This is a genomic window from Maritimibacter harenae, assembly GCF_009882975.1.
Taxonomy (GTDB): domain Bacteria; phylum Pseudomonadota; class Alphaproteobacteria; order Rhodobacterales; family Rhodobacteraceae; genus Maritimibacter; species Maritimibacter harenae.
Genome location: NZ_WTUX01000019.1, coordinates 421,522 through 475,889, shown reverse-complemented (window position 1 = coordinate 475,889; position 54,368 = coordinate 421,522). Strand labels below are relative to the sequence as shown.

At 67.2% G+C, this 54,368-nt stretch carries 57 protein-coding genes (2 of these 57 only partly in view); 32 read left to right on the top strand and 25 right to left on the bottom strand.

The features are described 5' to 3' along the window. The 3 genes in view from GQE99_RS17010 to GQE99_RS17000 are tightly spaced (each overlapping or abutting the next) and all read right to left on the bottom strand, a layout consistent with a single transcriptional unit that may run on beyond the window. A protein-coding gene (locus GQE99_RS17010; RefSeq protein WP_161352827.1) for a sugar ABC transporter ATP-binding protein crosses the window boundary here: on the bottom strand, positions 1-1,339 show its 5' portion. Its footprint begins 170 nt before the window's first position; only the first 1,339 of its 1,509 coding nucleotides appear in the window; the start codon lies at positions 1,337-1,339; its stop codon lies off the left edge, out of view. After that, complete coding sequence (locus GQE99_RS17005) at positions 1,339-2,316, bottom strand: ABC transporter permease (RefSeq protein WP_161352826.1); 978 nt, start codon at positions 2,314-2,316, stop codon at positions 1,339-1,341. Before GQE99_RS17005 ends, GQE99_RS17010 begins: the two co-directional genes overlap by 1 nt. Next, entirely contained in the window at positions 2,313-3,266 is a 954-nt protein-coding gene (locus tag GQE99_RS17000; protein WP_161352825.1) for an ABC transporter permease, read from the bottom strand. Before GQE99_RS17000 ends, GQE99_RS17005 begins: the two co-directional genes overlap by 4 nt. 265 nt (positions 3,267-3,531) lie before the next feature. Here GQE99_RS17000 and GQE99_RS16995 point away from each other — a divergent pair, with 265 nt between their 5' ends. Both GQE99_RS16995 and GQE99_RS16990 read left to right on the top strand, forming a co-directional pair. Then, positions 3,532-4,521, top strand: a complete 990-nt coding sequence (locus GQE99_RS16995; RefSeq protein ID WP_161352824.1) for a sugar ABC transporter substrate-binding protein — start codon at positions 3,532-3,534, stop codon at positions 4,519-4,521. A gap of 134 nt (positions 4,522-4,655) precedes the next feature. Further along, positions 4,656-5,120, top strand: coding sequence for a nuclear transport factor 2 family protein (locus tag GQE99_RS16990; protein ID WP_161352823.1), 465 nt, complete (start codon positions 4,656-4,658; stop codon positions 5,118-5,120). Between the two features lie 89 nt (positions 5,121-5,209). On the opposite strand, the gene GQE99_RS16985 is transcribed toward GQE99_RS16990, so the two are convergent. After that, complete coding sequence (locus tag GQE99_RS16985; protein WP_161352822.1) at positions 5,210-7,249, bottom strand: ATP-dependent helicase; 2,040 nt, start codon at positions 7,247-7,249, stop codon at positions 5,210-5,212. A gap of 245 nt (positions 7,250-7,494) precedes the next feature. On the opposite strand from GQE99_RS16985, the gene GQE99_RS16980 reads away from it, so the two are divergent. The 5 genes from GQE99_RS16980 (at position 7,495) to GQE99_RS16960 (ending at position 12,453) form a co-directional block, all read left to right on the top strand. Next, on the top strand, positions 7,495-8,907 hold the full coding sequence (locus tag GQE99_RS16980; RefSeq protein ID WP_161352821.1) for an amidase: 1,413 nt from the start codon (positions 7,495-7,497) through the stop codon (positions 8,905-8,907). Between the two features lie 634 nt (positions 8,908-9,541). Next, positions 9,542-10,582, top strand: coding sequence for an endonuclease/exonuclease/phosphatase family protein (locus GQE99_RS16975; RefSeq protein WP_161352820.1), 1,041 nt, complete (start codon positions 9,542-9,544; stop codon positions 10,580-10,582). A gap of 215 nt (positions 10,583-10,797) precedes the next feature. Then, positions 10,798-11,040 carry an acyl carrier protein gene (gene acpP, locus GQE99_RS16970; protein ID WP_161352819.1) on the top strand — a complete coding sequence of 81 codons (243 nt, stop codon included), beginning with the start codon at positions 10,798-10,800 and terminating at the stop codon, positions 11,038-11,040. Between the two features lie 349 nt (positions 11,041-11,389). Continuing rightward, positions 11,390-11,740 carry a CidA/LrgA family protein gene (locus GQE99_RS16965; protein WP_161352818.1) on the top strand — a complete coding sequence of 117 codons (351 nt, stop codon included), beginning with the start codon at positions 11,390-11,392 and terminating at the stop codon, positions 11,738-11,740. After that, positions 11,737-12,453 carry an LrgB family protein gene (locus GQE99_RS16960; RefSeq protein ID WP_161352817.1) on the top strand — a complete coding sequence of 239 codons (717 nt, stop codon included), beginning with the start codon at positions 11,737-11,739 and terminating at the stop codon, positions 12,451-12,453. The genes GQE99_RS16965 and GQE99_RS16960 overlap by 4 nt, the downstream gene beginning before the upstream one ends. A 103-nt stretch (positions 12,454-12,556) precedes the next feature. On the opposite strand, the gene GQE99_RS16955 is transcribed toward GQE99_RS16960, so the two are convergent. Together GQE99_RS16955 and GQE99_RS16950 are read right to left on the bottom strand one after the other, a co-directional pair. Beyond that, on the bottom strand, positions 12,557-13,162 hold the full coding sequence (locus GQE99_RS16955; RefSeq protein WP_161352816.1) for a BLUF domain-containing protein: 606 nt from the start codon (positions 13,160-13,162) through the stop codon (positions 12,557-12,559). A 146-nt stretch (positions 13,163-13,308) separates the two neighbouring features. Beyond that, on the bottom strand, positions 13,309-14,373 hold the full coding sequence (locus GQE99_RS16950) for a YeeE/YedE family protein (protein WP_161352815.1): 1,065 nt from the start codon (positions 14,371-14,373) through the stop codon (positions 13,309-13,311). Between the two features lie 131 nt (positions 14,374-14,504). On the opposite strand from GQE99_RS16950, the gene GQE99_RS16945 reads away from it, so the two are divergent. Continuing rightward, positions 14,505-15,740: an MFS transporter gene (locus GQE99_RS16945; protein ID WP_161352814.1), complete on the top strand. Its 1,236-nt coding sequence runs from the start codon at positions 14,505-14,507 to the stop codon at positions 15,738-15,740. A 34-nt stretch (positions 15,741-15,774) separates the two neighbouring features. Further along, a complete protein-coding gene (gene msrA / locus GQE99_RS16940) occupies positions 15,775-16,422 on the top strand; it encodes a peptide-methionine (S)-S-oxide reductase MsrA (RefSeq protein WP_161352813.1) in 648 nt (215 codons plus the stop codon). 50 nt (positions 16,423-16,472) lie between these two features. Here the strand turns inward: msrA and trpA are convergent, their stop codons facing one another. From trpA to GQE99_RS16925, 3 genes are all read right to left on the bottom strand, one after another. After that, on the bottom strand, positions 16,473-17,264 hold the full coding sequence (gene trpA, locus GQE99_RS16935) for a tryptophan synthase subunit alpha (RefSeq protein ID WP_161352812.1): 792 nt from the start codon (positions 17,262-17,264) through the stop codon (positions 16,473-16,475). Positions 17,265-17,337: 73 nt separating this feature from the next. After that, complete coding sequence (locus GQE99_RS16930) at positions 17,338-18,066, bottom strand: SDR family oxidoreductase (RefSeq protein ID WP_161352811.1); 729 nt, start codon at positions 18,064-18,066, stop codon at positions 17,338-17,340. Next, a complete protein-coding gene (locus GQE99_RS16925) occupies positions 18,059-19,591 on the bottom strand; it encodes an ATP-dependent DNA helicase (RefSeq protein ID WP_161352810.1) in 1,533 nt (510 codons plus the stop codon). Before GQE99_RS16925 ends, GQE99_RS16930 begins: the two co-directional genes overlap by 8 nt. Positions 19,592-19,702: 111 nt before the next feature. On the opposite strand from GQE99_RS16925, the gene GQE99_RS16920 reads away from it, so the two are divergent. Further along, positions 19,703-20,149, top strand: coding sequence for a GlcG/HbpS family heme-binding protein (locus tag GQE99_RS16920; RefSeq protein WP_161352809.1), 447 nt, complete (start codon positions 19,703-19,705; stop codon positions 20,147-20,149). 169 nt (positions 20,150-20,318) lie between these two features. On the opposite strand, the gene ccrA is transcribed toward GQE99_RS16920, so the two are convergent. Both ccrA and GQE99_RS16910 read right to left on the bottom strand, forming a co-directional pair. Then, on the bottom strand, positions 20,319-21,602 hold the full coding sequence (gene ccrA, locus GQE99_RS16915; protein ID WP_161352808.1) for a crotonyl-CoA carboxylase/reductase: 1,284 nt from the start codon (positions 21,600-21,602) through the stop codon (positions 20,319-20,321). A 113-nt stretch (positions 21,603-21,715) separates the two neighbouring features. Next, a complete protein-coding gene (locus tag GQE99_RS16910; RefSeq protein WP_161352807.1) occupies positions 21,716-23,122 on the bottom strand; it encodes a 1-acyl-sn-glycerol-3-phosphate acyltransferase in 1,407 nt (468 codons plus the stop codon). 182 nt (positions 23,123-23,304) lie between these two features. Between GQE99_RS16910 and GQE99_RS16905 the strand changes: the two genes are divergently transcribed. From GQE99_RS16905 to GQE99_RS16890, 4 genes are all read left to right on the top strand, one after another. Continuing rightward, positions 23,305-23,649, top strand: coding sequence for a hypothetical protein (locus GQE99_RS16905; RefSeq protein WP_161352806.1), 345 nt, complete (start codon positions 23,305-23,307; stop codon positions 23,647-23,649). A gap of 100 nt (positions 23,650-23,749) precedes the next feature. Further along, positions 23,750-25,747 carry a protein meaA gene (locus tag GQE99_RS16900; RefSeq protein ID WP_161352805.1) on the top strand — a complete coding sequence of 666 codons (1,998 nt, stop codon included), beginning with the start codon at positions 23,750-23,752 and terminating at the stop codon, positions 25,745-25,747. A gap of 117 nt (positions 25,748-25,864) precedes the next feature. Then, positions 25,865-26,212, top strand: a complete 348-nt coding sequence (locus GQE99_RS16895) for an H-NS histone family protein (protein ID WP_161352804.1) — start codon at positions 25,865-25,867, stop codon at positions 26,210-26,212. Positions 26,213-26,368: 156 nt separating this feature from the next. Then, complete coding sequence (locus tag GQE99_RS16890) at positions 26,369-27,355, top strand: aldo/keto reductase (RefSeq protein ID WP_161352803.1); 987 nt, start codon at positions 26,369-26,371, stop codon at positions 27,353-27,355. A gap of 93 nt (positions 27,356-27,448) precedes the next feature. Here GQE99_RS16890 and GQE99_RS16885 read toward each other — a convergent pair whose 3' ends face one another. From GQE99_RS16885 to GQE99_RS16875, 3 genes are all read right to left on the bottom strand, one after another. After that, complete coding sequence (locus GQE99_RS16885) at positions 27,449-28,348, bottom strand: DMT family transporter (RefSeq protein WP_161352802.1); 900 nt, start codon at positions 28,346-28,348, stop codon at positions 27,449-27,451. Further along, positions 28,345-29,211 carry a LysR family transcriptional regulator gene (locus tag GQE99_RS16880; protein ID WP_161352801.1) on the bottom strand — a complete coding sequence of 289 codons (867 nt, stop codon included), beginning with the start codon at positions 29,209-29,211 and terminating at the stop codon, positions 28,345-28,347. The genes GQE99_RS16885 and GQE99_RS16880 overlap by 4 nt, the downstream gene beginning before the upstream one ends. 76 nt (positions 29,212-29,287) lie before the next feature. Beyond that, positions 29,288-30,238: a LysR substrate-binding domain-containing protein gene (locus GQE99_RS16875; RefSeq protein ID WP_161352800.1), complete on the bottom strand. Its 951-nt coding sequence runs from the start codon at positions 30,236-30,238 to the stop codon at positions 29,288-29,290. A gap of 102 nt (positions 30,239-30,340) precedes the next feature. On the opposite strand from GQE99_RS16875, the gene GQE99_RS16870 reads away from it, so the two are divergent. The 3 genes from GQE99_RS16870 (at position 30,341) to GQE99_RS16860 (ending at position 32,049) form a co-directional block, all read left to right on the top strand. Continuing rightward, positions 30,341-30,976 carry a glutathione S-transferase family protein gene (locus tag GQE99_RS16870; protein ID WP_161352799.1) on the top strand — a complete coding sequence of 212 codons (636 nt, stop codon included), beginning with the start codon at positions 30,341-30,343 and terminating at the stop codon, positions 30,974-30,976. Between the two features lie 61 nt (positions 30,977-31,037). After that, complete coding sequence (locus tag GQE99_RS16865; RefSeq protein WP_161352798.1) at positions 31,038-31,520, top strand: hypothetical protein; 483 nt, start codon at positions 31,038-31,040, stop codon at positions 31,518-31,520. Positions 31,521-31,581: 61 nt separating this feature from the next. Then, positions 31,582-32,049, top strand: coding sequence for a hypothetical protein (locus GQE99_RS16860; protein ID WP_161352797.1), 468 nt, complete (start codon positions 31,582-31,584; stop codon positions 32,047-32,049). Here the strand turns inward: GQE99_RS16860 and GQE99_RS16855 are convergent. Further along, positions 32,018-32,791, bottom strand: a complete 774-nt coding sequence (locus tag GQE99_RS16855) for a glycosyltransferase family protein (protein WP_161352796.1) — start codon at positions 32,789-32,791, stop codon at positions 32,018-32,020. The genes GQE99_RS16860 and GQE99_RS16855 overlap by 32 nt on opposite strands. Before the next feature lie 297 nt (positions 32,792-33,088). Here GQE99_RS16855 and ffh point away from each other — a divergent pair, with 297 nt between their 5' ends. From ffh to GQE99_RS16785, 14 genes are all read left to right on the top strand, one after another. Further along, on the top strand, positions 33,089-34,594 hold the full coding sequence (ffh, locus tag GQE99_RS16850; RefSeq protein WP_161352795.1) for a signal recognition particle protein: 1,506 nt from the start codon (positions 33,089-33,091) through the stop codon (positions 34,592-34,594). After that, positions 34,595-35,203 (top strand): GNAT family N-acetyltransferase, encoded by a 609-nt coding sequence (locus GQE99_RS16845; protein WP_161352794.1) that lies wholly within the window; start codon positions 34,595-34,597, stop codon positions 35,201-35,203. Positions 35,204-35,246: 43 nt separating this feature from the next. Continuing rightward, positions 35,247-35,555, top strand: a complete 309-nt coding sequence (locus GQE99_RS16840) for a chorismate mutase (protein WP_161352793.1) — start codon at positions 35,247-35,249, stop codon at positions 35,553-35,555. A gap of 34 nt (positions 35,556-35,589) precedes the next feature. Then, positions 35,590-35,976, top strand: coding sequence for a 30S ribosomal protein S16 (rpsP, locus tag GQE99_RS16835; protein ID WP_161352792.1), 387 nt, complete (start codon positions 35,590-35,592; stop codon positions 35,974-35,976). 81 nt (positions 35,977-36,057) lie between these two features. Continuing rightward, a complete protein-coding gene (rimM, locus tag GQE99_RS16830; protein ID WP_161352791.1) occupies positions 36,058-36,570 on the top strand; it encodes a ribosome maturation factor RimM in 513 nt (170 codons plus the stop codon). Further along, entirely contained in the window at positions 36,567-37,367 is an 801-nt protein-coding gene (locus tag GQE99_RS16825) for a hypothetical protein (RefSeq protein ID WP_161352790.1), read from the top strand. Before rimM ends, GQE99_RS16825 begins: the two co-directional genes overlap by 4 nt. Next, a complete protein-coding gene (locus GQE99_RS16820; RefSeq protein ID WP_161352789.1) occupies positions 37,364-38,254 on the top strand; it encodes a hypothetical protein in 891 nt (296 codons plus the stop codon). Before GQE99_RS16825 ends, GQE99_RS16820 begins: the two co-directional genes overlap by 4 nt. Positions 38,255-38,299: 45 nt before the next feature. Beyond that, positions 38,300-39,097, top strand: a complete 798-nt coding sequence (trmD, locus tag GQE99_RS16815; protein ID WP_161352788.1) for a tRNA (guanosine(37)-N1)-methyltransferase TrmD — start codon at positions 38,300-38,302, stop codon at positions 39,095-39,097. Between the two features lie 58 nt (positions 39,098-39,155). Then, positions 39,156-39,782 (top strand): CDGSH iron-sulfur domain-containing protein, encoded by a 627-nt coding sequence (locus tag GQE99_RS16810; protein ID WP_161352787.1) that lies wholly within the window; start codon positions 39,156-39,158, stop codon positions 39,780-39,782. Continuing rightward, positions 39,779-40,063, top strand: a complete 285-nt coding sequence (locus GQE99_RS16805; RefSeq protein WP_161352786.1) for a GNAT family N-acetyltransferase — start codon at positions 39,779-39,781, stop codon at positions 40,061-40,063. Before GQE99_RS16810 ends, GQE99_RS16805 begins: the two co-directional genes overlap by 4 nt. A 276-nt stretch (positions 40,064-40,339) precedes the next feature. After that, positions 40,340-40,717: a 50S ribosomal protein L19 gene (rplS, locus tag GQE99_RS16800; protein ID WP_161352785.1), complete on the top strand. Its 378-nt coding sequence runs from the start codon at positions 40,340-40,342 to the stop codon at positions 40,715-40,717. Positions 40,718-40,728: 11 nt separating this feature from the next. After that, complete coding sequence (gene rpmE / locus GQE99_RS16795; protein WP_161352784.1) at positions 40,729-40,950, top strand: 50S ribosomal protein L31; 222 nt, start codon at positions 40,729-40,731, stop codon at positions 40,948-40,950. Positions 40,951-41,126: 176 nt separating this feature from the next. Further along, positions 41,127-42,302 carry a hypothetical protein gene (locus tag GQE99_RS16790; protein ID WP_161352783.1) on the top strand — a complete coding sequence of 392 codons (1,176 nt, stop codon included), beginning with the start codon at positions 41,127-41,129 and terminating at the stop codon, positions 42,300-42,302. An 85-nt stretch (positions 42,303-42,387) separates the two neighbouring features. Then, a complete protein-coding gene (locus GQE99_RS16785; RefSeq protein WP_161352782.1) occupies positions 42,388-43,200 on the top strand; it encodes a division plane positioning ATPase MipZ in 813 nt (270 codons plus the stop codon). Here GQE99_RS16785 and GQE99_RS16780 read toward each other — a convergent pair. Genes GQE99_RS16780 through putA form a run of 3 tightly spaced genes read right to left on the bottom strand, consistent with a single transcriptional unit; the run spans position 43,168 to position 48,407 of the window. Then, positions 43,168-44,004: a metallophosphoesterase family protein gene (locus GQE99_RS16780; RefSeq protein WP_161352781.1), complete on the bottom strand. Its 837-nt coding sequence runs from the start codon at positions 44,002-44,004 to the stop codon at positions 43,168-43,170. The two genes, GQE99_RS16785 and GQE99_RS16780, sit on opposite strands and share 33 nt — an antisense overlap. After that, on the bottom strand, positions 44,001-44,933 hold the full coding sequence (locus tag GQE99_RS16775; protein WP_161352780.1) for a diacylglycerol/lipid kinase family protein: 933 nt from the start codon (positions 44,931-44,933) through the stop codon (positions 44,001-44,003). Before GQE99_RS16775 ends, GQE99_RS16780 begins: the two co-directional genes overlap by 4 nt. Positions 44,934-44,993: 60 nt before the next feature. After that, a complete protein-coding gene (gene putA / locus GQE99_RS16770; RefSeq protein WP_161352779.1) occupies positions 44,994-48,407 on the bottom strand; it encodes a bifunctional proline dehydrogenase/L-glutamate gamma-semialdehyde dehydrogenase PutA in 3,414 nt (1,137 codons plus the stop codon). 105 nt (positions 48,408-48,512) lie between these two features. Here putA and GQE99_RS16765 point away from each other — a divergent pair, with 105 nt between their 5' ends. Next, the gene (locus GQE99_RS16765) at positions 48,513-48,974 is read left to right on the top strand and encodes an Lrp/AsnC family transcriptional regulator (protein WP_407943801.1); all 462 of its coding nucleotides are present in this window, start codon (positions 48,513-48,515) and stop codon (positions 48,972-48,974) included. Here GQE99_RS16765 and GQE99_RS16760 read toward each other — a convergent pair. From GQE99_RS16760 to GQE99_RS16730, 7 genes are all read right to left on the bottom strand, one after another. Next, positions 48,964-49,581: a nucleoside/nucleotide kinase family protein gene (locus tag GQE99_RS16760; protein ID WP_161352777.1), complete on the bottom strand. Its 618-nt coding sequence runs from the start codon at positions 49,579-49,581 to the stop codon at positions 48,964-48,966. The two genes, GQE99_RS16765 and GQE99_RS16760, sit on opposite strands and share 11 nt — an antisense overlap. 112 nt (positions 49,582-49,693) lie before the next feature. After that, positions 49,694-50,557, bottom strand: a complete 864-nt coding sequence (locus GQE99_RS16755) for an alpha/beta fold hydrolase (protein WP_161352776.1) — start codon at positions 50,555-50,557, stop codon at positions 49,694-49,696. After that, complete coding sequence (locus GQE99_RS16750; RefSeq protein ID WP_161352775.1) at positions 50,554-51,612, bottom strand: branched-chain amino acid ABC transporter permease; 1,059 nt, start codon at positions 51,610-51,612, stop codon at positions 50,554-50,556. The genes GQE99_RS16755 and GQE99_RS16750 overlap by 4 nt, the downstream gene beginning before the upstream one ends. A gap of 10 nt (positions 51,613-51,622) precedes the next feature. After that, a complete protein-coding gene (locus tag GQE99_RS16745) occupies positions 51,623-52,615 on the bottom strand; it encodes a branched-chain amino acid ABC transporter permease (protein WP_235917265.1) in 993 nt (330 codons plus the stop codon). Then, the gene (locus GQE99_RS16740; protein WP_161352774.1) at positions 52,612-53,325 is read right to left on the bottom strand and encodes an ABC transporter ATP-binding protein; all 714 of its coding nucleotides are present in this window, start codon (positions 53,323-53,325) and stop codon (positions 52,612-52,614) included. The genes GQE99_RS16745 and GQE99_RS16740 overlap by 4 nt, the downstream gene beginning before the upstream one ends. Further along, complete coding sequence (locus GQE99_RS16735) at positions 53,322-54,086, bottom strand: ABC transporter ATP-binding protein (RefSeq protein ID WP_161352773.1); 765 nt, start codon at positions 54,084-54,086, stop codon at positions 53,322-53,324. Before GQE99_RS16735 ends, GQE99_RS16740 begins: the two co-directional genes overlap by 4 nt. Positions 54,087-54,144: 58 nt before the next feature. Then, a protein-coding gene (locus GQE99_RS16730) for a substrate-binding domain-containing protein (RefSeq protein WP_161353285.1) crosses the window boundary here: on the bottom strand, positions 54,145-54,368 show its end. 970 nt of this gene lie beyond the right edge of the window; only the last 224 of its 1,194 coding nucleotides appear in the window; the start codon falls outside the window, past its right edge; its stop codon occupies positions 54,145-54,147.

Here is a 54,368-nt window from a genome sequence, read left to right as displayed (position 1 = left end):
GCCCTTGTTCGGCGAGCTCCGCGATCAGTTCGTGGATTGCGGATTTCGAACCCACGTCGATGCCCCGCGTCGGCTCGTCGAGGATGATCAGCTTGGGATCGGCGCAGAGCCACTTGGCCAGCACGAACTTCTGCTGGTTGCCCCCCGACAGCTGGGAAACGGCCTGGTCGGGGCCGGTCGTCTTGATCGAAAGCGCAGAGCGGTATTTCTCGAACACCGCCATTTCCTTGGCCCGGTTCATCACCGAAACCTCGGAGAACAGTCGCAGGTGCGGGAGCGACGTGTTTTCGCGCCCGCCCATCATGAGGACGAGTCCCTGTTCCTTGCGGCTTTCGGGGACCAGCGCCATGCCCATGTCGATCGACTGGCGCGGTGTGGGCAGTTCGATCTCGCCTTCCTTCCAGAACAGCTTGCCGGCATCCGCCCTGCGCACGCCGAAGATCGTCTCGACGAGTTCGGAACGCCCGGCGCCGACAAGGCCGTAAAGTCCCAACACCTCGCCTTCACGCACGGAAAAGGACACGTCCTCGAAGAGGGGCCGGTTGCTCAGCCCCTCGACCCGAAGCACCTCGGCCCCGAATTCGGCCTTGGCCTTCACGAAATAGGTGTCCAGCGTGCGGCCGATCATCATACGTGTGATCTGGTTGAGGTCGGTGTCACGCGTGTCCACCGTGCCCTGCACCTGGCCATCGCGCAGCACCGTGATCCGGTCGGTGATGTCGAAGATCTCGTCCATCTTGTGCGAGATGTAGACGATGCCGACGCCGCGTGCCTTCAGGCCGCGGATCGTATGGAACAGCTGGTCCTTCTCGCTGTCGGTGAGCGACGCGGTGGGTTCATCGAAGATGACCACGTTGGCGCGAAAGGCTTCCGCGCGGGCGATCTCGACCATCTGCTGTTTGGCGACCGACAGGGAGCCCACGCGCACATCCGGGCCGAAACCACAGCCCAGCGCCTCGAGCGCGGCGGTCGCGTCCCGGCGCAGTTCGCGTTTCTTGAGCACCCCGAAGCGGTTGGTCGGCCAGGCGCCGAGATAGATGTTTTCGGCCACCGACAGTTCCGGCGACAGCGAAAGCTCCTGGTGGATCAGCAGGATACCCTTGCGGCGCGCGTCGAGAGGGCCCGCGACCTCGATCGCCTCGCCCTGGTAGAAGATCTGGCCCTCGTCCGGGCGATGAAGCCCTGCCAGCGCCTTCATCAGAGTGGACTTGCCTGCCCCGTTTTCGCCCACGAGCGCGTGGACCTCTCCGGGGCGTATGTCGAAGCTCACCCGGTCCAGGGCCTTCACCCCCGGAAACGTCTTGGTGATGTCCTTCACTTTGAGAACGACGTCGCTCATCACGTGGCCTCCCGGCGGTTGAGTATCTTGTCGAGCACCAGCGCAAGGATCAGCACGGACCCCATCACCATCAGTTCGACGTAGTTGGGCGTGTTCAGAAGCCGCAGTCCGTTGCGCAGAACGGCCAGCGTCAGAACGCCCCCGATTGTCATCCAGAGGCTCCCGAACCCGCCCTGGAGCCGCGTGCCGCCCAGAACGACCGCGATGATCGTCCAGAGTTCCCAGATCCGGCCCGCGTTTGGTTCAGCCGTGCCCAGGCGCATCGAAAGCAGGATGCCGCAGACCGCGGCGAGCGTGCCGCACAGGGTGAAATTGATGATCTTGTGGCGCTTCACGTTGATGCCAGCGTCATGCGCGGCCTCGATATTGTCGCCCACCGCGTAGGTTTCGCGTCCGTGCCGGGTGCTCGACAGCACCCATTGGAACAGGAGCGCCAGCCCGAAGAAGATGATCGCGGTGAGAGAGACGGGGCCCAGGTAGATCTCGGGGATCTCGGTATAGCTGAAGTCGGGCACCATGAGGGCATTCTCGCCGGTGTAGACGAAGACGAGCCCGCGGATGCCGATCAGTCCGCCCAGCGTGACGATGAAGGAGTGCATTCCCGACAGCGCCACGAGCGATCCGTTGAGGAAACCAAGCGCCGCGCCGGACATCAGACCAAGGAAGACGGCGGGCCAGACGCCCATGTGATCCTGCAAACCGATGGCGAGCGCCGAGGCGAGTGCGAGCACGGCGCCGACGGACAGGTCGATCTCGCCGTCGATCATCACCATCGTCATGCCGATGGCGAGGATGCCGATGAACGCCCCCTGGGTCAGGATGTTGCCCAGGTTGTTCAGGGTCAGGAAATAGGGGCTCGCCAGCGAGAAGACGATGATCGTCAGGGCCAGGAACACCCAGATGTGGTTGCGCAGCAGCCAGGACAGCGCGGCCAGCGCGGGCGATCTGTCGGTCGTGACCGTGGATGTGTGGCTCATGCGAAGATCCTCCCGCGCTTGGCGCCCAGATCGATCCAGACGGCGACGATGATGACGGCCCAGGTGACGAGCCATTGGACGTAGTAGGGAAAGCCCAGAAGAAGCAGTCCGTTCTGGATGAAACCCAGCATCGAGATGCCGATGACCGTGCGCCAGATGCTGCCGGACCCGCCCAGGAGCGACGTGCCGCCAAGGATGACGCCCGCCAGCACCGTAAGCTCGTAGCCCTGGCCGATGGTGTTCTGCGCCCCCATCACGCGGCTGCCCATGATGATCGCGGCCACGCCGGTCGTGAAGCCCGAGATCACGTAGGTCCAGAAGACCGTCCAGCGCGCGTCGATGCCCGAGAAGATGCTGGCGGTCTCGTTGCCACCCACGCCGTAGACCCGGCGCCCGAAGGTGGTGAACTGAAGCACAAGGCCCGCGATCACGGCGCCCACGAGGAACAGGATGACCGGCAGCGGCAGGCCCAGGAACTCGCCCCGTCCGAAGACCGCGAACCAGGTGTCCTGCGCGTTCTCGACGTTGACGTTCGAACCACCGGAGTAGAACAGGACGAGCCCCTGCAGGAACGAAAGCATGGCAAGGGTCACGATCAGCGCGTTGAGGCCGACGAAACCCACGAGCAGCCCGTTGAAGGCGCCGATGCAGAGCCCGGCGATCAGCGTCATCACGATCGCTGGGAATGGCCCGGCCACGTTGTGCTGATCGACGACGATCACCGTGAGCAGGGTCAGGAGCGACCCCACGGACAGGTCGAGCCGTCCGGTCAGGACCACGAAGGTGACGCCGACGGCCATCATGCCGGTGATCGAGACCTGCCGCAGCACGTCCAGGATGTTGCCCGGCGTCAGGAAGGCATCCGCGTTGAACGCGACGCCTGCCAGAAACACCAGGAACGCAACCACCAATCCGTGCCTGCGCAACAGGCGCTTGAACCTCTGTTCCATGTGTGAACCTCCTCCTTGTCCCGACGTTAGCCAGACCGCGGCGTCCGAAGAACGACCGAAAAATCCAAAATGACTCTTTTGCGAGCCGTCGGGATGACGAAGGCATGCGGACCGGCTCCGCGGCCTGCAATTCGCGTAAAGTCAGATTTGGACATCTGAGGAATTGTTTGGATGTGCGGTCTGCGGATCATGGAGAGGCAAGCGCCCCGACCCGCTGCCGACGGGGTGCATTCAGGAGGAGGGGCAGCGTTTGGAGGATAAACACATGACCCAATTGAAGAAGGCATTGGCGATTGCCGTCTCCGTCGCCGTTTCCGCGGGGATCGCCGGGGCGCAGGACGCGCCTGAATGGCTGGGCGGCGAGCTCAAGAAACCGCTCTCGGAAACGCGCATCGGCATCACCGTGCTGTATCCCGGTTCGAACGCCTACCAGGCCAAATATGCCGAGACCGCCGAGGCCTATAGCCAGGAGCTTGGCATCCAGGCCACCGTGATGGACCCGCAGGGCGATCCGGCCGTGCAGTTCGACCAGATCCAGGACATGGCCTCGCAGAACCCCGACGCGCTGGTCGTGTGGCCCACGTCGCAGAACGCGCTGATCCCCGCGATCCGCAATGCCTCGCGCTCGGGCATCCCGGTGATCACCTCCAACTCGCCCATCGGCGAGGCGGGGCGGCGCTACATCGTCGGCCATACCGGACCGGACGACTGCGCCCAGGCCGAACAGGCCGCCGAGATGCTCGGCGACGCACTGGGGGGCGAAGGCAATATCGTCGTGGTCGAGGGCACGCCGGGCTACTCGGTGTCGATCCTGCGCAAGAACTGCTTCCTCGACCGGCTGGCCGACGGCTACCCGGACGTGAATATCCTGGCCAGCCAGACCGCCGAATGGAACCGGGAGAAGGCCCAGACCGTGATGGAGACCTACCTCACGCAGTTCGGTGACGAGATCGACGGCGTCTATGCCTTCGACGACGGCATGGGACTTGGCGTGATCAGCGCACTTCAGGGCGCGGGCAAGGAGCCCGGCGAAGTCAAGGTCGTGACCTGCAACCAGTTCGGCGAAGGCTGGGATGCGATGAAGGCCGGCTGGCACTCGGGTTCGAACAAGCAATCGCCGGTCGACGACGCGATCCTCGCGATCCAGACCGCGGTCAAGGTGGCCAACGGCATCGAAGTGCCCGAGCTTCAGGGCATCGAAACGCCCAAGGTCCTGCCGGAGAACGTGGACGAGTTCGAGCGCCCCACCTGGTAAGCCGGACTTCGACAATCGTAAGCCGGACTTCGACAATCGAAAGGGCCGCGTGAAAACACGCGGCCCTTTTTCGTGTTCGCGGGGTACTGCCAGAAGAACGGTTCGCGCCTGTCCTTGCCGGTCAACGGCCGGTGATGTCTGGTCGCTACTCGCTTGATGTCTTCACCGAGGACGCCGAGGTCGTGTCGCAGGACGGCATGATGAAGGGCATTGGCCGCGACGGCGTTATGGAGATGTATCGCGGACGCTTCGAGGTCCTCGACATCTCGGTCCACTGGACCCACGACAACATCATCACCTTCGACGACTCCGACCGGAACCGCGCCACCGGCGAATGTTTCTGCCACGCGGAATCACACCGGAACGGTCAGACGCTCGTGGGCAGCGTGCGCTACGACGACGAATACCGGCGCGAGAATGGCGTCTGGCAATTCTCAAAGCGCACGCTGAAGTTCCTGTATTACGTCCCGGTCGAGGAATACGGCGAGGCGCTCGGCTCGAAAAAGCGGAAGCGCGCGTACGGCGACCAGCGCGTTTCGGATTATCCCAAGACGTTCGAGTGCTACAACAACTGGGCACGCCACTACGAAAGCGCCTGAGGCGCAGGGCCGCGCCTCCGCTGGAGTGGTGGCAAAGTGTTTCGGCTGCAGGCGCCTGAATCAGTAACGCCGACTGCACCCCCGGGACCCTACTCCCAAAGCGCCTGCAGGCCGCGTGCCACGTCGATCCGCCCCGGGGCCGGGGGCGGGACGGCGTTCTCGCGAGATGGTGACCAGGTGCAGCAGTCGAAGTGCTCCAACATGGACTTCGGGATGAACCGGGTTCGCATGGCATAGACGTGGCGGTCCCCGTTGCGCTTCTGCTGCGTGACGTAGAACCGCAGCGGCACGCCGAGCGTCAGCCGATCCTTCGCGCGCGTCATCGCGACGTAGAGCAGGCGGCGCTCTTCCTCGATTTCCTCGGTGGTGCCGGTGCCGAGATCGGAGGGGATGCAGCCGTCGACGGCGTTCAGCAGGTAGACGGATTTCCACTCCTGGCCCTTGGCGGAATGGATGGTCGAAAGGATCAGGTAGTCCTCGTCTTGGTGCGGAATACCGGCCTGGTCGCTCGTGGCGCTGGGCGGATCGAGCGTCAATTCCGTGAGAAAGGCCTCGCGCGTCGGATATCCGGCGGCGATCTGCTCCAGTTGCAGCAGGTCCGCGCGTCTCGCCTCCGCGTCCTCGTGGATCCGGTCGAGATGCGGGTCGTACCAGGCACGGGCCAGACCCAGCGACGCGGGCCATTCGGTGCGGGTCGTCAGGGCCTTGACCAATGCCGGCCAGTCCGAAGCCGCGCGGGACGGCGGTTCCATCGTCTCCAGCGCGAACGTGGCGTCGGGTGAAAGCGCCAGCGCATCGAGCACCCGGCCCGCGGCCTTCGGACCCACTCCCGGCAGGAGCTGAAGCACCCGGAACCCGGCGACCCGGTCGCGCGGGTTCTGGATGAACCGCATCATGGCAAGCAGGTCCTTCACATGGGCGCTGTCGAGGAACTTGAGCCCGCCGAACTTCACGAAGGGCACGTTGCGCCGGGTCAGCTCGACTTCGAGCTGACCCGAGTGGCTCGCCGTTCGGAAGAGCACCGCCTGATCCATCAGCCGCGTACCTGCCTCGCGGTCCTCCAGCACCCGGTCGACGATGAACCGGGCCTGGTCCATCTCGGTGGCGAGGGTGACGAGGCGCGGCTTCTCCGCGGACTCGCGCTCGGTCCAGAGGTTCTTGGCAAAGCGTTCGGACGCCGCGCCGATCACGGCATTGGCGGCGGCGAGGATCGGCTTGGTGGACCGGTAGTTGCGGTCGAGCGTCACCACCCTCGCCTGCGGCGAGAAGGCGGACGGGAAGTCGAGGATGTTGCGCACGGTGGCAGCGCGGAAGGCGTAGATCGACTGGGCATCGTCCCCGACCACCGTCAGCCCGCGGCCCTCGGGTTTCAGCGTCAAGAGGATGCGCGCCTGAAGGCGGTTCGTGTCCTGGTATTCGTCGATCAGGACATGGTCCCACATCCCGCCGAGCCAGGCCGCGAAGTCCGCATCCGTCATCACCTGTGCCCAGGCGAGAAGGAGGTCGTCGTAATCCAGGACGTTCTGCTCGCGCTTGGCGCTGGTGTAAGCGCCGAACAGCCGTTTCAGCTCGGCCTCCCACCGCGCGCACCACGGGAAATGCCGCGCGAGCGTTTCGGCGAGCGGTTCTTCGGCATTCACGACGCGGGAATAGATGGCGAGACAGGTGCCCTTGGTCGGAAACCGCTGATCCGTCTCCGTAAGACCGAGTCCATGCCGACAGAGGTTCATCAGGTCGGCGCTGTCTTCGCGGTCATGGATGGAGAAATCCGGATCGAGCCCGATCGCCGGCGCGTTTTCGCGCAGGAGCCGCGCCCCGATGGCATGGAAGGTCCCCGCCCAGGTCAGCGCCTCGGCGGCGTAACCCGTGCCCATCGCCTCCTTCGTGATCCGTTCCACCCGGCGGGTCAGTTCGGCCGCGGCCCGGCGCGAGAAGGTCATGAGTAGAATTCGCCGCGGGTCCGCGCCGTTCACCAGCAGGTGCGCCACGCGATGCGCGAGCGTACTGGTCTTGCCCGACCCGGCCCCGGCGATCACCAGGAGGGGCGGCGCCATGGTCTCGCCCGTCCCGCCGTGTTCGACAGCCTGCCGCTGCCGGTCGTTGAGCTTTTCGAGATAGCCCGCCTGCATCCTGCCCGCCTCGTTGTCGTGCTTCGGCCGTCAGTCTACCCCGAAAGGAACATTTAAGGAACATGCGTTGTGCAGGCGGGTCCATCGACTTGCCCCGGAGGGGCGACGCCATACGCACCCGGTCAACGCGAAACAGTGATCCAACGCGAAACGATGCCGTGCTTTCCGGGCGCATCGGGCGGGTCGGTCGGACCTTGAGCGCTCCCTCGTGCGTTGCTCCGATAAAGGCAACCAAGAGGACCGCAATGCAAGACGACATCGGACGCCTAAACGGAGTGCAGCTCGTGCAGGCATTTCGGGACCGCCGCACCTCTCCGGTCGAGGCCGCGCGGGCCGCACTGGACCGGATCGACCGCTTCAACCCGGCGGTGAACGCCTATGTCCACGTCGATCATACCGGTGCCGAGGCGGCCGCCCATGCCTCGGCGAAACGCTGGGCGGACGGCGACCCCCTGAGCGCGGTGGACGGGCTGCCGGTTTCGATGAAGGACCTGACGGAGGTCGCCGGCATGCCCGCGCGCGACGGCTCGCTCCTGACCGATGACCAACCTTGCGAAAACGACGCACCACCGGCGCGCCTGCTGCGCGAGGCGGGGGCGGTGATCCTCGGCAAGACCAACACGCCGGAGTTCGGGTGGAAGGGCGTGACCGACAACCGTGTTTTCGGCGCAACCCGCAATCCGTGGGACACCAGCCTGACGCCGGGCGGGTCGTCCGGCGGCGCCGCCGCGGCGGCCGCGCTCAACATGGGCGTCCTGCACCAGGGCGGGGACAGCGGCGGATCGATCCGCATTCCGGCGTCCTTCACCGGGACCTTCGGATTCAAGCCGACCTTCGGCTGGACGCCACAATGGCCACCCTCCCGGGCACCGACGCTGTCCCATATCGGACCCATCACGAGGACCGTCGAGGACGCCGTGCTGATGCTGAACGTGATCGGCCGCTACGACCAGGTCGACCCCTACGCCCAGCGCGGCCAGCCGGCGGACTGGGGCGAGGATCTGGGCCGCGGGCTCGACGGGCTGCGGATCGCCTGGTCGCAGGATCTGGGCTACGCGAAGGTCGACCGGGAGGTGGCAGCGCGTGTCAGCGAAGCCGCGGAGCGGATGGCCGCGCTCGGGGCGGAGGTCGTCGAGATCCATCCCGGTTTCGAGAGTCCGATCGACATCTTCCAGACGATCTGGTTCACCGCTTCTCTCGATCTCTATCGCCGATGCAGCGCGGAGCAGCGCGACAAGCTCGACCCGGGCCTCGTGGGCAATGCCCTGCGGGCCGAAGGCTGGGACGCGGTCGACTTCTTCCGCGCCCAGACCCGCGGAGCAGAGTTCACGCGGCATCTCGAGCGGTTCAACCAGGACTACCACCTGCTGATGACGCCGACCGTCGCGATCCCGCCCTTCGAGGCGGACCAGAACGTCCCGACCGGCAGCGGCATGTCCGACTGGACCGAGTGGTCGCCCTTCACCTACCCGTTCAATCTCAGCCAGCAGCCGGCGGCCTCGGTGCCCTGCGGCTTCACCGACGCCGGCCTTCCGGTGGGCTTCCAGCTGGCCGGCGGCAAACACGACGACATCCGCGTCCTGCGCGCCGCCCACGCCTACATGAATGCCCACCCGCCGGTGTTTCCGGATATGGATGGCGAGCTCGAACGTATGTGAGGCAACAATTGTTGCCGACGGGGCGGTCCGGGATGTGCAGGTTGGCACCGGATTTTTCGCTCATATTGGAGACCCGGAATCAGTGAGGCTTTCACCAACGATCCGCGCAGACCGCACCACGCCGAGCCTCAGAGGTTCGCCATGGGCCGTGTGACGGCTGGATGCCCCGCGCCGCCTCGCGGAAAACCAAATCGTCCGTCAATGACCACGCAATTCAACCAGAGGCTGCCTATGGGGGAACTGAACGCGCAGCACGCGAAAGTGCTTAAGAATTTGATACCGCGGCTCGAGCGCAGGATGGAGGCGGCTCTCGCAGACTCTAGGCGCTCCGAAGCGGAAGAACTCCGCCGCGAGGTCCTGCGTCAGCGCGCAGTCCTGGCCGGACTTGAGGCAAGCCGGACGGGCCAGGACGTCGATCAGGAACTCTGAATCCGAACGCATCACATTCCAACGGCTGACACCGTCTTCGTGGGAACCGGGCACGACGGGGCCGCGTTTGTGGTGTCAGGAACGCGGCTTCAATCTGCGGGCCTTCCGGTCGGGGATGACAGGTTGATGGCGGGCCACTTTGTCGCAAACCCATTTCTGAAACCAGCACCGGGTCGTTCGAAAATCCATGCGCCTACTTCTGACGATGACGCTGACGCTCGTGGCCGCAGGACTTGCCGTGGTGTCATTCCTTGCGTTGGCGGAAACCAATGTCTGGTGGGTCCGCATGACCGATTTTCCCCGGCTGCAATACGTGATTGCATCGGCCGTCCTGCTGGTCGCACTCGTGATCGCCAAACCTGTCGCCACCCGGGTCCGCGTCGCCTTGGCCGCGATCGCCCTGGCAGCGCTGTCGTTCAATGCGGTGAAGCTGGCGCCTTATCTTGCCCCGACTGAAGGAACGGCCGCGGCGTGTCCGGTCGAGCAGGCATTTTCCATCGTGCTCGCAAACGTGCAAATGGAGAACCGCAATACCGACGAGTTGCTCGAAATCGTTAGGCAGCAGGAACCCGATCTGTTCCTGGCCCTGGAAACCAACGAATTCTGGGACCGAAACCTCTCACCCCTGTCGGACACGATGCCCGAGACTGCCTCGCACATTGACGAGGATTACTATGGCATGCACGTCTTCTCGCGGCTGCCACTGAGAGCCACGCAAATCCTTTTCCCCGCGGAAGGGAATACGCCCTCGATCCGGACCACGATTGAGCTGCCCTCCGGCGACGATGTCGCATTCGTCGGATTGCACCCCCGGCCGCCGCATCCGCGCCAGTCGTCCGCCGGCCGCGATGCGGAACTGATGTGGACCGCCCTGCGGGCCCGGGACGCGGGCGCGCCCGTTGTCCTGGCGGGGGACCTGAATGCAGTCCCCTGGGAACGCAGCGTCGCGCGGACGCAGAGGATTGCGCAGTTGGTCGACCCTCGTCGCGATACGGGCCTGCTGCCGACCTACAATGCCAAGTCCTGGTGGATGGCGTGGCCGCTCGACCAGGTGCTCTACCAGCCCGGATTGGACCTCGTGTCGATGGAGGTGTTGCGCGGTTTCGGATCGGATCACTATCCGGTCGAGGTCACTTTGTGCCACCGGTCCTCCGAGCGTTCGCCCCCAACCTTGCGGCCCGGCGACATCGAAGAGGCCGAGACGTCGATGGAGACGGCCCGGCGCGAAAATACCGGGGAGGATTGAAGGAAAGCCCGGCCCCGTTCGGCGGATCGCGCGACCCGCCAGTTCGCTCGTCCCGGCCCGGAGGTTTCCGCAGGTTGATCGCGGCACCGACCGCGAGAGGCACCGATTCTTTTCGCGGACGCAGCAAGCCTTTGCCACCGTGAAGAAACTTTGGCTTCGGAAATCGGGCCTGTTGCCTTACCTTACGTAAGCCTGCCATCGCCCGGAGTTCTGTCATGCCCGACACGGAAACCCGCGTTATCGAGATCGTGGCCCAGACCCTCTCGAAAGCCAACGCCAAGCTCAGCGCCACCACCCATTTCGTGAACGACCTCGGGGTCGACAGCCTCGATGCGATCGAAGTGTGGATGGCCATTGAAGACGCTTTCTTCGTGGAATTGCCGGACGAAGTCATCGAGCGGCTCTCGACCCTCGGAGACGTGGTGGCCTTTCTTCAGAGGAAACCTGCGGCCGCCTGAAGTCCGCCACATCCGAAAGGTCAGCCCCGGCCCCCGATGCAGACGGTCACTTGCGTTCTCCGCGCCGGATGAGGTCGTCCGCCGCCGGCCCCCTGCGGGGTTCCACGCCTGTTGCCGTGCAACCCCGCCTTCGCGGGCGGGCTGTTCTTCGAGGTCCTGCAGCGCGACCCCGCCTACACCGATTTCGGCGCCACCCTTCCACGTCGCCGCCCAGGAACACGCCAAGGGCCGACTGGCAAACTGGTTGCCATGTTCGGCAGGATCAGGACGATAGGTGAACACGGGCCGTCGCCACGCACCTGCGGCGACGGCCCGCGAACCGAAACAGCCCCGGGGCCATCGACCTGCCATGCTGATAACAATCGCGATCCTCTTCGCCTGCCAACTGGCGGGTGAAACGATCAGCCAAGCTCTTGGCCTGCCCGTGCCGGGCCCCGTGCTGGGACTGCTTCTTCTATTCGCCGCGCTCGTCCTTCGTCCGAGAACCGTCGACGTCGTGGCACCCGTTTCGAGGCGTTTGCTGGCGCACCTGTCGCTCCTGTTCGTTCCCGCCGGCGTCGGCGTGATGGCGCAGCTCGATGTGCTCGCGCGCGACTGGTTCGCGCTCGGCCTCACGCTGGTGGCGAGCACGGTCATCGCGCTTCTGGTCGGCGTGGGCACGTTCCTTGCGGTGCAACGGCTGGCCGGGGAACGCGAATGACGGACGTGGCCGAAATCTGGAGCTACCTTTCCGCCCGCCCGCTGCTCTGGCTGACCTGCACGGTTGTGGCCTACGTTCTGGCGGACGGTATCTCGGCGCGGCTGAACCGCCACCCGCTCGCCAACCCCGTGCTGATCTCGGTGCTCCTGATCGCGCCGCTCCTGTCGATCTCGCAGACGCCCTACGCGACCTATTTCGACGGCGCACAGTTCATTCACTTCCTTCTGGGTCCGGCGACCGTCGCCCTCGCCGTACCCTTGCACGCGAACCTCGCCACGATCCGCAGAAGCGCCCTGCCGCTGCTGGCCGCGCTATTCGCAGGCTCGCTTGCCGCAGCCGGGTCCGCGATCCTGATCGCGATGGCGTTCGGTTTGCCGGAACAGGTGATCGTCTCCGTCAGTCCCAAGTCCACCACCGCGCCGGTCGCGCTCGGCATCTCCGAGGCGCTCGGTGGCAGCCCGACGCTGACGGCGGTCCTCGTGATCCTGACCGGCATCGTCGGGGCGGTCGTGGTGACCCCGCTGATGAACCTGCTGCGCATCAACGATTGGCGCGCACGCGGCTTCGCCGTCGGCGTCGCGGCGCATGGCATCGGAACCGCACGCGCTTTCCAGGTGAATGAGACCGCCGGCGCATTCGCCGGCATCGGCCTGGCCCTGAACGCCGTGCTGACGAGTATCCTGGCGCCAATTCTCGTCGCCCTGCTTTTGTAAAGCATGTGGACGGTGCCAACAGGGCGTCTGCGCTGTTGGCGTCAATCAGCGAACCGAAACTCAGGCTGATTGGTCCGTACCGTGCCGGGCACGAAGGGTTCGACTACGTGATCTTTCCGAGATGCCGCTCGAGCCGCGTCAGCGGATCACCACCAGCCCTCCGTGGCGATACACTTTCCGGCATTGCCTCGGATTTCGGCGCGGGCCGAGACGTCAGGTAATCGCTGAGCGCATCCATGAAAGCCGCGACATCCGGTTCGGACCAGTCGAACGGATTGAATTGCGCAAGCGAAATATGCGGCACCAGTTTCAGCCCGCGAAGGTCCTGATCGTTGGTCACCGCGGCAGTCATGCTCCAATCGGGAAACAGGCGATCACTCAGTTTCCTGACAGCGATGAGCTTGATATCCGTGTGACGCGGATCATCCGAGAGCCGCTCGAACACCTCCCGGATCGCGATCGGATCACCCTCCAGCCATTGCAGGAAAGTGAAGTTGTCATAGACAAGCGCCCCGGTGATCGCCGCCTGGGCGTTCTTCTCCTGAGAAACTCTCAGGATGTTCTCGACCTCCTCGAACGAGAACTCAACCGGACGAGAGCAATAGGCAATTCCCACAAGATTTGTCACAGGTCGGTCTTTCCGTTTCCCAGTCAAGAACCGTCGCACGATCGCGCGCCGACCTTGGTACGGCTGGCAATCGATGAGCATTGTTCGGCCCGAGCGGCAGAGTGCTCTATGGATCATTCAATGACAACCACCGCAATGCAGCGGTCGCCGCTTCTTGCGCACATGACGTGTTGATCCATGTAGGCAGGATCGGGTCGGCTCCGCGCGCACGCGCAAGCTAAAGCGCGTCACGCCGGCTGCGCTACCGCCCCCCGCTGGTCGACGAGCAGGTCCGTGGCCATCGCCCCGATCCACATGGAAAACAGCGCCAGCCACGCGGTGCCCACGAAGATCGACCCGCCGGACACCCCGGCGCCGATCGCACAGCCGCCGGCCAGCATGCCGCCGAACCCCATCAGGGCCGCCCCCACGAAGGCGCGGCGCATGTTGCGCTCGTTGTCGAAGCCCTGGAACCGGAACTCGCGCGCAAGCCAGCTCGCCGCGAAGGCGCCGATCACCACGCCGGGCACCAGCCCGATGTCGAAGTCCAGCACCGGGTTCGGCGCGAGGAAGAACATCAGCGTGTTGGCCGAGGGGCCGGTGAACGTGGCCGAGGTCACCGTGACCGGATCGAAGGCGGACTGGGCAAGCGTGAAGGTGAGCACCCAGCCCAGCGCCACCGCGAAGCCCACGCCGGAGGCGAAGACCAGCCGCCCGGCCCCGATCCGGTTGCGCCGCGCCACCGCGAGCGCCAGCACGGCGAGCGCGAGCCCCAGGGCGAGACCCGTCCAGTCCGGCACCCGGGCCGCGTGCAGCAGGTTCAGGTTCGTCCCCCCCTCGGTCACCCACAGGCGGGCAAGCCGGTCGCGCAGCGGGGCGAGCCAGCCGTGAAGCGACATCTGCGCCACCACGGCGAAGATCAGCCCGGAGACGACCGAGCGCAGGTTGCCGGTGGCCGCCAGCACCAAAAGCCGCCCCGAGCACCCACGCGCCAGCACCATGCCCACGCCGAACAGGAGCCCGCCGATCACGGCGCCGGACCAGGAGCCCGTGACCGCCATCATCCGCGCGTCATCGGGGCGCATCAGCCCGGTGAGCGACGCCGCCTGCACCCAGGCCAGCGCGGTCGAGAAGGTCAGGAGCCAGACCGCCACCGATGGCCCCATCCGCCGCCGGGCGAATTCCACAGTCGCGGCACGCAGGCAGAAGCGCGAGCGCTGTGCGGCGACGCCGAAGACGATGCCGGTGACGAGCCCGAAAAGCGCGCCCACCCGGGCCTCGCCGATCCAGTCCAGAAGCGGGACGATATCCATGACGCATGATCCTTTCGTGCGCCGGTCTGGCCCAGCCCGCGGCCCGCGTCCTTGATTTGGATCAGGTCACATGTGAATCCTTGCATATGTTTTCCGCTCGCCTCACCGCGCGGCCGGGCGTATGGAAGGCCATGAAGTTTCACAAGGTCAGTCTCGCGGATGCCCGGGCCCTGCCCCGCTGGCGTCAGCCGATCGCGCTCCTGGTGGTCACCGCCGCCGCGATGCCGATCGCTTTCGCGACGTGGAACGCGCTTCTCAACAACTTCGTCATCGAGGTGGCGGGCTTCACCGGGGTCGAGATCGGCTGGCTCCACTCCGTGCGGGAGATTCCCGGCTTTCTCGCCATCGGGGTCATCGCCCTGATCATGTTCATCCGCGAACAGGTGCTGGGGCTCGTGGCGCTCCTGATGCTCGGCATGGCGACGGCCGTGACGGCCTGGTTCCCCTCGTTGGGCGGCATCCTCACGATCACCATGCTGTCCTCGATCGGCTTTCACTACTACGAGACGGTGAACCAGTCGCTCCAGCTCCAATGGATCCCGCGCGATCGCGCGCCGCAGGTCCTGGGCTGGCTCGTGGCCATCGCCTCGGCCGCGTCCCTGGCCTCCTACGGGCTGCTGGTCGTGACCTGGAAAACCTTCGACCTGAGCTACAATTTCGTCTACCTGACGGCGGGCGGGATCGCGACCGCGCTGGCGCTCGGCGCGCTGATCGTCTTTCCGCAATTCGAAAGCCCCGAGCCCCAGCTCAAGACCTTCGTCCTGCGCCGGCGGTACTGGCTCTACTATGCGCTGCAGGCCATGTCGGGCGCGCGGCGCCAGATCTTCGTCGTCTTCGCGGCCTTCATGATGGTCGAGCGCTTCGGCTTCGAGGTGCACGAGGTCACGGCGCTCTTCATCATCAACTTCGTCGCCAACATGCTGTTCGCGCCTCTTATGGGCAGGGCGGTGGCACGCTGGGGCGAACGCCGGGCGCTGATCTTCGAATACGGCGGGCTGATCGTCGTGTTCCTGGCCTATGGCGGGATCTACTACTTCGGTTGGGGCGTGGTGCTGGCCGGCGCGCTCTACGTCATCGACCACCTGTTCTTCTCGCTGGCCTTCGCGATGAAGACCTACTTCCAGAAGATCGCCGACGTGCCGGACATCGCGCCGACCGCCGCCGTGGCCTTCACCATCAACCACATCGCGGCGGTGTTCCTGCCCGCGCTTCTGGGCTACATCTGGGTGCAATCGCCCGGCGGCGTCTTCGCGCTCGCGGCGGGGATGGCGGCGGCCTCGCTCATGCTGGCGTTCCTGATCCCGCGGCACCCGGACAAGGGTCACGAGACCGTGTTGTCCCGGCCCCTCGCCTCGCCCGCCGAATGATCCGCGCCTATATTGGCCCCAAAGGAGGACGCGCATGTTTGGATTTCTGAAAGAGCCCGAAATGGTCACCGCCGAAGTGGCGCTGCCGGGACGGGACCGGCCGATCCCGACGGCCAGCCATCACGCGGTGTTCGACCGCCCGCTGACCACCGAGGTGCCCGAGGGCATGGAGGTCGCGATCTTCGCGATGGGCTGCTACTGGGGCGTGGAACGCCAGTTCTGGCAGGTGCCCGGCGTCTGGATGACGATGGTGGGCAATGCCGGCGGCTTCACCCCGAACCCGACCTACGAAGAGGTCTGCACCGGGCGCACCGGTCATGCCGAGGCGGTCCGCGTGACCTATGACCCCGAGGTTGTGAGCTACGACGAGCTTCTGCGGGTGTTCTGGGAAGGCCATGACCCGACGCAGGGCATGCGCCAGGGCAACGACCGGGGCACGCAGTACCGCTCGGCGATCTACGCCACGACCGACGAACAGCTCGCCGCCGCCCGCGCCTCGCGCGAGGCATTCCAGCCGCGCCTCTCCAAGGCAGGCTACGGCCAGATCACGACCGAGATCGAGCCGGCGGGGCCGTTCTACTGGGCCGAGGATTACCACCAGCAATACCTGCACAAGAACCCGAACGGGTACTGCGGGCTCGGTGGCACCGGCGTCAGCTGCCCGATCGGCACGGGCGCCTGACCGTAGTGAGATGAAGATGGCCGGCGCGGCACGCGCGCCGGTCTCTTGCGTCAGGCGCGATGCGCGCCGTCCGCCAGGCCCCGCACGAAGTCGAGCACGGCCTGCGGGTCCTCGCCCTTCCCGATCCTGTCCACGATGGCCGAACCGACCACGGCGCCGTCCGCGACCTTCGCGATGGCCTCGGAGCTGTCCGGCGTCTTGATGCCGAAGCCGACGATGACCGGCAGGTCCGTCTTCGCCTTGATCCGCTCAACCTCGGGGGCGACGTCGCCCGCCTGCGCCTCGGCCGAGCCGGTGATCCCGGTGATCGACACGTAGTAGACGAAGCCCGACGTGTTGGTGAGCACCTTGGGCAACCGCTTGTCGTCCGTCGTGGGCGTGGCGAGCCGGATGAAGTTCAGCCCCGCCTTCTGCGCCGGGATGCAGAGTTCGTCATCCTCCTCCGGCGGCAGGTCCACCACGATCAGACCGTCGATCCCGGCCGCCTTGGCGTCCTCGAGGAACTTGTCCACGCCGCGCGAATAGATCGGGTTGTAGTAGCCCATCAGCACGATCGGCGTCGTGTCGTCGCCCTTGCGGAACTCGGCCGCCATGTCGAGCGTCTTCTGAAGCGTCATGCCGCCCTCGAGCGCGCGCTGGCCGGCCAGCTGGATCGTCGGGCCGTCGGCCATCGGGTCGGTGAAGGGCACGCCCAGCTCGATGATGTCCACGCCCGCCTCCGGCAGTCCCTTCATCACCTCGAGCGACGTCGCCGCATCCGGGTCCCCGGCCATGATGTAGGCGACGAAGGCTTTCTTTCCCTCGGAGCGGAGAGCGGCGAACTTGGCGTCGATGCGAGTCATGCGGGTGTCCCTTGTTCCGTCACGCCGTCATTGCGGCAAGCGTGCGGGAAAATCAACCGGGATCGCCCCGTGCCTAGCCGCGCCCGATGAAGGGCATCTTGGTCGCCATGATCGTCATGAACTGGACGTTGGCCTCCGGCGGCAGGGTCGCCATGTTCATCACCGCGTCCGCCACGAGCCCCACGTCCATCGAGGGCGGCGGCGCCTCTCCGGCGGCGCGGGCCTTCTCGATTATTCCGTCGAGAAGCTCGGTGCGCGCGTTGCCGATGTCGATCTGTCCGCAGGCGATGTCGAAGGGCCGGCCGTCCAGGCTCAAAGTCCGTGTCAGCCCGGTGACCGCGTGCTTGGTGGTGGTGTAGGTTGCCGACCCCTCTCGCGGCACATGGGCCGAGATCGAGCCGTTGTTGATGATCCGCCCGCCCTGCGGATCCTGGCGCCGCATCTGCCCGAAGGCCGCGCGCGCGGCATAGAACATGCCGTCGAGGTTCACGGCCCGCGCCCGGTGCCAGTCCTCCAGCGAAATCTCGTCGATCGGGGCGGCGGGCGTGAAGATCCCCGCGTTGTTGAAGAGCACGTCGAGCCGCCCGGCCGCCTCGGCGACCTGCGCGACGGCCCCCTCGACCGCCCCCGGGTCGGTCACGTCGCCCGGCAGGACCAGCGCGTTCTCCCGCCCCGCCGCGACCTCTTCAAGCGCGCCCGCGCGCCGCGCGAAGAGCCCCACGGTCCAACCCGCGTCCAGGAACGCTTGGGCACAGGCGCGCCCGATGCCGCCCGAGGCGCCGGTGATCAGGATGCTACTCATCGGCCTTCTCCGCCTCCAGTTTCAGCTTCGCAACCGGCTCCGGCAGGTCGGAGATGCCCAGCCGCGTCTTGGGCCGCGCCAGCGCGTAGCGCGTGCACCAGAAAAGCCGCTCCTCGGCCCGCGTGATCGCGACATAGGCCAGCCGCTTCCACAGCGGCACCCCCGCCTCGCTCCGGCCCATGTAGGCCGCCGCCGACAGGTCCGGGGCGAAGACCTGCACATCGCGCCATTGCGAGCCCTGCGCCTTGTGGATCGTGACCGCCGCCCCGTGCAGGAACGCGGCCCCCATCGTGGCGGCGAAGGGGATGAACGGCTCTTCCTCGTCCGGCATCTCGATCTTCACGATCGAAGCGACCGAGATGTTCGGATCCTCCGCCCCCACGACGTGGACGCGGGAAAAGCCGGGCTTCTTGCCCTCGGCCCGGAAGACCACCTGCGCCCCCTTGATGAGGCCCCGTGCTTCCAGGTCGATGCGCTTCTTGCGGTGCTTGAGCGGAAGCTCGATCCCGTCGCAGATGAGCGGCTCGCCCGACATCAGCCGGTCCCCCGGTGCACCGTGTGCGGCCCGGAAGGCGTGGATCAGCCGGATCCGCGTCTTGTTGCGCCAGACCAGCACCGGCGAGCGCGCCATCATGTCGGAATTGACCTGCGGCGCGATCACCACCCGGTCGTCCTTGCGCGCGGCCTCTTCGACCAGTCGCTCGAATGTCGGAAAATCAACATTTTCATCGCCCAAAGCATGGGCGAGATCGAGGATGAGGTTGTCATCGTCCTGTCTGTGCACCCGGCTCAAGGACATCACGGCAGGTTTCGGCAGACGGTCGAACACCATCTCGCCCGACTGCCCCACAGGGGCGAGCTGCGCGGGGTCGCCGAACAGGACCAGCGTCGGGAAGATCTCCTTCAGATCCTCGAACTGCTTCTCGTCGAGCATCGAGCTTTCGTCGATGAACCCGATGTCCAGCGGATCCTCGCGCCGTTTCCAGCCTGTGATGAAATCCGAGCCCCGCAGACCGGCCGCCGCCAGCGCGCCGGGGATGGATTTCTGCGCCTGGTAGAAGGCATAGGCGCGGTCCAGCGCCGCATCGCTCAGCGCTTCGATCTCGGGCCGATCGGCCTGGCCTGCGAGCCACTCCGCGATCTGCTCGTATTCCGGGTCGTAGACCGGGGTATAGAGAATGCGGTGGATCGTGGTCGCCGGCACGCCCCGGCGGCGCAGAACGCTCGCCGCCTTGTTGGTGGGGGCAAGGATCGCCAGCGTACGCTTGTCCTTGCGCCGCCTACCCTCCCAGTCGCCCGACACGATCTCGACCCCGGCCTCTTCCAACGCCTCGTAGAGCTGGGCCAGGAGCAGCGTCTTGCCGGAGCCCGCCTTGCCGATCACCGCCATGACCTTGGACTTCCCCTCGGCGAGCGGGGTCAGGTGCCCCTCGTCGATATCCACCCCGGCCGCACGCAGCAGCTCGGCCACGCGGTCATGGGCCTCGGCCTGGTCGTCGGACAGTTGAAGTGCGGGAAGAGCCATGCGGCGACCCTATCCCGCGCCGGGCCGACACGCCAGCAGGTTCGGCCCGCGGGCCTTCCCCCGGTCGCGACAATCTGCGACGCTCGGGACGACCCAACGACAGGAGCCGACATGCCCTATTCCGTCCCCTCTTCGCTCACCCTCTCGCAGGCCCAGGCGATCGCCGCGGGCGTCTTCGCCTTCGGCTCCGACAACGGGCTCGCCCCGCTGGCGGCCGTGATCTACGACGCCGGCGGCAACGTCGTGATGGCCTGCCGCCAGGACGGCGCGGGCCCCGCCCGGCTCGCGGTGGCAGGCGCCAAGGGCGCGGGCGCGGCGGGCATGGGCGTGCCCTCGGCCCAGCTCTTCACCATGTTCAAGGACAACCCCGGTTTCTCCGCCGCGATCTCGACCGCCACCTCCGGTGCCTTCGCGGCCCAGCCGGGCGGCGCGCTGATCCTGGGGGATGACGACCAGGTGATGGGCGCGGTCGGCGTCTCGGGTGACACGGGCGACCAGGATGACCGCGCCGCCGTCGCGGGGATCGAGGCAGCGGGCCTCAAGCCCGCGCAAACCTGATCTTCTTCGTTTCATAAATACCTCGGGGGAGCGCGAGGGGGCAGAGCCCCCTCGTCCCCGCGCTGTCCGGCCGCAGGCAGGACGGCGCAAGTCCTGCGCGCGGGCCCTGCCCGCGCACGAAAAAGGCCCCGCCGAACCGGCGGGGCCTCTCCACGTCACGTAAATCCCGTCAGCGCGCCTCGAGCACATCCTCGAGCGTGCGCAGACCGGTGCGCGGCGATTGCACCAGCACCGCCATGTTGCCCGGCTTGTGTTCGTTGCGCAGCATCTTCATGTGCGCCGCGGGGATTTCCTCCCAGGGGAAGACCTCGGACATGCAGGGGTCGATCCGGCGCTCGACCATCAGCTTGTTGGCCGCGGCCGCCTGCTTGAGATGGGCGAAGTGCGAGCCCTGGATGCGCTTCTGGTGCATCCAGACGTAACGCGCGTCCATCGTCAGGTTGTAACCGGTGGTGCCGGCGCAGATCACGACCATGCCGCCCTTCTTCACGACGAAGGTCGAGACCGGGAAGGTCGCCTCGCCGGGGTGTTCGAACACCATGTCGACGTTGTTGCCCTTGCCGGTGATGTCCCAGATCGCCTTGCCGAACTTGCGGACCTCGCCGAACCACTCCTTGTATTCCGGCGTGTTCACCGTGGGCAGCTGCCCCCAGCAATTGAAATCCTTGCGGTTGATGACGCCTTTCGCGCCCAGGCTCATCACGAACTCGCGCTTGTCCTCTTCCGAGATCACGCCGATCGCGTTGGCCCCCGCGGTGTTGATGAGCTGGATCGCGAAGGACCCCAGCCCGCCCGAGGCGCCCCAGACCAGCACGTTCTGGCCGGGCTTAAGCTCATGCGGGTGGTGCCCGAAGAGCATCCGGTAGGCGGTGGCGAGCGTCAGCGTGTAGCACGCGCTTTCCTCCCAGCTCAGGTGCTTGGGGCGCGGCATGAGCTGCTGGGCCTGCACCCGCGTGAACTGCGCGAAGGAGCCGTCCGGCGTCTCGTAGCCCCAGATCCGCTGGGAGGGCGAGAACATCGGGTCGCCGCCGTTGCATTCCTCGTCGTCGCCATCGTCCTGGTTGCAGTGGATCACGACCTCGTCGCCCACCTTCCAGCGCTTCACCTTGTCGCCCACGGCCCAGACGATGCCCGAGGCGTCGGAGCCCGCGATGTGGTAATCGGCGCCGTGGCCGTCGAAGGGCGAGATCGGCACGCCCAGGCCCGCCCAGACGCCGTTGTAGTTCACGCCGGCGGCCATCACGAGCACCAGCACCTCGTGGCTGTCGAGCGCGGGCGTGTCCACCACCTCGACCTCGAAGGACTTGTCGGGCTCGCCGTGACGCTCGCGCCGGATCGCCCAGGCGTACATCTGTTTCGGCACGTAGCCCATCGGGGGGATCTCCCCGATCTCGTAGAGGTCTTTTTCCTCCGCCTCGTAGGCAGCGATGGCGGGCGCGTCGTCGAGAGCCATGTCGGCCTCCTTCCATAAACCACTTCTTGCCGCGATGCAGAATCGCGGGTGCTGATGCAGCATTACGGATGGAAGGGTAACATTGCAACCGTGATTGGTCGAGTTTTGTAATTTTATGTCGTGTCGGATTTCTCCGGGATCGACAGGCCGGGGCACAGATGGCCGATGGAACGCGCGTAATACTCCAGCACGTGACGCTCATCCGGGTTCACGTGGCACCGCCCGTCGCGCTCCTCGATGACACGTCGCACCAGCAGGAGCTCGAGGCCCTGTTCGACCGGGTCGATGTCGGGGGCGCGGGGCATGTGGATCTGGGCGCCGCGCTCACGCATCCCGCGCACCAGCCGGTTGAATCGCTCGCCCACCTCGGCCCGGGTCAGGTTGTCCTCGCGGGTGAAGACCGCCGCCACCACCGGCACCGGCAGCACCGGCACCACGGCCCGGATGCGCGCCATCACCCGGCGGGCGAGCTGCATCGTCGTGCGCTCGCCCAGCATCGGGTGATCGCCCAGGAAGCCGGTCAGCGACAGCGGCTCGCCCACGCTCACGCTGGCATAGCCGAAGCGGCGGAAACGGCCGGTGATGCGCAGGAACAGGTGGGCGATCACGTGGCGCAGGATGTCGAAGATGCGCAGCCGGAACCGCCGCACGCCCGTCTTCCCGGCCGCGAGCAGCATCCGGTCCTCGATCACCCGGTCGTAATTGATCGCCACCGGCACGAAGACCACATCGCGCGACTCGCCCGGCACGAATCCGTCGAGGATGTAGGACATCAGGCCCAGCTTTGGCTCACCCACCGCGCCGGTCAGGCTCAGCCCGCCCTCCGGAAACATGCCCTGCGTCGTGCCGCTCTCGACCGACATGCGGATGTATTGCGCCAGCACCTTGCGGTAGAGCGCGTTGCGGCTCTTGCGCCGGATGAAATAGGCGCCCATCGCCCGGATCAGGCCGGAAAACGGCCAGACCCGCGCCCATTCGCCCACGGCATAGGACAGGTGCGAGCGTTTCCCGGCGAGCCAGGTGACGAGCACGTAATCCATGTTCGACCGGTGGTTCATGACGAAGACCACAGTGGCCTCCGGGTCGATCCCCTCGATCACCTCCGCGTCGATCTGGTCGATCCGGACCCGGTAGAACGCCTTGGAGATGAACCGCGCCACGCGGATCGCGAAGCCGAAGTAGAGGAAGGCCGAGAAGCGCGGAACGATCTCGCGCGCATAGCGGCGGGCCTGTTCGAAGCCCACCTGCTCGGGCACCCCCTCCTCCCGGGCGTGCTGCTGGATCGCCCGCGAGACCTCCGGGTCGTAGATCAGCCGCTGGATCATGTCGTAGCGGCGCGCGATCTTGAACGGCTCGATCGGGCGGGTCAGCCGCGTGTTCAGCCGCGCCACCGCGCGCTCCATCCGCCGCCGGATGAACCAGCGCACGGACGGAAACAGGAAGTGGGACGCGAACGTGACGGCCGCGAAGGCGAGGATCAGGATCAGGGCCCAAAGGGGCAATTCCACCGTGCGGGTCATGGCGCGGACTTTTGCAACCGCCGCGCGCGGCGGCAACTGAATTTGCACATATCCGTGCCGATCGCGTCCCGACTGTGGCTTTCCGTGGTACGCCAAGCCATTCACCAAATGGTTAAAAGTGATGACGTGCGGGAGCGACCCGCCTAAAGTCGAAGCACCCATGACAGGAAACGGGGGACAACATGGCATTTCGCGCGATCAAGGCAGGCTTGGGAGGCGCGATTGCTGCCGCCGCCCTTGCCGCAACCACGCTGCCCGCCGCAGCGCTCGACCGCTGGGTCACGATCGTCAACAACACCGGCTACACGATGGTGCGCTTCTACGCGTCCCACCGCGATGCGAAGACCTGGGAAGAGGATATCCTGGGCACCGACGTCCTGCCGTCGGGCCGGCAGGTGAACATCAACTTCGACGACCGCTCCGGCTATTGCATCTTCGATTTCAAGGCCGTCTTCGACGACGGGGACGAAGTCGAGGTCTGGAACCGCAACATCTGCGAATTGTCGACCTTCACCTTCAACCCGTAAGGCCGAATCGCGCGCGCACGATTGTGACCAGCCAATCGGGGGTTGCGTAATATTATTGCTCTGCGATAAATGCTGCAGTGCAATATAGGACGAGTCACCGATGCCGACCGATCAGCCGACCCGCGACAAACCCTGGTTGTTCCGCACCTATGCGGGGCATTCGACGGCCAAGGCGTCGAACGCGCTCTACCGGGGAAACCTGGCCAAGGGGCAAACCGGGCTGTCGGTCGCTTTCGACCTGCCAACCCAGACCGGGTATGACAGCGACCATGTCCTGGCCAAGGGTGAGGTGGGCAAGGTCGGTGTTCCGGTGGCGCACCTCGGCGACATGCGCACGCTGTTCGAGGATATTCCGCTCGAGCAGATGAATACCTCCATGACGATCAACGCGACCGCCCCCTGGCTGCTCGCGCTTTATATCGCCGTGGCCGAAGAACAGGGCGCCGACATCTCGAAACTGTCGGGCACCGTTCAGAACGACATCATCAAGGAATATCTCTCGCGCGGCACCTATGTCTGCCCGCCGAAACCCAGTTTGCGGATGATTACCGACGTCGCGGCCTATACCCGTGAACACCTGCCGAAATGGAACCCGATGAACGTGTGTTCCTATCACTTGCAGGAAGCCGGCGCGACGCCGGAAGAGGAATTGGCCTTCGCGCTGGCCACCGCCACCGCCGTTCTCGACGACCTCGAGGGCAAGGTGGACGAGGCGGACTTCCCGGCGATGGTCGGGCGTATTTCCTTTTTCGTGAATGCCGGCATCCGGTTCGTCACGGAGATGTGCAAGATGCGCGCCTTCGTCGAATTGTGGGATGAAATCACCGCCGAGCGTTATGGCGTCCAGGACCCGAAATTCCGCCGGTTCCGCTACGGGGTGCAGGTAAACTCGCTCGGCCTGACCGAACAGCAGCCGGAAAACAACGTCTACAGGATTCTCCTGGAAATGCTCGCGGTGACGCTGTCGAAAAAGGCCCGCGCCCGTGCCGTGCAATTGCCGGCCTGGAACGAGGCCCTGGGCCTGCCGCGCCCGTGGGACCAGCAATGGTCGCTCCGGATGCAGCAGATCCTCGCCTTCGAAACCGACCTTCTGGAATACGAAGACCTGTTCGACAACAACCCGGCGGTCGAGGCGAAAGTCGCCGCATTGAAGGACGGCGCGCGCGCCGAGCTTGCCCAGATCGACGCGATGGGCGGCGCGGTGAAGGCCATCGAATACATGAAATCGCGCCTCGTGGAATCCAACGCCGCGCGTATTTCCAAAATCGAGAATTCCGAAACCACCGTCGTGGGCGTGAATAAATGGACCGAGGCCGCGCCTTCGCCGCTCACCTCCGGACCCGAGGCGATCATGGTGGCCGACCCGGACGCGGAAGCCGACCAGATCGACCGCCTGAACGCCTGGCGCGAAAGCCGTGACGAGGCAGCCGTGCAGGCCGCGCTGGAAGAACTGCGCGCCGCCGCGCGCTCGGGCCAGAACGTGATGCCCGCCTCCATCAAGGCCGCCAAGGCCGGGGCCACGACAGGCGAATGGGGCGACGCCGTGCGCGCCGAATTCGGCCAGTATCGCGGCCCCACCGGCGTGTCGAAGAACCCGTCGAACCGCACCGAGGGGCTCGACGATATTCGCGACCGCGTGGCCGCTGTTTCGACCGCCCTGGGCGGCAAACTGAAATTCCTCGTGGGCAAACCGGGCCTCGACGGCCATTCGAACGGAGCCGAACAGATCGCCGCGCGCGCCCGCGATTGCGGCATGGATATTACCTATGACGGTATTCGCCTGACGCCCGAGGAAATCGTGACCTCGGCCCTCGAAACCGGCGCGCATGTCGTCGGCCTTTCGATCCTGTCGGGCTCCCATGTGCCCCTGATCGAGGACCTCATGACCCGTATGCGCGAGGCGGGATTGGGCCACGTGCCCGTCGTCGCCGGCGGCATCATTCCCGAGGCCGACGCCGAGCGCCTGCGCGCGATGGGCGTGGCGAAGGTGTATACGCCGAAGGACTTCGAATTGAACGTGATCATGGACGATATCGTCACGCTGGTCGATCCGAAGGCGCGCGCCGCGAATAACCAACTGGACCATTTCCAGGTCTGAATTTCGCGTCCGTTAACCGGAAGGATAACCGGTATTGTGGCGCGCGCTTTTTGAGTCTAATTTCGGGATGTTTATTCGACATGATTGTCGCTTTAATCTCGAAAAAGGACCACTCACATGAAAGTCAATCTCAAGGGCATGAGCCGCAAGGAGTTGGAAAAACTCCGGGCCGATGTCGACAAGGCGCTGGCACGTGTCGGCGAAGAAGAAATGAAGGCCGCGCGGATCGCGGCCGAGAAAGCCGCGAAATCCTACGGCTATTCTCTCGAGGATCTCGCCGAAGTGCAGGCCGGCCGCAAGGCGCCGCGCAAGGCCGCGAAATCCGGCGACGGCCGCGCAAAAGTCGCACCGAAATACCGCAACCCGGACGACGAGAGCATGACCTGGACCGGCCGTGGCCGGAAACCGAAATGGGTCGTGGCATTCCTGGAAAACGGCGGCTCGCTCGACGATATCCGGATCTGAATTCCCGCGCTGCGCCGGGATTGCGTGACCCTCGGGGCGGCGATTTCCAACCAGAATACCGAATGAACCGGGCCCGCGGAATCTTCGCGGGCCCGGCGGGTTTCCATTCGCGGAGCGGTCCGTATGATCGCGCACGCATTGTTACGGGAGACGAGAATGAAGACGCGCAAACTGGGCCAGACCGGCATCGACGTATCCGCCATCGCACTGGGCTGCATGAGCTTCGTGGGCTTTTACGGCAAGTCCAGCCGGGACGAGGCCTTCGCCACACTCGACGCGGCCCGCGACGCGGGCATCACCTTTCTCGACACCTCCGACATGTACGGCAAGGGGCTATCGGAAGAGATGATCGGCGAATGGCAGAAGGATCGCGGCCATCGCTTCCAGATCGCCACCAAGGGCGGCATCGTCGCGGGCGCCCCGCGCGGCACCGCCGACAATTCCGCGCCCTACCTGCGCGAACATCTCGAAGGCTCGCTCGAGCGGCTCGGGGTCGACAGCGTGGAACTCTACTACGTTCACCGCCGCGAATTTCCCCGCCCGATCGAGGAGGTTGCCGAAACGCTTGAAGGGTTCCGGCAGGAAGGCCTGATCAAGGGCTTCGGCTTCTCCGAGATCTCGCCGGCCGCGCTGCGCCGCGCCGCAAGCGTCGCCCCGGTGGCCGCGGTCCAGAACGAGTATTCCCTCTGGACCCGCCTCCCCGATCTCGGCCTCGTCCAGACCGCGAAGGAACTGGGCACCACCTTCGTCCCCTTCTCGCCCCTCGGGCGCGGCATCCTGAGCGACCACGACCTCGATCCCGCCGCGTTCGGCGACACCGATTTCCGCAAGAACAATCCCCGCTTCATCGAGCCGAATTTCGACTTCAACATGGAGCACGTGCGCGCGCTGCGCACCTTCGCGCGGGATCGTGGCTGGACCACCTCGGCCGTGGCGCTGGCCTGGACGCTGCACCAGGGCGATCACATCGTCCCGATCCCCGGCACGCGCAACCCGGCGCACCTGATGGAATGGGCGGACGCGGACGAGATCATCTTCACCGAATCCGACCGCGCCGCGCTGGCCGACATCATGCCGGTGGGATGGGCCCACGGCGACCGCTACTCGGACGCGCAGATCGTCGGGATCGAACGCTACTGCTGAAGACCGGGGTCGCCGAGGGGCGCCGCCCCTCGGCCCGCCGGGGCGGGCCTCACCCCGGGATATTTCCGGACCGGAGAAGAGGCAGGTCGCGCCTCAGGCTTCGTGCTTGAGAAGCAGGATGATCGCGACCGCGGTGATGACGAGCCCCAGGAGCGCACGCGGATCCGGCAGTCCGTGGCCGAAGGCCAGTTCCCACAGGATCACCCAGCCGGGCGTGAGGTAGGTATAGGCCATGACCTTGGCCCCCGGCAGACGCAGGGTGGCGAAGTTCAGAAGCACGAAGGTCAGGGCCGAGGCACCGATCGCGAGATAGGCCAGCGCGATCCAGAAGATCGGGGGCAGCGTCGCGAAATCGACCGCGCGCAACTCGGGCCAGCTGTAGAGCGCGAGCACCACGGCCCCCGCGCCCAGCACGAAGAAAGAGGCCGAGACGGCGCTTTCCCCGCGGCTGAACTTGCGCATGAGCGGCACGTAGAGGGAATGTGACACGCAGCCCAGGAAATAGATCGCCTCGCCCCGCCCGATCTGGAACGCGGCGAGCCGCGCGGGGTCGCCCCGGAAGATCACCCAGAGCGCGCCGATGGCCCCGAGCGCGAGCGCCAGCGCGATGCGCTTCGTCGTCACCTGGCGCAGGAGCACCCACGAAAAGCCCGCCGTCATCAGCGGCACCAGCGTGAAGACCGAAGAGGCCGAGACCGGCACCGCAGTCTTCAGCCCCTCGAACATCAGCGCGAAGTAGCTGCCGAAGATCGCGCCCAGCACCAGCCAGCGCCACGGCGCGCGCGCATCGCGCGCCCGGATCGAACCGGTGGCGAACCCCACGGCCCCCAGGATCAGCGCGGCCAAAAAGAAGCGCAGCGCCTGGTAGGCGACCGGATCGACCAGGTTGGCCGTCAGCGCACCCAGCGTGAAGGACCCTGCCACGATGCCGGAAAAGGCCAGCATCGCGCCGTGACCCTTGAGCGCCTCCGCGCCCCCGAACCTTTCACTCATTCACAATCCCTCAACGCGGTCTTCAGATGCGCGGTCAGAGCCTGCACCTTGGCGGTGCGGTGCAGGTCGACATGGGTCACGAGCCAGAGCTTCGCGGCCCATTCGTCACGCGGTGGCAGGACCTGCACCAGGTCGTCGCCCGCCTCGCCAACCGGCGAGAAACCCAGGCCGACCCCCGCGCGCAGCGCCTCGAAATGGCTGAGGTCGTCGTTGGCGCGGAACACGATGCGCGCCCGGTCCACGTGCTGGATGATCCAGCGCAGCGCCGGGGCGCCGATGTTCTCGTCGTCCGGACCGATGAAGTCGTGTTCCAACACGTCCGCCTCGGTCGGCATCCCGCGCCGCTCGATATAGGATTTCGAGGCATAGAGCGCGGTGTCGAGGGTCGCGAGCGCCTGCACCACGTTGTCGAGCTCCTTGGGCGGGCTGCCCGCCCGGATCGCCACGTGCGCTTCGCCGTATTCCAGCCGGAACAGGCGGCGCCCGGTGCGGTAGACGAGCCGCACGTCCGGGTGCTCGGACTGGAAATCGGCAAGCACCGGCATCAGGCGGCGCGTGAAGGACGCCAGCGTGGTCACGACCAGCTCGCCCTGCACCGCGTTGCCCTGCCCCGACAGCCGCGCGGCAAGCTGCGCGAACTGGTCGTCGGTCGCCTGCGCGACACGGGCCAGGTCCTCGCCCGCCTCGGTCGGGGTGTAGCCGCGCGCATGGCGCTGGAACAGCTTCACGCCGAGCCGCGCCTCGAGCGCGTCGATGTGGCGGATGACCGTGGCGTGATGGACGCCCAGCGCCTGCGCGGCCCCGGACACCGTGCCGTGGCGCACCACCTCGAAGGCGGTGCGCAGCCCGTCCCAATCCTGCATGACTACTCCTGTGCGGACGTGAACAATTCGATCGCAGACAACCATGCGCGGTGCGGAACCGCAAGGGCACGTCGGCCTAGCCGCCCTCCGCCAGCGCGGCCAGCAGGGCGTCGCGATCCTGCCGGTAGCCGGTCGCGCTTTCGAGCACCCAGTCGTGGAAGGCGCGATGCAAGCGCCCCTGCGGCGCGTCGGGGGCGTGGATCAGGCGGTAGGCATAATGGGTCGTGACCCGGCGCGCCGGTCCGAACGGCAGGACGAGCCGCCCCGCCCGGAGCGCGTGGAAAGCCTCGACCAGCCCGGCCATCACGAGCCCTTGCCCCGCGATCGCCCCCTGCAGGCCCGAGCCGGTGCGCGAAAACCGCACGCCGTGGGTCAACGTGGCCGGATCGACACCGAAGGTGCGCCCCCAGCCGTCGAAGCCCACCCAGCCCGGATCGCCGGTCCGGTTCATCACGTGGATGAGCGGCACGCCGGTGAGATCGCCGCGCCCCGGATGCAGATCGTGGCGACGGGCGAAATCCGGCGCGCAGACCGGTTGCACGCTGTCGCCGAACAGGCGGTGCGCGGACACGCCCTCTCCCGGCGCCCGGCCATAGCGGATCGCGAAATCCAGCGTGTCGGAGGGAAACGCCACGTCCCGGTTCGTGGCGTCGAGCCGCAGGTCGGCGGCCGGATGCGCCGCGCTGAACCCCGCGAGCACCCAGGAGAACCAGTTCTCGGCGAAGGACTCGGGCATCGTCACCCGGATCGGGCGCGCCGGCTGGTCGGCCCTGAGCCGCTCGAGCCCGTCGGCGATCGCGGCGAAGCCGGTATTCAGCACCGGCAGGACCTGCCGCGCCTCGGCGGTGGGCGCCGCACCCGCCGAGGTGCGCGTGAAAAGCGGGCGGCCGAGGTAATCTTCCAGCACCCGCACGCGCTGCCCCACGGCCGCCGGCGTCACCCCGAGCTCCCCGGCCGCGGCCGAGAAGCTGCCCAGCCGCAATGTCGCCTCGAGCGCGCGCAATCCGTTCAGGTGCGAAAGCTTCATGTCCCGAGGCTAAAGCTTTCCTTTAGCCGGCCCAAACAAAATCAGCCGTGCGTGGGGCGCCGCGCCGCCCCGATACTCGGGGTGAAGTGAAAGGAGGACGGCATGTACATGCTCTACTGGGAAGTGATGGCGGGGTCGATCGTGGTGCAGGCGGCGCTCGAAACCATCGGTGCGGATTACGGCACGCGTTACGTCGACATGGGGGCCGACGAACACCGCGAGCCGCCCTTCCTCTTCCTGAGCCCCGCGGGCCGGGTTCCCGCGCTGACGCTGCCCGACGGGGAAACCGTGGGCGAGACGGCGGCGATCCTGACGCTCCTCGGCGAACGCCACCCGGACAGCGGCATCGCCCCCAACCCCGGCGAACCGGACCGCGGTGCCTTCCTGTTCTGGCTCAGCGTCATGGCCACGGCGGGCTACGTCACCTCGAGCCGCGTGGGCCACCCGGAACGGTTCGCCCGCGACGACGCGGCCATCGCTCAGGTCAAGGACCAGGGGGACCGTGATTTCCTCGACTTCTTTGATCTTCTGGAACGCAACATCGGGGGCACCCTGTACTTCCTGCCCCGCGGGCTGACCGCGCTCGACTTCTACGCGGCGATGCTGGCCGAGTGGGTCTCGGACCGCGACGCGCTCATGGCCGGGCGCCCGGCGCTGGCGCGGCTGTGCGACGCGGTGCGCGACACGCCGGCCTATTCCCGGGCGTTGCAGGCGCACGCGGTTCCGGCCGACGTCTGAGCCGAAATGCTTCCCCGGGACCGCGCGCCGCGCTAGCGTTGCGCATCCCGCGGGAGGCGCCATGAAAGTCACCACCAACACCCCCGATCTGCTGATCGTCGACGACCGGCCGCTCTTCATCGGGATCATGCTGATCCTGTTCATCCTCCTCTTCGTGGGGGTGGGCCTCGGGCTGGTCTTCTCGGGCGAGCCGCTGGGTCTTGTCTTCGCGCTGATGGGCGGCGGCCTTGGCGCCGGCGCCTTCATCGTCTTCGTGCGCCGGGTGCAGGTCGTGTTTCACCGGCCCGAGGGCTACGTCGAGATCCGGCGCAAGAACGCCTTTCGCGCCCGCAAGGTCCGCCATGCGCTGGACGAGATCGATCGCGCCGAGGTGGAGAGCAGCCGCACATCGGAAGGCGCCACCACCTACCGCACCGTGCTGGTGATCGAAGCGGGCCAGAGCGTGGGGCGCCACCCGCTGACCTTCGCCTATTCGTCGGGGTCCGGGCATCGGCGGGTCGCGGAGGCGATCAACGCGTGGCTATCGGGACCGCACCCGGGCTGAACGCTGGCCAATCGCGCCCCGGCAGGGCAGAAACGGGGCGGAAACGAGCAACGGGGCGGCGATGCGCATCGCGACATGCACGGAGACGAGGCTGGTCATCGAACACCGGCCGCGCAGCCTGATGCTGCTGCTGGCCGCGCTGGCTGGCGTGGCGCTGGTTCTCGCCACCGACCTCGCGATCGGCGGCAGCGGCTGGGCGGTCGTGTTCTTCGCCGCGGGCCTCGCGCTCGCCGTTCTGGTGCACGAGGACTTCCGCGCCCACACCACCGTTACGCTGGACCGCGAGACGGGCAAGGCCTCCATCCTGTGGCTCGACGGCGCGGGTGTCACGCACCGCACCCTGCCCTTGTCGCAGGTGACGAAGGCCGGGGTCCAGACCATCCGTTCACACGACGGTCCGCCGATCCGGCGCACGGTCCTCACCACGCCTGAACGTAGCTACCCGCTGACGCGCGATTTCCTCTCGGCCCCCGCGCCCGAGCGCGTGGCCCATCGCATCAACGACTGGCTTTCGGGGAAAAGCGCCTGACCGGGTGATCGTCGCGCCCGCCTGCGCGCGTCCATTCCTCTTCCAGCGCCGCGCGTTCGGCGTTGACCAGGTCGGCCACGTCGGTGATGCGCGTGCCGCCTTGGCGCATGTGGTCCATCAGCCGGTGGGAATGAATGATCACCGGGCGCGCATCCCCCGGCTCCCACGCGTCGAGCAGCGTCACCCGGCGCAGGTTGAACTCCGGCGGTAATACGTAGAACCGCAGGTCGCTCTCCCACAGAAGGTCCTTGAGCACCGGTTGGTCACGGTAGAGCCCCGCGGCCGCGTAACGGCGCACCCACTCTGCAAGGAACGCGTCCATCGCGCCGGAACGGCGGTAGAGGATCACCCCGGAATTGAGCTGGGGGAAGGCATAGGGCGTCTCCACCGCGTGCCCGGCCCGGATCAGCGGCGTCATGCGGCGCACCTCGTGGGCCATCGCGAGGTCGAAGCGCTCGAGAATCCCCCAGACATCGCCCAGCGGGTTCACGATCAGAGTGTCGCAGTCGAGGAAAAGCGTGCGCTCGAAGCGGGTCAGCGCAAGGCAATCGAGCTTCGAGCGGTCGTGCGGCTCGGTGATGAGATGAACCGCGTCGAACAGGCCTTCCGGCACGCCACCGGGAGTGTCGGTGAAAAGATCGACGGGCAGGTCCGGCTCGACCTCGCGGAGCGAGCGCGCCGAGGCCACCGCCAGATCGCGGTAGTCGGCGCCGGTGGCCACGTATATGACGCCTTTCTCCATGTTCCGGATGAGCGCATGAAACCCGGCATCGCGCAAGCTGCGGGGCGCTCGGCGCATCCGCCCCCCGGCGCATCGCCCCCGGACCCGGGCCATAGGGCTCGAAAGCCTTGACTCGCCTGCCCGCGCCGCTTATTGCCCGATCCAAATTCCGGAAGTCGAAAGCTTCCGGTCCCATGGCTTTTGCCGGGATCGCCCTCCGTCAGCGCGTTGCGCCCACGGGGGCGCTACTGGTTTGGCCTTGGTCCCCACCGCGCGCACCCCTATCTGGGGGTCAAACCAACGGCGAAAGGAGCCGCAATGTTTGAGAGCCTTTCAGATCGCCTGTCCGGTGTCTTCGACCGGCTGACGAAGCAGGGTGCGCTGTCGGAGGATGACGTCAAGACCGCGCTGCGCGAAGTGCGCGTCGCGCTTCTGGAAGCGGACGTGTCGCTCCCGGTCGCGCGCGACTTCGTCAAGCGGGTGCAGGAAAAGGCCACCGGCCAGGCGGTGACCAAGTCGGTCACGCCGGGCCAGCAGGTGGTCAAGATCGTGCACGACGAACTGGTCGCCACGCTCACCGGCGACGAGGATCCGGGCAAGCTCAAGATCGACAACCCGCCCGCGCCGATCCTGATGGTCGGCCTGCAGGGCGGCGGCAAGACGACGACGACCGCGAAGCTCGCCAAGCGCCTGAAGGACCGCGAGGGCAAGCGCGTGCTCATGGCCTCGCTCGACGTCTACCGTCCGGCGGCCATGCACCAGCTCGAGGTGCTGGGCAACCAGATCGGCGTCGACACGCTCCCCATCGTCGAAGGCCAGAAGCCCGTCGACATCGCCAAGCGCGCCAAGCAGCAGGCGACGATGGGCGGCTACGACGTCTACATGCTCGACACCGCCGGTCGGCTCCACATCGACGAAGTCCTGATGGACGAGGTCGAGCAGGTCCGCAACGCCGTCACCCCGCGTGAAACCCTGCTCGTGGTCGACGGCCTCACCGGCCAGGTCGCGGTCGAGGTGGCGCAGGAATTCGACGACAAGGTCGGCATCTCCGGCGTCGTGCTCACCCGGATGGACGGCGACGGGCGCGGCGGCGCCGCGCTGTCCATGCGCGCCGTGACCGGCAAGCCGATCCGTTTCGTGGGCGTGGGCGAAAAGACCGACGCGCTCGAAACCTTCGAGCCCGACCGGATCGCCGGCCGCATCCTCGGCATGGGCGACATCGTCGCGCTCGTGGAAAAGGCGCAGGACACGATCGAGGCCGAGCAGGCCGAGAAGATGATGCGCCGGTTCCAGAAGGGTCAGTTCTCGATGAACGACCTCAAGAGCCAGTTCGAGCAGATGATCAAGATGGGCGGCATGGAGAACGTGCTCGGCATGCTGCCGGGCATGGGCAAGGCCGCCAAGGGCCTGTCGGCCGCCGGCATGGACGACAAGATGCTGCGCCAGCACATCGCGCTCATCAACTCGATGACCAAGCGCGAGCGCCGCAATCCCCAGATCCTGCAGGCCAGCCGCAAGAAGCGCATCGCCAAGGGCGCGGGTATGGAAGTGTCCGACCTGAACAAGCTTCTCAAGATGCACCGGCAGATGTCGGACATGATGAAGAAGCTCGGCAAGATGGGCAAAGGCGGCATGCTCAAGAATGCGATGAAGTCGATGTTCGGCAAGGATGTCTCGGACGCCGACATGCAGGACAGCGCGAAGATGCAGGAAGCCGCCAAGATGCTGCAACAGCAGGCGACCTACCCGGGCGGGGGCAACCTGCCGGGGCTGGGCGGCCAGCACCTTCCCTCCGACCTGTCGGGCTTCGGGAAGAAGAAGTAAGTGACGACCGGGACCGCATATCCCTGGGAGCAGCCGATCCCCGGCCCGGCCGCGGACTTCGCCGCGACCCTGCGCGACCGCCTGCCGGTGCTGACCACCGCACGGCTCACGCTGCGCCCCCTCGCGCTCGAGGATTTCGACGACTACGCCCGCATCCTCACGACCGAGCGCGCGCGCTACATGGACGGACCCGACACGCGGGTCGAGGCCTGGGCGGACTTCACCGGCGCGGTCGCCAACTGGCTCCTGCGCGGCCACGGCCCCTTCGCCGTGACGCTGAGCGCGACCGGCGAAACGCTGGGCTACGTGACCGTGCAGATGGAAGCGGGCGACCAGGAGCCAGAGTTGGGCTTCTTCTTCCATGCCGAGGCCGAGGGGAACGGTTACGCCTTCGAAGCCGCCGAGGCCGCGCGCGACTACGCGCTCGACGTGGCCGGCCTCACCCGGCTGGTGAGCTACACCGACCCGGACAACGCCCGCGCCGCGCGGCTGGCCGAACGGCTGGGCGCGTTCCGCGACGACCTGGCCGAAGCCCGGTTCGACGATCCCGTGGCCGTCTACCGTCACGCCCCGACCGGCGGCGATGGCGGGATGGAGGCCTACGCATGACCAGCACCGTTCACGCCGAAGCAAGACAGGGGGCCTTCGCGCCATGACCACCGATGTCACCGCCCGCGCGGCCGAGCTCCTGCAGGAGCACCGCGCCTCCATCGACCGGCTCGACGCGATCCTCGTCTACACGCTGGGCGAGCGGTTCAAGCACACCCAGGCCGTGGGGAAACTCAAGGCCGAACACGACCTTCCACCGTCCGATCCGGCCCGCGAGGCCACCCAGATCGCGCGGCTCGAAGATCTGGCACGCCGGGCCGATCTGGACCCGGAATTCGCCAAGGCTTTCCTGAACTTCATCATTCAGGAAGTCATCCAGCACCACGAAAAACACCAGGAATCAGGGGCTTGACCCCTTCCATAGCTAAGCTCAGGAGACATCAATCATGGCTATGAAAATTCGCCTCGCCCGTGGCGGCACCAAGAAGCGCCCCTTCTACCGCATCGTCGCCGCCGACTCGCGCATGCCGCGTGACGGCCGCTTCCTCGAGAAGCTGGGCACCTACAACCCGCTGCTGCCGAAGGACTCGGAAGACCGCGTGAAGATCGACCTCGACGCCGTCAAGGTCTGGCTCGACAAGGGCGCCCAGCCCACCGACCGCGTGGCCCGCATGCTCGAGGCCGCCGGCGTGCTCGACAAGAAAGAGCGCAACAACCCGAACAAGGGCACCCCGGGCAAGAAAGCCCAGGAGCGCGCCGAGGAGAAAGCCGCGAAGGCCGCCGAAGCCGCCGCGCCCGCCGAAGAGCCGGCTGCCGAGGAAACCGCGGAGTAAGCCGCGCTTTCCCTTGGAAAATATCAGGGCGCGGGGTTACATGGCCCCGCGCCTTTTTCGTCTGGAAGGGAGCCGTCTGTCGTGAGCGAGGACCGCATCTGCGTCGGAGCCTTCGCCGGATCCTTCGGGGTTCACGGCGAGGTGCGCCTGAAATCCTTCTGTGCCGAACCGGAAGACATCGGCACCTATGGCCCGCTGTGGACCGAGGACGGGACACGCAGCTTCACCGTCGCCGTCACCCGCGCGATCAAGAACGGATTCGCGGCCGATGTCGAAGAAGTCGCCACCAAGGAAGAGGCCGACGCGCTGAAGGGCGTGCGCCTCTATGCCGACCGGGACGCGCTGCCGTCGCTGCCGGATGACGAATTCTACCACGCCGACCTGATCGGGCTGAAGGTCATGGACACCGGCGGCGTGGAGCGCGGCCGGGTCAGCGCCGTGCACAACCACGGCGCGGGCGACCTGATCGAGGTCACGGGCCCCGGTTTCAAGACCCCGGCGCTCATCCCCTTCACGCTGGTCAACGTGCCCACGGTCGACCTGGGCGCCGGGCTGGTGGTGATCGACCCGCCGGAGGGGGCGCTGCCGGAATGACCCGCGTGATCGTCCATGCCGGCTACCACAAGACCGGCACGACGAGCCTGCAGGATTTCATGGCCGCCAACCGCACCGCGCTCGCCCCCCACTTCGCCTATTATGGCAAGGCCGATTTTCGCGGCGCGGGCGCCGACGCGCGCATCTATGCCCAGCGGCCCTACCCCTGGCGGCTGGCCCGGTTCCGGCTGAGCCTGCGCCGGTTCCTGGCCGCCATCCCCGAGGACGACCTGATCGTCCTGTCGCGTGAAACCTTCTCCGGCGGGATGCCGGGGCACCGGCGCCTCGGGGGGGCGCTCATGACCTCCTATTTCGGCCCCGCGCTCAAGCTCGCCCGCGTCATCATCGCGGAGCTGCGGCGCCGTTTCGGCCGGGACGTCGAGATCGTGTTCTTCTACACCACCCGCGCGCGCGAGGACTGGATCCGCTCGGCTCACGGCCACCTGCTGCGCTCGATCCGGCTCACGGACGATTACGACACGTTCCGCACCCGTTTCCCCGCCCTCGCGAGCCCCGCGGAGGAAGCCCGGCGCATGCGCGGCGCACTGGCACCGGTCCCGGTCGTCACGGCCGCGTTGGAGGACTGGCGCGACCACCGCGAAGGGCCGGCCGGCGCGCTTCTTGATCTCGCCGGCATCCCGACCGACCTGCGCGCAGGGCTCACCCCGGCGGGGCGCGCCAACGCGGGGCAATCCCGGGACCTGCGCGCGGCGTTCCTCGACCTCAACCGGCAGGACATGCCCAAGGCCGAACTGCGCGCGCGCAAGGCCGCGCTCGTCGCGGAAGGGCCGTCATGAGGATAGACCCCTACAGCCGCGCGGGCCTCGCGCTCATCTTCGGGCCGCTCTACCTGGGCCCGGTACTGGCCGGTTGGGCGCGGCTGTCGCCGGTCACGCTGCCGGTCTTCGCGCTCGCTTTCCTCCTTTTCATCGCCGCCACGCGCCGGCCCAACCTCAATGAGGCATCGGGCGTCGCCGCGCTGGTCCTGATGGCGCTGGTGCAATGCGCGCTGGTCGCGGCCTGCTTCGCGGCGGGCGTGGCCCTCGCGCTTCTGACCGGTCCCATCGCCCTGCCCCTCTGGGTCCCCGTCGCGCTCACGGCGCTGGCCGCCGTCTTTGGCGCGCTCCGGTATTCGGACAAGGCCGAGATGGATGTCTTCCTCGACAGCGCGATCCGCGAACTGGAAGTCCAGAACCGGCGCCGTCCGACCGACTGGGCGGACATCCACCCGACCCCGGCACGCAAGGTCGAAGCCGCCACCCGCCAGGCCCTCGCCGACCTTCGCGCCCTTCCCGACGACGCCGCAGAAGACCGCATCGACGCGATCCTCGACACGCTCGGGGACGTGGTCGGGGCCCGTGCCTTTGACCCGCTCTACGATGCCGTGGTCGAAACCGAAGCGACCGACCCGCCCCTCGAACGGGCCCTCCTGCGCTTCGTCGCGCGCCCCGAGCTCCGCGACAGGCTGATCGAACGGGGCGAGGCCGGCATGGCGCCGACCCTCCTCCTGAACGCACAGGCGCCGGAGACCCGCGCCGCCGCGCGCCGGCTTGTGGGCGTGCTGATCGACGCGGGCGCGCCCGCCGAACAGCTGCCGGACCCCGCCTGGCTCACCGACCTGCACGCGGCGCATCCGGACGAAGGCTACGACACGCTCGCCCGCCGCGTGACCCATGCGGGCTGACACGCGGGCTTCCCAAGCCGCGCGGGCCGCGCTATGCCGCGCGCCATGACTGACAAACCCAAATCCCACGGCCGGCTCGCCATGCGGCCCACGCTCCAGCCGCGCTCGCTCATGGACGCGCCGGAGCTGCGCGGATCGTGGGTCGCCAAGGTGATCACCCTCTTTCCCGAGGCCTTCCCGGGCGTGCTGGGCGAAAGCCTCACGGGCCGGGCGCTGAAGCACGGGGCCTGGCGGCTCGAGACCATCGACCTGCGCCCCTTCGGCGAGGGCAAGCATCGCAACGTGGACGACACGCCTGCGGGCGGTGGCGCCGGAATGGTGCTGCGCGCCGACGTGCTGTCACGCGCGCTCGACCGTGCCGCCGAGGGCACGCCCGCCGACCGTGCGCGCTGGCCGGTCGTCTACCTCTCGCCGCGCGGCCGCCGCTTCGACCAGGCGACCGCACGCCGCTGGTCCCGGGCCGAGGGCATCACCATGCTCTGCGGCCGCTTCGAAGGCGTCGACGAGCGGGTGCTCGAGGAATACGGGATCGAGGAAGTCAGCCTCGGCGACTTCGTCCTCACGGGGGGCGAGATCGCGGCGCAGGCGATGATCGACGCCACCGTCCGCCTGCGCCCCGGCATCCTCGGCAACGCCGCCTCGACCGAGGAGGAAAGCCACGCGAGCGGCCTTCTGGAGCATCCCCAATACACCCGGCCGGCCGAATGGCGCGGGCGCCCGATCCCGCCGGTTCTGCTGTCCGGCAACCACGCCGCGATCGAGCAATGGCGGCGCGAGCAATCCGAGAAGATCACCCGCGAACGCCGCCCCGACCTGTGGAACAAGCACGAAAGCGGCGACTGAACGTTTGCCGAAACGGCCGCCTGCGCTAGGCTGACCGGGACTCAGCCCCGGAGGCCGCATGTCCCGCGCCAAAAGCCAAGACATCACCCTGTATTTCGACAGTTCCAAGTGCGTCCACGCCCGTCGCTGCGTGCTGGGCGCACCGGACGTGTTCCGGCCCGGCACGCCCGGCGGCTGGATGTTCCCCGAACATGCCCGCGCCGCCGAGATCGCGCGCGTGGTCGACAGCTGTCCCTCCGGCGCGCTCAGCTACGTGCGCCATGACGGCGGCATGGGCGAACAGGTCCCGATGGTGAACACGGTGCGCCCGTGGGAAAATGGCCCGAACGAACTGCGCGGCGACATCCGGATCGGGGACGAGGACCCGGCGACCCGCGTGCTCCTGTGCCGCTGCGGGCAGTCGAAGAACAAGCCCTATTGCGACAATTCCCACATCGACGCGGGCTTCACGGCGACCGGGGAACCCCTGGGCGACCCGGACGGCGAGACGCCCGTGGGCGGCGTGATGAAGGTCAAACCGCTGCCCGACGGCCCCCTCGTGATCACCGGCAGCGTCGAGGTGATCGCGGGTTCGGGCCGCCGCCTCGCCGCCGGGGACAGGCACGTGCTCTGCCGCTGCGGCCACTCGAAGAACAAGCCGTTCTGCGACGGAAGCCACGCCGAAGTGGGGTTCGAAGCGCCATGAGCATCGAGATCACCCGCGAAGACGGGGAAACCAAGGGGCGCTACGTCGCCGTGGTGGACGGCCACGAGGCGGAGCTGACTTTCTCGCGCCTCGGGTCCGTGTCGGTGATCGCCGACCACACCGGCGTGCCCGAGGCCCTGAAAGGGCGCGGCGTGGGACAGGCGCTTGTCGAGGCGCTGGTCGCGGACGCCCGGGCGCAGGGCTTCACCATCGTGCCGCTCTGCCCCTTCGTGCGCGCCCAATACGCGCGCCACCCGGAGTGGTCCGACGTCATGAAATAAAGGGCGCAAAGCCGCTCAAAGCACTTGATCGAAACCGAATCTGCACTTATACGCAGCCCGTCCGGCACCCCGATGGGGTGATCGGGTCGTTGTCCAATGCTTTGGCACCCGCGTCTTCGGTGGGCAGGTCGGCGGACAGCGCGACATAAGGAACAGTGTCCTGAACCCTCCGGGGGGCGCGCGCCATTGGGGTAAGACGCGGACCCAGACGAAGACCGGAGCTCTGAGGCGCGAACACCTTCGCGGGACAACCGTGAGCAAAATAGGAGTGGTCCCATGGACCTTATCGCAGAACTGGAAGCCGAGCAGATCGCCGAGCTCGGCAAGTCCATCCCGGACTTCAAGGCGGGCGACACCGTGCGTGTCGGCTACAAGGTGACCGAAGGCACGCGGACCCGCGTGCAGAACTTCGAAGGCGTGTGCATCAGCCGCAAGAACGGCGCGGGCATCGCCGGTTCGTTCACCGTCCGCAAGATTTCCTTCGGTGAAGGCGTGGAACGCGTGTTCCCGCTCTACTCGACCAACATCGAGCACATCGAAGTCGTGCGCCGCGGCCGTGTCCGCCGCGCCAAGCTCTACTACCTGCGCTCGCGTCGCGGCAAATCGGCCCGTATCGCGGAAGACACCACCTACAAGCCGCGCAAAGAAGCCTGAGGAGACGCGAGATGAAAAAGGATACCCATCCCGACTACCACGTCATCGACGTCAAGCTGACCGATGGCACCGTGGTTCAGATGAAATCGACCTGGGGCGCCGAAGGCGACACGCTGTCGCTCGACATCGACCCCTCCGCGCACCCGGCCTGGACCGGCGGGAACTCCCGCCTGATGGACACCGGTGGCCGCGTGTCGCGCTTCAAGAACAAGTATGCCGGCCTCGGCTTCTGATCGAGATCGCATATGTGATGGAAACGCCGCCCCTCGGGGCGGCGTTTTTCGTTTGAATGTTCGAAAAATCCTATTGCGCCCGGCAGGCCAACGCAGGCCCCACGCCTTCCCGCTTGCGCTTCGCGGCGATTGGCAACACTCCTGTTGGCGAACGGGGCGACTGGGGTGAGACCTGAATGGGGCTGAACATCGCAATCGGGCTGAGCGTGCTCGTGGTCGCGGGGCTTCTGTGGCTCCCCCGCCTGCGCCGGCTCGACACCTGGCGCGCGATGATCACGCCGCTGGCCTCGATCATCGGCTCGGGCTTCCTCGTCCTCGGACCGATCCTGGAACATTCCTACGGCGGCTGGGCGCCCCTCGTCATGGCCGCGCTGTGCCTCGCGGCCTGGGGCTTCGGCTCCGCCGTGCGCTTCAACATCGCGCGCATCGCCGAGGATTCGGCGCGCGAGACGACGCGGGCCGAAAACCTGGCCTCCGCGCTCCTGGGCTTCGCGCTCACCATTTCCGTCGCCTATTACCTGAACCTCTTCGGTGCCTTCGCGGTGAACCTCACGCCGGTCGACACGCAGTTCGCCGCCCGGCTCGTGACCACCGCGATCTACCTGTTGATTCTCGGCGTGGGCGTGACCCGCGGCTTCGCGATGCTGGAGGCATTGGAATACGGCTCCGTCACCGTGAAGCTCGCCATCATCGGCGGGCTCTTCGCCGGGCTCGCCCAGTTCAACTGGGTCGCCCTGCGCGCGGGTGATTTCCATGTCGGCACGCCAGAGGTCAGCGGTTGGGCCGCGCTCACGCTGGCCTTCGGGCTGGTCGTCACCGTCCAGGGCTTCGAAACCTCGCGCTACCTGGGCGACGAATACGGCGCGCGCACGCGGATCGTGTCGATGCGGTGGGCGCAGCTCCTCGCGAGCCTGATCTACATGATCTACATCCTCTTCGTCGCCTACACCTTCGAACCCGGCGGCGCGGACGTGTCCGAGACCGCGATCATCGACATGATGCGCCAGGTGGCCCCGGTGCTGCCCTACCTCCTCGTGGTGGCCGCGCTTGCCGCGCAATTTTCGGCCGCCGTGGCCGACACGGGCGGCTCCGGCGGGCTCTTCGCAGAGCTCACGCGGCACCACGTGACCGCCCGGCAGGCCTATCTCTTCGTCGGGATCATCGGGCTTGCGCTGACCTGGACCTCGGACGTGTTCGAGATCATCGTCTACGCCTCGCGCGCCTTCGCGGCCTACTACGCGGTGCAGGCCTTCATCGCGGCGCGCGGCGCGACCGGCGCACGCCGCTGGACCTTCGCCGCCCTGTCTCTTCTCGGCCTCGCCATCGCGATATTCGGGCAACCGGTGGAGTGAGTCTCCTTCCATCTCCCGACCGCACACAATATAGTGTGCGAAAGCGCCAGATAAGGCGCATCATCGGGACAGTTAGGGAACGGGCGTGGCGCATATCATCGTCGTCGGCAACGAAAAGGGCGGGGCTGGGAAGTCGACCGTCTCAATGCATGTGGCCACGGCGCTGGCCCGGCTGGGGCATCGCGTGGGGGTCCTGGACCTCGACCTGCGCCAGCGCACCTTCGGGCGCTACATGGCCAATCGAACCGCCACGATCGAAAAGGAAGGCGTGCCGCTCGCCTCGCCGGTCTATCACGAACTGCCGGAGATCGACCCCGGCACGCTCGAGGACGGTGAGAACCCCTACGACCGCCGCCTGAGCCAGGCGGTGGCCGAGCTCGAGGCCAATTCGGATTTCATCCTGATCGACTGCCCGGGCTCGCACACGCGCCTGAGCCAGGTCGCCCACACGCTGGCCGACACGCTGATCACGCCGCTCAACGACAGTTTCGTCGACTTCGACCTGCTGGCCCACGTGGATGGCGAGACCGGCAAGGTGCTGGGTCCCTCGGTCTACTCCGAGATGGTCTGGAACGCCCGCCAGCTGCGCGCGCAGGCCGGTCTGAAACCGATCGACTGGGTCGTCGTGCGCAACCGGCTGGGCGCGCAGGCGATGCACAACAAGAAGAAGATGGGCGAAGCGCTGGCCAACCTGTCGCGCCGGATCGGGTTCCGCACCGCGCCGGGGTTCAACGAACGCGTCATCTTCCGCGAACTCTTCCCGCGTGGCCTCACGCTTCTCGACCTGCGCGACATCGGCGTGTCCGGCCAGATGAACATCTCGAACGTCGCCGCCCGCCAGGAGCTGCGCGACCTGATGAAAGAGCTAAAGCTCCCCGGCGTCACCGTCGATTTCTGATCCCGGCGCCGGGACCAGCCCGGCCCCGTCGCGCTTGAACCGCGCGACCGTGCGCTGCTTGAACTCGGTGCTCTCCGACCCGACCGCCATGCGCGTCACCGTGAGCCAGTGGCCCTCGATGTCGAGCACGGCGAAGTCGTTCACCTCGCCGCGCAGGCGGCTCGACAGGCTGGTGCCCGCGTGCACCTGGATCGGGCCGGTCCGACCCGCCCGGGTCAGGAACGGGCCGGTGTGCCACATGTGCAGATGGCCCGAGAGCACGACATGGGCGCCCGCCGACGATAACTTTTCCAACATCGGCTCCGCACGGCGCATGGGTTTCTTGTGGCTGGACTTGTCCTGTTCGAACGGGTGGTGCGCCACGACGATGTCGAAGCGCTGCGCGTCCCCCTGCCCCAGGAGCCCGCAGATACGCCGGACCGCGTGCCCGCGCGCCCGGCCGCGTTGCCCTGCGAAACGGTCGACGGTGTTGAGCCCCGCGACCTGGTAGTCGGGCCCCTCGTGGACCGGTTCGAGATCCAGCGCGATATTCTCGCGGTATTTGCGGAAGGGCGCGAGCATCCGGTCCCACGGCTGGTAGAGCGGGATGTCGTGGTTGCCCGGTACCGACAGCCACCGCGCCCCCAGCCCGTCGAGGAACTGACGGGCTGCCGCGAATTCACGGCTGCGCGCCCGTTGGGTCAGGTCGCCCGAGACGACCACCAGGTCGGGATCGGCCGCGCGGATCGCCGCGGACAGCGGGGCCAGCAACTCGGGCCGCGCACGGCCGAAGTGCAGGTCGGACAGGTGGACAAGTCGGCTCATGCCTCAGCGTGCGAAACCGGCTGGATGACGTCCAGCGCATTCTCGTCGATGCGCACCCTGTAGGGGCCGCGCATCGGTTCCTTTTCCCCGTCGCGCACGACAAGCCGCTTGCGCCGGCCGGGGTCGATCACGAAGTCGCGCCCGGTGACGACGCGGAAATCCCGCCCTTCCTGCATCCGGCGGGCGGCAAGCTTCATCGCGTGGCGCACCAGCCCCCATCGGCCCACGTCGTCGGCGATGAAGAGCGCGAGCTGCCCGTCGCGCACCGCGTCGGCCCCCTGCAGCGCGAACCGGTCGAGCTGGTAGGCGGAATTGCCCACGAAGGCGAGCGGCGTGCGCACCGACAGCGGCTTGCCGTCCACCTCCACGCGCATGGTCATCGGGTCGTAGAACTGGACCAGCGCGCGCACCACCGACCAATAGGCCGCCGTGCGCGAACGGCCGAACTGCCGGTAGGTATCCTCGCGCTGCTTCAGGATCGCGGAATAGACGCCGATCGAGGTGTTGTTGAGAAACACGCGGTCGTTGATCCGGCCCACGTGGGCGGGGCGTGAACGGCCCTCGCAGATCACCTCGAGCGCGCCGTCGAGGTCCTCGGGGATGCCCAGCGCACGGGCGAAATAGTTGAAAGTGCCCAACGGAACGACGCCCATCGGGACGCCGGTGCCCGCCAACGCATTGGCCACGCCGCAGACCGTTCCGTCACCGCCCACGGCGACCACGGCGCTCGCCCCCGCGCGCACCGCGCGGCGGGTCAGCTTCTCGACCGACCCGCCCTGTTCATCGACGTGCAGCGTCATGCGCCCGCCAGCAGTGGCGACGTTGCGCACGAGTGCGTTCGTGATGTCCGTGCCTCCATTGCGCCCCGACCGGGTGTTGATCACGGCATGCGTGTTGGCAAGGACAGGGGCGTCGGTCCGAAGCAGCATTGACCCTGACCATGTTGCGACATGTTGCCAGTCTAACCGCCCGGGCCCGCGATGGTTCCCCTATCCGCCCGACTTGGCGAGCAATTCCGCGTTACCACCCGCGGCGGTCGTGTCGACGCACAGGTGGCGCTCGTGAACGGCATGCCCCCGATCGGGCGCCCCGGTGACGAGTGGCAGGATCGGCCCCTCGCGCCGGGCGAGCTGCTTTTCATAGGCGCGCGCCGTGTCGGCATCGCCCCACCAGATCGCGCCGGAGAAGCCGTCGAGCACCGCGAGTGCTTCGGGCTTGAGCGTGCCGGTGAGTTCCACCGCCTCCCCGCCAAGCGCGCGGATCGCCTCGGCCTGCGACTTCGCGGCCTGCGCCCCGGGCCCGAGGCAGAGCACCGGCGGACGGGTCCATTCGGTGAAACGGTTGAGCTCGCCGGTCGGACCCGGCATCAACCGCTCGGCCACGACCCGTTCCTCGAACCCGCCCAGGGCGCGCCCGATCTCCCGGTGGTCGGCTTCGCCGGACCAGCGTGCCCCGACCGGATCGACGGCGGCCCCCGTGAAGCGGGCCAGGTAGTTCGGCCCCCCGGCCTTCGGACCGGTGCCCGAAAGCCCCTCGCCCCCGAAGGGCTGGCTGCCCACGATGGCGCCGATCTGGTTGCGGTTGACATAGGCGTTGCCGACCCGGATCGCCCGGGCCACGTCCTCGACCCGGCTGTCGATACGGGTATGCAGGCCGAAGGTCAGCCCGAAGCCGCGCGCGTTGACGTCGCGGATCACCTGGTCGAGCTTGTCGGCCTTGAAGGTCGCCACGTGAAGCACGGGGCCGAACACCTCGCGCTCCAGGTCGAAGATCCCGCCGACTTCGATCAGCGTCGGGGGGATGAACGTGCCGGTCTCGGGCACCGCGACCTGGTGTCGAATGCGCGCCTTGTGCTCTTCCAGGTAGGCCGCGATCCCGTCGCGCGCCTCTTCGTCGATGACCGGGCCCACGTCGGTGGACAGATGCCAGGGATCGCCCACGCCAAGCTCGTCCATCGCGCCGGTCAGCATCTCGATCAGGGTCTCGGCAACGTCCTCCTGCACGTAAAGGCAGCGCAGGGCCGAGCAGCGTTGACCGGCCGACTGGAAGGCCGAGGCGACGATGTCGCGCACCGCCTGTTCCGGCAGCGCGGTGGAATCCACGATCATCGCGTTCAGCCCGCCGGTCTCCGCGATCAGCGGCGTGCCGGGCTCGAGGTGCTCGGCCATTGCGCGGCGGATGATCTGCGCGGTGTCGGTGGAACCGGTGAAGGCCACGCCGTTCACCCGGGCATCCGAGGTCAGCGCCGCGCCCACCTTGCCGTCGCCGGGCAGGAGCTGCAGCACCTCGCGCGGCACGCCCGCCTCATGCATGAGCCGGACCGCCATCGCGGCGATGAGCGGCGTCTGCTCGGCGGGCTTGGCGATGACCGCGTTGCCGCCCATGAGCGCCGCGGTGATCTGGCCGGTGAAGATCGCCAGCGGGAAGTTCCACGGGCTGATCGCGGCGAAGACCCCGCGCGCCGGGGCGTGGCGCGTCTCGCCCTCGCCCGCGTAGTAGCGCAGGAAGTCGACCGCTTCGCGCAGTTCGCCCACGGCATCCGCCATCGACTTGCCCGCCTCGCGGTGGAGGACAGCGAAGATCGGGCCGAAGTTCTCTTCATAGAGATCGGCGGCGCGGCGCAGCACGTCGGCGCGCTCCTTCGGGGACGCCTTCCACGGCGTCGCGGCCGCAAGCGCACGGTCGACCGTGTCGGAATCCGCCTCGGTCACGCTGGCCACGAGCTCGCCTGTGGCCGGGTTCACCACGTCGCGCGTCGTCCCGGTTCCGTCCCCCGATGCGATGATCGGCGCCGCGTCCGGCGAATGCGTCGCACGGGCCGCGTCGATCCGGGCAAGTTCCGCCTCGTCGGTCAGGTCGAAGCCCTGGGAATTGCGCCGCGGCGCGAAGATCTCGGACGGGCGCGACAGCACCTCGCCGCGCTTCACCTCGCTCACCTGCGTGATCGGGTCGGCGGCGATGGTTTCGGGCGACACGTCCTCGTCGACGATCTGGTTCACGAAGCTGGAGTTCGCGCCGTTCTCCAGAAGCCGGCGCACGAGATAGGCCAACAGATCACGGTGCGCGCCGACCGGCGCGTAGATGCGGCAGCGCGCGTCCTCGTCATCGCGCAGAACGATATCGTAGAGCGACTCGCCCATACCGTGGAGGCGCTGGAATTCGTACTCCACGCCGCGCGCCATGTGACGGATCGCCGACACGGTGTGCGCGTTGTGGGTGGCGAATTGCGGATAGAGCCGGTCGGCATAGCCGATCAGCTTGCGCGCATTCGCGAGGTAGCTCACGTCGGTCGCGGGCTTGGTGGTGAAGAGCGGGAAGCCCGGGTGCCCCTCGACCTGCGCGTGCTTCATCTCGGTGTCCCAGTAGGCGCCTTTCACCAGGCGCACCATCAGCCGCCGGTCGAGCCGGTTGGCGATGTCGTTGAGCCAGTCGATGACGGTGCCGGCCCGCTTGCCGTAGGCCTGAACGACCACGCCGAAGCCGTCCCAGCCGTCGAGCGCATCGTCGTCCAGCACCGCCTCGATCACCTTGAGCGACAGGGCCAGGCGGTCCTGTTCCTCGGCGTCGATGTTGAGCCCGATACCTGCTTTCGCGGCCTGCCGGGTCAGATCGCGCAGCACCGGCACGACCTCGGCCAGCACGCGCTCTTCCTGCGCCACCTCGTAGCGCGGATGCAGCGCCGACAGCTTGACCGAGATGCCGGGGTTGTCCGCGACCGACCCGTGGGTGGCCGCCCCGCCGATCGCCGCGATGGCGTTGGAATAGCTTTCGGCATAGCGGCGCGCGTCACGCGCGGTCATCGCCGCCTCGCCCAGCATGTCGTAGGAATAGGTGTAGCCGCGGGCCTCCTGCCCGCGGGCGCGCTTGAGCGCGGCTTCGATGGTTTCGCCCAGCACGAACTGGCGCCCCATTTCGCGCATCGCCTGCCCCACCGCGACACGGATGACCGGCTCGCCCAGGCGGCGCACCATGCCGCGCAGCGTGCCCGCCAACCCGCGCTGCCCGTCCTCGAGCACCCGGCCCGTGAGCAGCAGCGCCCAGGTCGAGGCGTTGACCAGCGGCGAGGCCGCCTGTCCCACGTGCTTGCCCCAGTCGGACGGCGCGATCTTGTCCTCGATCAGCGCGTCGATGGTTTCCGGGTCCGGCACCCGCAGAAGCGCCTCGGCCAGGCACATCAGCGCCACGCCTTCCTCGGTGGACAGGCCGTATTCGCCAAGGAACTGTTCCATGATGCCGGGCCGCTCGCCGTCACGGATCGAATGGACCAGCGCGACCGCGCGCCGGTGGATCGCGGCGCGGTCGCCAGAGGACAACCCGGCGGCCGCGATCAGCTCGGGGATGATCTCGGCCTCGGGTCGGAACTTGGCCGTTTCGGCGAACGGGGTACGGGTCATGTCACGCATGGGCATCTCCTTTCGTGCAGGATAGCACCACATCGCTGGACATATTGCCCGAGTTTCGCGATCTTGAAGTCGATGTGACTTATTTTGGCTGAAATGATGAGCGATATGGATACGATTGACGCGGTCGACAGGAAAATCCTGTCCGCCCTCACCCAGAACGCGCGCCTGCCGATCGTGGAGCTGGCCCGCCGCGTCGGGTTGTCGAAAACCCCGGTCGCAGCCCGCGTGCGCGCGCTGGAAGAGCGCGGGATCATCCGGGGCTACCGTGCCATCCTCGCCCCCGAAAAGCTCGACCTGTCCCATGTCGCCTATGTCGAGGTGAAGCTCATGGATACCCGGCAGGCGGCCCTGTCGGAGTTCAACGACGCCGCCCGCGCGGTGCCGGAAATCGAGGAATGCTACATGATCGCGGGGGGCTTCGATTATCTCGTGAAAGTGCGCTCCCGCGATATCGCCGACTACCGCCGGGTGCTGGGAGAGACGATCTCGACCCTGCCGCATGTCTCCTCGACCTCCACCTACATCGCGATGGAAGCGGTGGTCGAGCAGAGCTACCTCACCCTGTGAACCTGATCACGTAGTCGGCCCGCCGCGACCGGTCGCGCACCAGCCGCGCGTTCACCAGGTCGTTGGCATGCGCCCGGAAGAGCGCGTCCTCCTCGGGGTGGCCGTGGTCGGTCCACCGCTTGACCAGCCGGCGCTCGAGCTCGTCCTGCGACACGTCGAGCGTCACGGTGACGTCCCACAGGGGCGCGAGGTCCTGCCACGGCGCCTCGTCGAGCAGCAGGTAGTTGCCCTCGACCACGAAGACCCGCGTGTCGGGCGCGATCCGCCCGCCCTCGGGAATGACCGCATCGCGGCCCCGGTCGAAGGCGGGAAAATGCGCCTGCGTGCCCTCGGCCAGCGCGTGCAGGAAGCGGGCGAAGCCGGGCGCGTCGAAGGTCTCCGGTGCGCCCTTTCGCTCCAGGAGCCCAGCCCGGGCGAGCGCGTCGTTGGCCCGGTGAAACCCGTCCAGCGGGATCGCCTGGGCATGCGGGACCTGCCCCGCGATCTCCTGCGCCAACGTCGACTTGCCCGACCCCGGCGCGCCCACGAGGGCGACAAGCATCCGGGCCCGGCCCACGGAGGCCCGGCGCAGGATGTCGGCAAGCTCTGTCGCATCGATCTCGGTCACCGGGGAATGGTGCCGCGCCGCGCGCCCGCGCGCAAGCCACTCGGCCGCGGCCGCCAACGCGGCCGTTTCAACGTGGGATGGCCGGTCTTCGTGTCGACGTCGGGACGTGCCGTCAGTGGGCCGCGGGGGTGCGGGCGTGCAGCCGCTCCAGCACGTCGGCCACGAAGGCCGCGTCCTTCGGCGCCGTCAATGACGGGGCATGGCCGCAATCGTCGTAGACCGTGACCTCCGGTTTCGGACCACGCCGCGTCATCTCGTCCGCGATGTTTTCCGTCAGCAGGTCCGAGGTCAGGCCGCGGATCACGTGGGTCGGTGCGCTGATCCGGTCGTATGTCTCCCACAGCTCCATCGCGCCCCGGTTGGCGTCGAGGATCGCGATGATGCGCGGGTCGTAGTGCAGCGTCAGCCGCCCGTCGCCCCGACGCCGGATCGAGCTTTCGGCCATGCGCCGCCAGAACGGATCGTCCGCCGGGCCGAACGGCAGGTAGACCTCGCGCAGCCACGCCTCCGCCTCGGTCAGCCGGGTGAAGGTCGGCAGGTCGGCGGAATAGGTCACGATCCGGTCGATGGCCGCGTCGGGCACCACCGGGCCGATGTCGTTGATGATGAGCGCCGAGACCCGCTCGGGCGCCACGTCGCCGGCCACGGTCATGCCGATCTGCCCGCCCATCGAGGTGCCCAGCCAGGCCGCCTGCGCCGCGCCGTAATGGTCGAACATCGCCACGGCCATGCGCGCGTAATGGGTGAGCATGTAATCCGCCTCCGGCGCGTCCGACCAGGTCGACAGGCCCCGCCCGATCGTATCCGGACAGACGACGAAGTAACGGTCGGCCAGCGCACGGGCGAGCTCGTCGAAATCGCGCCCGTTGCGTGCCAGCCCGTGCCACATCACCAGCAGCGGGTTCGACGCATCGCCCCATTCCATGACGTGGAGCTCATGGCCGAGAAGCGGGAGGTAGACCGACCGCGCGCTCATTTCGCCGCCCGCCGCTGGATGATCGTGCCCGCGATACCGGCCGGGAAGAAGTAGACCAGCAGGATGAAGATGATGCCGAGCCACAGGAGCCACCGGTCGGGGCTCAGGAGTTCGGGCAGGAGCGGGATCGACGCGGTCGCATCCGCCGCCACCTCCATCAGGTCGCGCAGGTAGTATTGCGCGAGCACCATGAGCGTGGCCCCGATCACCGCGCCCCAGATCGTGCCCATGCCGCCGATCACGACCATCAGCAGGATGTCGATCATGATCGCGAAGCTGAGCGTGGTCTCGGGCCCGGTGTACTTGAGCCAGGTGGCATAGATGGCCCCGGCCAGCGCGGCCGCGATCGCGGCGATCACGAAGACGGCGGTGCGGTAGGCCACGACGCGGTAGCCGATGCCCTCGGCGCGCGCCTCGTTCTCGCGGATCGCCTTTAGCACGGTCCCAAGCGGGCTGCCCACGATGCGCAGGAGCACCCAGAACATCAGCGCACAGGACGCGAAGACGAAGTAATAGGCCGCGATCTTGCCGTTCATGCGCACGCCCGCGATCTTGAGCACCTTGCCCTCGTCGTCGGTCAGAAGCTTGGTCGCGGGCTTGAACACGTCCGGGACCGAGTAGGTGATCCCGTCCTCGCCCCCGGTGAACGTGGACAGCTGGCTTGCGAGCACGAGCGCCACGGTCGCGGTCGCCAACGTGATCATCGCGAAGAAGATCGCCTTCACCCGAAGCGACAGAAGCCCGATCAGGATCGCGATGACGATGGCCACGAGCACGCCGGCGAGCGCGCCGACGATCCAGTAGCCCCAGGTGTTGTCGAGCTGCTTCATCGCGATGGCCACGCCGTAGGCCCCGAAGCCGAAGAACATGGTGTGCGCGAAGCTCACGATCCCGGTGTAGCCGATCAGCAGATCGTAGGAGGCGACCAGCACGATGAACACGGCGATGCGCGCGGCGACCTCGACCTGCCGGACTTCCTGGAAGAAGAACGGCGCGAAGAGCAGGAGCGCCCAGATCGCGAAGGCGATCAGCTTGACGGTTGTGTTGCCTTTCATCGTCCCCTCCTCACTTCACCGCCGGGGCCAGGCCATAGGGCCGCCACAGCAGGATCGCCATCATCAGGAGCATGTTGGAGGCCAGCGCCAGTTTCGGCGCGAGGAAGCCCACGTAGTTCTGCATGAGCGCCACCATGATCGCGCCCAGGAGCGTGCCCTGGATCGAGCCCAGGCCGCCGATGATGACGACGATGAACACGATCACCATCATCTCGGCACCCAGCGCCGGCGTGATCAGCGTCTCGTAGCCCGCCCACATCGCGCCGCCCATCGCGGCGAGCGCGGAGCCCAGCATGAAGACCCCGATGAAAAGCCGGTCGATCTTGAAGCCCAGCGCCTCGACCATCTCGCGGTTCTCGACACCCGCCCGGATCAGAAGCCCGATGCGCGTCTTGTTCAAAAGCAGATAGAGCCCCGCGTAGACGACCGCGCCCACGATGAAGGCGAACAGGCGATAGACCTCGAGCGAGGAGCCGCCCACGATGATCGTGCCCTCGAGGAAGTGGGGACGCGGCACGTTCGTCGGCGTGCCCCCCCAGGTCGCGAGGATCAGCTGCTCGGCCACGATGAGCGCGCCCATCGTGATCAGAATCTGGCGCAGGTGGTCGGAGTAGACGGGTTTCACGATCACCCGCTCGAAGAACCAGCCCAGCGCGGCCCCGAAGACGATGGCCGCCGCGATAGCGAAAACCAGCGCCATGACATTGAGCACGATGCTGTCCGAACCCAGCCAGCCGCCGAAATAGGCCAGGACGCTCGCCGCCACGAAGGCGCCGAAGCTCACGAAGGCCGAGTGGCCGAAGTTCAGCACGTCCATCAGGCCGAAGACGAGGCTGAGGCCCGAGGCCATGAGAAAGAGCATCATCCCCATCGCGAGCCCGGCGACGGTCAGCGTCAGCCACGAGGACGGCGCGCCGATCAGGACGAAGGCGATGATCGCGATCGCGACGGGAAGGAGGAACACGCCCCCGGCCCGCTCGATCATGTTTCCAAGCGTGTTCATGCGCCCTCCATCGACAGGCTGAGAAGCCGGTCCTGCAACGCGGTGTCGGCGGCGAAATCGGCCATCGCGCCGGTGTGAACCACCTGCCCGTCGTCGATCACCGCCATGTCGCGGCCCAGGCTTTTTGCGAATGCGAAGTTCTGCTCGACGAGCAGGATCGTGGTCGTCTCCGAGATCTCCCGGAACGCCTCGCCCATCGCCGAGATGATCGACGGGGCCAGTCCCTTGGTCGGCTCGTCGATCAGGATCAGGTCGCGCGGCTCGATGATCGCGCGGGCGACGGCCAGCATCTGTTTCTGGCCGCCCGAGAGGCTCCAGGCCTGCTTGTCCCAGAATTGTTCCAGCGCCGGGAAGAGCTCGTAGACCCGCTTGAGCCGCGTGTCGTCGAACTTGCCCGATGCGGTGGCGAGCACCATGTTCTCGGCCACCGTGAGGCCACCGAAGATGCCCATGTTCTCCGGCACGAAGGCGATGCCACGGCGCGCGATGTCCGAGGTGTGGAGCGACGAGATGTCCTCGCCCCGAAAGGTTACGGACCCGGCCGGGCGGTCCCACAGGCCCATGATCGACCGCAGGGTCGTCGTCTTGCCCGCGCCGTTTCGGCCCAGGAGGACGAAGACCCCGCCCTCTGGCACGTCGAACGTCACGCCGTGCAGCACGGAATACTGCCCGATCGAGACGTCCATGTTCTTGATGGACAAAAGGCTCATGCCATCTCCCCCGCGTTTCCGAGATAGACGTCGCGCACGACCTGGCTGGACATGACCTCGCCCGGGTCGCCGTCCGCGATGAGTTCGCCGTTGTGGAGCACGATGATCCGGTCGGCCAGCTGGCGCACGACGTCCATCTTGTGCTCGACCAGGAGCACCGTCTTCGACGTGTCGTGCTTGATCTCGGCGATGAGGTCGAGAACGTCGGGCGCATGGTCGAGGCTCATGCCGGCCGTCGGTTCGTCGAACATGTAGATGTCGGGCTCCATCGCCATGAGAAGCGCCACCTCGAGCTTGCGTTGGTCCCCGTGGGGAAGCGCGGCCGCCGGCAGATCCGCCTTGTCTTCCAGCTTGGTGGCCGCAAGGTAGCGTTCGGCACGCGAGCCGAGCTCGGTCAGCTTCGCGACCGGCGTGAAGAAGCGTTTGCCCTCGCCCGCCTGCGCCTGCACGGCGAGCCGGATGTTCTCGAGGACCGAAAGGCGCGGGAACAGGTTGGTGAGCTGGAACGCCCGGCCGACCCCGTGGCGCGCGCGCGCCGAGGCGGGCATGCGCGTCAGGTCCACCCCGTCCTTCATCACGGTCCCCTCGCTCGGCGTGAGCTGCCCGGAGATCATGTTGAAGTAGGTGGTCTTGCCGGCCCCGTTCGGGCCCACGATCACGGTCAGTTCGCCGGGGCGGAAGTCGCAGGTCACGGCGTTCACGGCCGTATGCCCGCCGAACCGGATCGTGAGATCGCGGGTGGAGAGTGATGGATGTGTCATGGCTTTTGGAGAGTGTTGGGGGTGCCCCGGCCGACGACGCCGGCCGGGGTCGCGCCGATCAGTTCTCGCGACCGACCGGGATGTCCATTTCCTCGGGCTCGATGATCCGGACCTTCTCCGGGATCGCCCATTCGACGTCGTCATCGACGCGGATCTTGAAGTGCAGCATGGACTGCAGCGCCTGGTGATCTTCCGGGCGGAAGGTCATTTCGCCCTTCGGCGTGTCCCAGGACATGCCTTCCATCGTGGCGATCAGGTCCTCGGTGTCGAGCGACGGCGTCT

What these genes read in the sequence shown, in the direction of transcription:
- rpsP (WP_161352792.1), top strand. Translation starts at nt 35,590, where the DNA reads ATGGCTATGAAAATTCGCCTCGCCCGTGGCGGCACCAAGAAGCGCCCC.
- GQE99_RS16870 (WP_161352799.1), top strand. Translation starts at nt 30,341, where the DNA reads ATGTACATGCTCTACTGGGAAGTGATGGCGGGGTCGATCGTGGTGCAG.
- GQE99_RS16810 (WP_161352787.1), top strand. Translation starts at nt 39,156, where the DNA reads ATGTCCCGCGCCAAAAGCCAAGACATCACCCTGTATTTCGACAGTTCC.
- GQE99_RS16820 (WP_161352789.1), top strand. Translation starts at nt 37,364, where the DNA reads ATGAGGATAGACCCCTACAGCCGCGCGGGCCTCGCGCTCATCTTCGGG.
- putA (WP_161352779.1), bottom strand. Translation starts at nt 48,407, where the DNA reads ATGCGTGACATGACCCGTACCCCGTTCGCCGAAACGGCCAAGTTCCGA.
- GQE99_RS16960 (WP_161352817.1), top strand. Translation starts at nt 11,737, where the DNA reads ATGACGGACGTGGCCGAAATCTGGAGCTACCTTTCCGCCCGCCCGCTG.
- GQE99_RS16925 (WP_161352810.1), bottom strand. Translation starts at nt 19,591, where the DNA reads ATGGCTCTTCCCGCACTTCAACTGTCCGACGACCAGGCCGAGGCCCAT.
- GQE99_RS16880 (WP_161352801.1), bottom strand. Translation starts at nt 29,211, where the DNA reads ATGCAGGATTGGGACGGGCTGCGCACCGCCTTCGAGGTGGTGCGCCAC.
- GQE99_RS16875 (WP_161352800.1), bottom strand. Translation starts at nt 30,238, where the DNA reads ATGAAGCTTTCGCACCTGAACGGATTGCGCGCGCTCGAGGCGACATTG.
- GQE99_RS16965 (WP_161352818.1), top strand. Translation starts at nt 11,390, where the DNA reads ATGCTGATAACAATCGCGATCCTCTTCGCCTGCCAACTGGCGGGTGAA.
- GQE99_RS16805 (WP_161352786.1), top strand. Translation starts at nt 39,779, where the DNA reads ATGAGCATCGAGATCACCCGCGAAGACGGGGAAACCAAGGGGCGCTAC.
- trpA (WP_161352812.1), bottom strand. Translation starts at nt 17,264, where the DNA reads ATGACTCGCATCGACGCCAAGTTCGCCGCTCTCCGCTCCGAGGGAAAG.
- GQE99_RS16975 (WP_161352820.1), top strand. Translation starts at nt 9,542, where the DNA reads ATGACGCTGACGCTCGTGGCCGCAGGACTTGCCGTGGTGTCATTCCTT.
- GQE99_RS16920 (WP_161352809.1), top strand. Translation starts at nt 19,703, where the DNA reads ATGCCCTATTCCGTCCCCTCTTCGCTCACCCTCTCGCAGGCCCAGGCG.
- GQE99_RS16910 (WP_161352807.1), bottom strand. Translation starts at nt 23,122, where the DNA reads ATGACCCGCACGGTGGAATTGCCCCTTTGGGCCCTGATCCTGATCCTC.
- GQE99_RS17005 (WP_161352826.1), bottom strand. Translation starts at nt 2,316, where the DNA reads ATGAGCCACACATCCACGGTCACGACCGACAGATCGCCCGCGCTGGCC.
- GQE99_RS17000 (WP_161352825.1), bottom strand. Translation starts at nt 3,266, where the DNA reads ATGGAACAGAGGTTCAAGCGCCTGTTGCGCAGGCACGGATTGGTGGTT.
- GQE99_RS16780 (WP_161352781.1), bottom strand. Translation starts at nt 44,004, where the DNA reads ATGAGCCGACTTGTCCACCTGTCCGACCTGCACTTCGGCCGTGCGCGG.
- GQE99_RS16825 (WP_161352790.1), top strand. Translation starts at nt 36,567, where the DNA reads ATGACCCGCGTGATCGTCCATGCCGGCTACCACAAGACCGGCACGACG.
- GQE99_RS16995 (WP_161352824.1), top strand. Translation starts at nt 3,532, where the DNA reads ATGACCCAATTGAAGAAGGCATTGGCGATTGCCGTCTCCGTCGCCGTT.
- GQE99_RS16765 (WP_407943801.1), top strand. Translation starts at nt 48,513, where the DNA reads ATGGATACGATTGACGCGGTCGACAGGAAAATCCTGTCCGCCCTCACC.
- GQE99_RS16930 (WP_161352811.1), bottom strand. Translation starts at nt 18,066, where the DNA reads ATGAGTAGCATCCTGATCACCGGCGCCTCGGGCGGCATCGGGCGCGCC.
- ffh (WP_161352795.1), top strand. Translation starts at nt 33,089, where the DNA reads ATGTTTGAGAGCCTTTCAGATCGCCTGTCCGGTGTCTTCGACCGGCTG.
- msrA (WP_161352813.1), top strand. Translation starts at nt 15,775, where the DNA reads ATGTTTGGATTTCTGAAAGAGCCCGAAATGGTCACCGCCGAAGTGGCG.
- GQE99_RS16840 (WP_161352793.1), top strand. Translation starts at nt 35,247, where the DNA reads ATGACCACCGATGTCACCGCCCGCGCGGCCGAGCTCCTGCAGGAGCAC.
- GQE99_RS16885 (WP_161352802.1), bottom strand. Translation starts at nt 28,348, where the DNA reads ATGAGTGAAAGGTTCGGGGGCGCGGAGGCGCTCAAGGGTCACGGCGCG.
- rpmE (WP_161352784.1), top strand. Translation starts at nt 40,729, where the DNA reads ATGAAAAAGGATACCCATCCCGACTACCACGTCATCGACGTCAAGCTG.
- GQE99_RS16775 (WP_161352780.1), bottom strand. Translation starts at nt 44,933, where the DNA reads ATGCTGCTTCGGACCGACGCCCCTGTCCTTGCCAACACGCATGCCGTG.
- GQE99_RS16745 (WP_235917265.1), bottom strand. Translation starts at nt 52,615, where the DNA reads ATGAACACGCTTGGAAACATGATCGAGCGGGCCGGGGGCGTGTTCCTC.
- GQE99_RS16755 (WP_161352776.1), bottom strand. Translation starts at nt 50,557, where the DNA reads ATGAGCGCGCGGTCGGTCTACCTCCCGCTTCTCGGCCATGAGCTCCAC.
- GQE99_RS16900 (WP_161352805.1), top strand. Translation starts at nt 23,750, where the DNA reads ATGCCGACCGATCAGCCGACCCGCGACAAACCCTGGTTGTTCCGCACC.
- GQE99_RS16750 (WP_161352775.1), bottom strand. Translation starts at nt 51,612, where the DNA reads ATGAAAGGCAACACAACCGTCAAGCTGATCGCCTTCGCGATCTGGGCG.
- GQE99_RS16955 (WP_161352816.1), bottom strand. Translation starts at nt 13,162, where the DNA reads ATGCTCATCGATTGCCAGCCGTACCAAGGTCGGCGCGCGATCGTGCGA.
- GQE99_RS16895 (WP_161352804.1), top strand. Translation starts at nt 25,865, where the DNA reads ATGAAAGTCAATCTCAAGGGCATGAGCCGCAAGGAGTTGGAAAAACTC.
- acpP (WP_161352819.1), top strand. Translation starts at nt 10,798, where the DNA reads ATGCCCGACACGGAAACCCGCGTTATCGAGATCGTGGCCCAGACCCTC.
- GQE99_RS16905 (WP_161352806.1), top strand. Translation starts at nt 23,305, where the DNA reads ATGGCATTTCGCGCGATCAAGGCAGGCTTGGGAGGCGCGATTGCTGCC.
- GQE99_RS16740 (WP_161352774.1), bottom strand. Translation starts at nt 53,325, where the DNA reads ATGAGCCTTTTGTCCATCAAGAACATGGACGTCTCGATCGGGCAGTAT.
- GQE99_RS16990 (WP_161352823.1), top strand. Translation starts at nt 4,656, where the DNA reads ATGTCTGGTCGCTACTCGCTTGATGTCTTCACCGAGGACGCCGAGGTC.
- GQE99_RS16950 (WP_161352815.1), bottom strand. Translation starts at nt 14,373, where the DNA reads ATGGATATCGTCCCGCTTCTGGACTGGATCGGCGAGGCCCGGGTGGGC.
- GQE99_RS16980 (WP_161352821.1), top strand. Translation starts at nt 7,495, where the DNA reads ATGCAAGACGACATCGGACGCCTAAACGGAGTGCAGCTCGTGCAGGCA.
- GQE99_RS16855 (WP_161352796.1), bottom strand. Translation starts at nt 32,791, where the DNA reads ATGGAGAAAGGCGTCATATACGTGGCCACCGGCGCCGACTACCGCGAT.
- trmD (WP_161352788.1), top strand. Translation starts at nt 38,300, where the DNA reads ATGACTGACAAACCCAAATCCCACGGCCGGCTCGCCATGCGGCCCACG.
- GQE99_RS16790 (WP_161352783.1), top strand. Translation starts at nt 41,127, where the DNA reads ATGGGGCTGAACATCGCAATCGGGCTGAGCGTGCTCGTGGTCGCGGGG.
- GQE99_RS16860 (WP_161352797.1), top strand. Translation starts at nt 31,582, where the DNA reads ATGCGCATCGCGACATGCACGGAGACGAGGCTGGTCATCGAACACCGG.
- GQE99_RS16890 (WP_161352803.1), top strand. Translation starts at nt 26,369, where the DNA reads ATGAAGACGCGCAAACTGGGCCAGACCGGCATCGACGTATCCGCCATC.
- GQE99_RS16945 (WP_161352814.1), top strand. Translation starts at nt 14,505, where the DNA reads ATGAAGTTTCACAAGGTCAGTCTCGCGGATGCCCGGGCCCTGCCCCGC.
- GQE99_RS16865 (WP_161352798.1), top strand. Translation starts at nt 31,038, where the DNA reads ATGAAAGTCACCACCAACACCCCCGATCTGCTGATCGTCGACGACCGG.
- GQE99_RS16735 (WP_161352773.1), bottom strand. Translation starts at nt 54,086, where the DNA reads ATGACACATCCATCACTCTCCACCCGCGATCTCACGATCCGGTTCGGC.
- ccrA (WP_161352808.1), bottom strand. Translation starts at nt 21,602, where the DNA reads ATGGCTCTCGACGACGCGCCCGCCATCGCTGCCTACGAGGCGGAGGAA.
- rplS (WP_161352785.1), top strand. Translation starts at nt 40,340, where the DNA reads ATGGACCTTATCGCAGAACTGGAAGCCGAGCAGATCGCCGAGCTCGGC.
- GQE99_RS16985 (WP_161352822.1), bottom strand. Translation starts at nt 7,249, where the DNA reads ATGCAGGCGGGCTATCTCGAAAAGCTCAACGACCGGCAGCGGCAGGCT.